We start from the raw sequence: 57,671 nt of genomic DNA on the forward strand, positions 1-57,671 counted from the left end.
CCCGTGGCGTCAGGCGGGCGTGGGCGAAAGCCCGTTCGTGCTCGTGCTCAACTCGGTGGGCATCCCGTATGCGGCGGACATCATGAACTTCGTCGTGCTCACGGCCGTGCTCTCCGCCTCGAACTCCGGCCTGTACGCCTCGACGCGCATGGTATGGTCGATGGGCCACGAGGGCATGATCCCGCGCTGGTTCGCGAAGACGAACCGCCGCGGCGTGCCGATGCTGGCCCTGTGCGCGGCGATGGCCGGCGGCCTGCTCGCACTGCTCTCCTCCGTGGTGGCGGCCTCCACCGTGTACCTCGTGCTCGTGGCCCTGTCCGGCCTGTCGGCCGTGGTGGTGTGGATCGCGATCGCGTACTGCCAGATCGTGTTCCGCCGCCGCTGGGTCGCCTCCGGGCATACGGCCGCCGAGCTCAAGTACGCGACGCCCGGCTACCCGTGGACCTCGTGGGGCGCGTTCATCCTGTGCACCGCCTCGTTCCTGCTCGTGTTCTTCGACAAGGAGCAACGATTCGCGCTCGTCGCCGAGCTGCTGTTCATCGTCGTGTGCTATGCCGCGTACTTCGTGCAGAAGTGGTGGCGCGACAAGCATCCGGCGGCCGAGGTGCAGCTGCCGTAAAGCCGTGGATAACCGTGGATAACGGGCTGCGGCCCTGGAAGCCGTCGCGATTGCGACGGCTTCTGCGTTGGAAGGGGTACATTCCGGTTCCGTGGGACGCGTATCTGGCTTGTGAGGGGTACCTTTCCACGGATATTCCGGGTATGGGCCGCGCCATTGCATGCCGGCAACCGGGAATATCGCGTTGCAGGCACCCCTCGCAACGCAGATAGGTGTCGGCTCAGGAGAGGCGGTACCCCTCCAAAGCGATATGCCCCTCCGTTTGCCGTACAGGGGCCGTATAGTGAAAGCGTGAACGGCTCTGCGAAGGTTCCAGGTGCTCCGGCGACCGCGACGGCGGCCGCCCCGGTGAAAAGCGGGCGGATCGCCGCCTGCGCGTTCGGCGTGGCCATGCTGCGCGTGTTCTGGTGGACGACGCTGGTCGCCGGCATCGCGTTGGCGGCGTCTCTTGTGACGATGTTGACGGCCTCATGGCCGGCCCCTTGGGTTCCCGACGGCTGGACGACGTGGCTCGCCGCGTTGGGCGGCGTCGTGGTGGTCGAATCGGTGGTCTTCTGGATCGGCATCATCACCGTATATCTCACGTCGGTGCAGCTGGGGTTGAGGATCCGCGTGATCGGCGTCCTGTGCGGCTGGATCCCGATCGCGAATCTCATCGCGTTGCACCATATCATCCGCACCGTGGCGGAGGAGGTGCGCTTCGAATCGGCGAAGGAGCGGCTGGATCGGGCGCGTGCCGGCGCACGCGTGTGCGCGACCCGCTACCCGGTCCTGTTCGTGCACGGCGTCTTCTTCCGCGACACGAAGGCGCTCAACTATTGGGGCCGCGTGCCGGCGGAGCTGGAGCGCAACGGCGCGGTCGTGTACTACGGCGAACATCAGTCGGCGGCGTCCGTGGCGGACAGCGCGCGCGAGCTGACCGAGCGCATCCGACGGATCGCCGAGACGACCGGGTGCGGGAAGGTGAACGTGATCGCCCATTCGAAGGGCGGGTTGGACATGCGCTATGCGATCGCGCGATGCGGCGCCGGTCGATGGGTGGCGTCGCTGACGACGATCAACACGCCGCACCGCGGCTGCGGGTTCGCGGATTATCTGCTGACGAACATCCCGATGGCGGCGCAGCGGCGCGTCGAGGCGGCGTACAACATGGCCGCTTCGCATCTGGGCGACAAGAAGCCCGACTTCATGGCCGCGGTGCACGACCTCACGCAGGCGGGCTGCGCGCGACTCAACGCCGAGATCGGGGATGCGGTGTTGCTGGAGTCCGGGGCCCGCGCGGCGGCGGGTGGTGCGGCCGCATCGCCCGGCACGGTGACGGTGCCGGGCGATGCGACGGCAGTGCCGGATTCCGGGCCGTTCGCTGGCATCCTGTGCCGCAGCGTCGGGTCACGGCTCGCGCATGCGACGACCGGCAAGTTCCCGCTGAACTTCACGTACCCGCTGGTGAAGTGGTTCGACGGGCCGAACGATGGACTGGTCGCGCGGCCGTCGTTCCCGTGGGGCGAGAGCCTCACCTGGCTGGAGCCGAACGGCGTGCGCGGCATCTCCCACGCGGACATGATCGACCTGAACCGTGAGAACATCCCCGGCTTCGACGTGCGCGAGTTCTACGTGGGATTGGTCGCCGATCTGAAGCGCCGCGGGCTATGAGAGGCAGCGCGAATACGCAAAAGGCCACCGCTTGTGGCGGTGGCCTTGGTGGTGGGCGATGTAGGAATCGAACCTACGACCCCTTCGGTGTGAACGAAGTGCGCTAGCCGCTGCGCCAATCGCCCATATCGCGCGTCGATGCCGCTCGTCCGAGCGAAACCGGCGTTTCGACGAAAAAACCGGCGGACGCCGGTTCCTTCTTCGAGTGGAGCTAAGGGGATTCGAACCCCTGACCCTCTCCATGCCATGGAGATGCGCTACCAGCTGCGCCATAGCCCCGTGTTCTGTTATGCCCGCGCCTGCCGAAGCAACCACGTTCGTGGGCGATACAAGATTCGAACTTGTGACCCCTTCCGTGTCAGGGAAGTGCGCTACCTCTGCGCCAACCGCCCGGGTCGTCTTCAGACCGAATCACTCCGGCCTTCCGAGAGCGGACAACGGGACTCGAACCCGCGGTCTCAACCTTGGCAAGGTTGCGCTTTACCAACTAAGCTATGTCCGCAGCTGTTTGCTGCTCCGTGAAGCAACGAGTGAATAACATACGCGAGTTTCCACCATCATGCAAATCGAGACGCTCCATCGGCGTGTCGCGCGCGATTCCTGGAGCTTCGCAGCACGTCTCCGCCATCGCGAAAACCGCACGAAATCGCCGATAATGACGCATGAGCGCCGCCTGAAGCGCGACTAGACTGAGTGACTGAACGCGATGGGCCGCAACCGGGCGCAACCGGAGACCGCCGAACGACCGGGCGGGCGCGAGCGGCGGCATCGCGACATCGCGACATCGCACGGGAATCGCGCCACACACGCACGGAAGGAGACGCCCATGGGCAACGTGTTCGACTATGTGACCGGCGAACGACGCCCGCTCACCGATCCGGACGCGCCGTTCAACGAGGTCGACGCGCTCGTGTTCGCCTCGCTCTCCTACGAGGATGTGGCGCGGCTCTCCCCCACGCTCGCGCTCGACGAGACCAAAGGCAAGAGCAACGGCGGCCGCGGCGGCTCGTTCGCGGCCCGGCTGCGCGCGTTCGAGCCGCGCCACCCGTGGCTGTGGGTCAAGGGGTTGGTGCGCGAGCCGTTCGAATCGGTCACGCTCGCCGAGGCGGAACAGGCGCTGCATCGCGAGCTCACGGGCGCGGTCAGCGGCGGCGGCGACATTGGCAACAGCAGCGACAGTGCCAAAGACGGCGACGATACGGACGCTACAGACGGCGATACCGGTCATACCGGCGATACGGACGGTACGGCCGGCGTGGCCGACACAGGCAAGCCGGACGTGCAGATGGTCGGTCTGACCGACCCGAACGAGACGCACGACTTCTTCGCCGCCGTGGCCGCCTCGCCGCGGTTCGCGGCGACGCGGCTCGGCGCGGTGGCCGAACACGTGAATCCGGGCGAGCAGACGCAGTTCGCGGCGATGACGTTCATGCTGCCGGACGGCCGGGATTGGCGCGGCCGGCCGCGCGTCAAGAATCCGACGCGCGGCGGCACGCTGGTCATCGCCTTCCGCGGCACCGACGATTCGCTCATCGGGTGGAAGGAGGACTTCAACATGGCCTTCCAGTACCCGGTGCCGGCGCAGCGGGCGGCGAGCGCCTACCTCGACATGGTGGCGCGGCTGTGGCGTGGGCCGATCGTGCTCACCGGACATTCGAAGGGCGGCAATCTGGCGGTGTACGCGGCGATGAACGCGGACGAGGAGGTGCGCCGGCGCATCCGTCACGTGTATTCGTTGGATGGTCCGGGATTCCCGCCGAACGTGGTCACGTCGCGGCAGTATCTGGACATCCAGCCGAAAGTGACGAAGATCGTACCGAGTTCGTCGATCGTGGGGCAGATTTTTGAGACGCCGGAGCCATGCCGCGTGGTCACGTCGGATTCGGACGGGATCATGCAGCATTTCTCGTTCTCCTGGCAGGTGGAGGGCGACCGGTTCGTGACGGAGCCGGATCTTGCGTCGAGTTCGCAGCTGTTCAACCAGTCGTTGAACGCGTGGATGGCCGGGTTGACGGTGGAGCAGCGCGAGCGCGCGGTGGATGCGCTGTTCGCGGTGCTGCATGCGAACGGCGCGACGACGTTCTCCGAGGTGATGGCCGGGTTCCCGGGGTCGATTCCGGCGATGATCGCGTCGATGCTGGGCCTGCCGGCGCAGGACCGGCGTCATCTGCTGGAGGCGGTGGCGATCCTGGTGCGCGCGACGATGGCGCGGCAGTCCGGCGGACAGTCCGCGCGGCAGTCCGGGAACCAGCCCAAGGAACAGCCCACGGAACAGCCCGCATAGCGCAGCGCTCGCCCCATGTCCTCTTATTGGTTATACTGTCTAGACAGATTGTCTAGATTGTTGACGGGAGGGACCATGTCACGACCACGCAGGGACTCGAGCATCCCACCGGCCAAGGAGCGCATGGAGAACGCGTTCTGGGGGCTGCTCGCCGACCGCGAGTACCGCCGCATCACCGTCACCGACATCGTGCATCGCGCGCAGGTGAACCGCAACTCGTTCTACTATCATTTCTCCGGACTGTCGGAACTCGCCGACGCCGCGATCCTCGCCGAGGTGCAGACCTCGCCGCTCATCCAGGAGGCGCCCGATCCGGACGCCGACCCGCAGGAGCAGTGGCGCAAACGCGTCACCCATTTCATGCATTCGCCGCGCGAACAGCAGCGTCTCGACCGCCTCGCCCTGCTCGCCGGGCCGCACAGCTCCCCCGAACTCGTCGAATCGCTGCATGATTTCGCGCGATTGTCGCTGATGCAGACGCTTGACCTCGACGCGGACCATCTGGACCTCAAAACCGATCTGCTGCTCGATTTCACGGCCGGCGGCCTGCTGTCGATCCTCAAACGCTGGCCGGAGCTACGCCAGAGCGTCTCGATGGACGACCTGCTCAACGAGGACGTGGCCGTGCTCGCGATGGGCATCTACCTGTCCATGTCCAAGGAGAACATGCTCGCCTACTGGAACCGCATCTACAACAAGTAGGAGGGCGACGGCACCCCCTCAGACGGGCTTCGCCCGCCAGCTCCCCCTGAAGGGGGCGCAAGAGGTTGGACATGCGCCAGCCGGTTCCGCGCCCCCTGAAGGGGGAGCTGGACGCCGTAGGCGGACTGAGGGGGTGTGCGGTTTCTCACAGAGGGGAATCATCGCGTCATCATGGCGTTTCCCGCGTCGAGGCGACATCATGGAGACATGACGAACGAGACGAACGCAATGAACGCGACTGGCGACGGCACGATGCGGACGGACGGCGGACCGGCGCCGGCACCGGCGCCGGTCCGCATCGAACACGACTGCATCGGCGAACTGGCCGTACCGGCGAACGTGTATTGGGGCATCCACACGCAACGCGCGATCGGCAACTTCCCGGTCTCCGGCATCACCGATTCGGCGCACCCCGAACTCATCCGCGCCTACGCGACGGTCAAGCGGGCCTGTGCGGGCGCGAACGAGGAGCTGGGGCTCATCGACGCGGACAAGGCGCGGTTCATCCGCGAGGCGTGCGTCGAGATCGAGGGCGGCAAGCTCGCCGACCAGTTCCCGGTGGACGTGATGCAGGGCGGCGCGGGCACGTCGTCGAACATGAACATGAACGAGGTGATCGCCAACCGCGCGTTGGAGCTCGCCGGGCACAGGCGCGGCGACTACGCGTACATCCACCCGAACGACGACGTGAACGAGTCGCAGTCGACGAACGACACATATCCGGCGGCGTGCAAACTGGCGCTGATCGACGCGATCCATCCGCTCGCCGAGGCGACGAAGCGTCTCGCGAAGGCGTTCCACGATCTGGCGGACAAGCACATCAACGACGTGACGCTCGGCCGCACGCAGCTGCAGGACGCCGTGCCGATGACCTACGGGCAGGAGTTCCACGCGTTCGCGACGCTGCTCAAATCCGATCTCGCCGGTTTCGAACGGCTCGTGCCGCAGCTCGCGCAGCTGAACCTCGGCGCGACGGCCATCGGCACCGGCATCTGCGCGGATCTGCGGTTCCGGCGCGCGGCGACCGAGCATCTGGCGCGCATCACCGGCCTGCCGATCACGGCGGCGCCGGACCCGGTGGCGGCGATGACCGACATGGGCGCGTACGTGTCGACCTCCGCGGCGCTGAAGAACCTCGCCGTGCACCTGAAGAAGGCGGCCGACGACCTGCGTCTGCTCAACTCGGGCCCGCGCGCCGGATTCAACGATCTGGACGTGCCGGCGCGTCAGGCGGGTTCGAGCATCATGCCGGCGAAAGTGAACCCGGTGATCCCGGAATGCGTGAACCAGTGCTGCTTCATGGTGTTCGGCATGGACGTGACGGTGAACTGGGCGGTGGCCGAGGGCCAGCTGCAGCTCAACGCGTTCGACCCGGTGATGGTGCACGAGCTGCTGACCGGCATGTCGCTGCTCACGAACGCGATGGACGTGTTCCGCGTCAACTGCATCGAGGGCATCGTCGTGCACACCGAGGTGGGGCGCGCACACGCCGAATCGACGCCGTCGATCGCGGCCGCGCTCAACCACTACATCGGCTACGAGCGGGGTTCGGCGATCGCCGCCGAAGCGGTGCGTTCGGGCCGCACGGTGCGCGAGGTGGCCGGCGAGATGACCGATCTGCCGGCGGAGAAGCTTGATGAGATCCTCGATCCGATACGTCTGGCGCGTGGATTGGGTCAGACCTGCCGCGAGCACCGGGAGTAGGGAGATTCGGGAGTAGGGACCGGAACGACACCCCCTCAGTCCGGCAGGCACCCCCTCAGTCCGGCCTACGGCCGGCCAGCTCCCCCTGAAGGGGGCGCAGACTGAATTCGCGCCCCCTTCAGGGGGAGCTGGCGCGCGGAGCGCGACTGAGGGGGTGCCCGCCGCGCGCGACACGCCGACGTGCGGTTTTGCGGATATTCTCCGGTGGATATGCACCGGCTTCCAGCCCCCGCGTTTATCGTGGTGCGCATGGAAAACTTCGATGACATGATTGCGGCCTGGTTCCGTGCGAACGCGGGCAAACTGCTGTGGCTGTTCGTGGTGGTCGCCGCCGCGTGGGTGGCGGACCGCGTGCTGCGACGGCTGCTACGCAAGGTGCTGGATAATTCGCAAATCCCCAGCGCCTCCATCTTCATCAACCTGATGCGCGTGGTGGTCTGGTGCGCGGCCGCCACGATGGTGCTGCAACCGGTGTTCGGCATCAATCCGACGACGTTGGTCACCGCCCTCGGCGTCGGCGGCGTCGCGTTGTCCCTCGGTCTGAAGGACACGATCGCGAACGTGATCGGCGGGTTCGGGCTGATGCTCGGCCGCGTGATCCAGCCAGGCGATCTGGTGTCGATCCAGGGCGTGACCGGCACGGTGAAGGACATCACGTGGCGTCATTCGATGATCGAGACGCGCTCCGGCGACCAGATGGTCATCCCGAACTCGATCCTCAACACCGCCTCGCTGACGAAGCTCACGACGGTCACCGAAGGCATGGCCACGGTGCCGTTCACGGTGAAGGGCAGCGCCGACCCGGACGAGGTGAGCCGCGACATGCTGCGGCGCGTGGAGGCGGGTGCGAGCGCGGTGCTGCGGCCGGAGAACCCGCCGCTGGTGAAGTTCACCGGGTTCTCCCCGTACGGCGCGGAGGGCGAAATCCTGCTGTTCGTGCGCGACGGCGTGCTGCTGTCCACCGCGAAGGACCGCGCGGCGCGCGCCATCGCCACCGCCGACTACCTGGTCAAGGACGGCGGCGCCTCCGAGTAGAAACGGCATCGCGCAGCGATGGCCAACCTGCCCCTGCCTCCCTCTGACGAGGGAGGTGGCATCGCGAAGCGATGACGGAGGGAGAGACCGTGGTCAGAAGAGCGTGATCAATCCCATCTGCCACAGTCCGAGCACGACGGTGAGCAGGATGTAGACCGCCATGCCGGGGTTGAGGAACGCGAGGCGCGCGCCGTACCACTTCGGCAGCTGTTCGGGCGGGTCGTAGAATTCGATGCGCTTCACGTTCACGCAGATCAGCGCCACTCCGGCGATGACGAGCAGGACCATAAGCACCCCGTACAGGCCGAGCAGCATGACGCCCATCATGGCGACCGGATCGTGCTCGGCCACGCGCATCATCTCGGCCTCGCCCGCCGAACCGCCCATCATCTTGGCGACGTCGCCGCCGCCGGCGCTGATGAGCTTCAGGATGCCGGGCGCCACGAGCGAACCGGACGCGTTGATCACCATGTGCATGATCACCGGGTAGCGCAGCCGGCTGGTGCGCATGTACGCGTAGCCGAACACGAGACCGAGTCCGAACGCGTAGAAGAACTGGTACAGGTTCATGTGGAACAGCGCGAACGCGAACGCGGACAGCACGATGGCCGTGCGTTCGCCGTAGCGGCGCGTGCGGTCGATGATCTGCTTGCGGAACAGCCATTCCTCGAAGAACGGCGCGAGCAACACGACGAACAGCACGTCCACCCACGGGTCCACGTGCAGGATCATCTCGGAAACGCGGTTCGTGGCCGTGCCTCCCGAGATCACGCCGGACAGCCACGTGCCGATGATGTTGCCCGCCATCATGATCGGGAAGCACGCGATCATCAGCGTCCAGAACCGTTTCGCGCCGAGCTTGAACTCGCGCGCCTTCAATGCCGGCACATGGGAGAACACGCTGAGCCCCAACGGCATCGCGACCGCATACAGCGGCCCCGACGAGATGAGCATGGAGAGCCACATGGGAGCGCCGCCCGGGCCGGGGAACAGCGGCCGCAGCAATCCGGACAAGACGATGTTCAATCCCACCCAGAACGCGATCATCACGCACAGGCCGACGCCGATCAGCGTGAACCGCCGGTGCGCCTCCATGAAGAACGGCCGGTACGGGTCTCCCGACTGAGACGTCTGGGACGGTGTCATCTGCGACGGTGTCATCTGCGGCTGTTCATCACTCATACGTCCCAGCTTACGGCACTCGATGCCAGCGCAAAACTATGGGCGTGACTAGTCACGACTATAATAGTCACGCCCATAGTAAAGGCCCCCATCGAATCAGAACACGACCGGAGCAACAGACCCCGCTGGGCTCCATCACAACTTTCCCCGTACGTTGTTGTCAAAAGTGTGCTGTTCCGACACTTTTAACATGTTAAAAGTGTAGTGACCGCACACTTTTGACAACAACCGCCGTGGGAGGCCGTGCGGGACGGCGCAAGGCGACGCGGAACGGCGCATGCCACCGGCACACCGCCGGCACGCCACACAAGGCGATTCAGCAGGCGAGCGCGGCGACGGGGCGCGGCGTGACGATCACCTCGTCACCGACGGCGAGACCGGCGGGCAGCTCGTTCGCGGGCAGCTGCACGGTGACCTTGAGCTGTTCGCCCTTGTTCCAATGCCGGTATTCGCCGCTGGAGATCCCGCAGTCGACGCGGGCCACGGCGCCGAGGAAGTGAATCACCTCGACGCGGGCGTGCTCGCCGGCCGCGGACGTGGCCTCGCCGGCGCGCACGAGCGCGATGTTCTCCGGGCGCACGAGCACGGCCACCGGATCGCCTTTTCTGGAGCCGGGCAGCAGCGGCACGCGCTGGCCGAACACGACCGCCTCCTCGCCGTCGGAGGCGCCGGGCAGACAGTTCGTCAGACCGATGAACGTGGCCACGTATTCGGTGGCGGGACGCTGGTAGAGGTCCTGCGGCGCGGCGATCTGCTCGATGCGGCCGTGGTTCATCACACCGATGCGGTCGGCGACGGCGAGCGCCTCCTCCTGATCGTGCGTGACGAACACGGTGGTGGTGCCGGTGTCGAGCTGGATGCGGCGGATCTCGTCGCGCAGCTGGACGCGCACTTTCGCGTCGAGCGCGGAGAGCGGCTCGTCAAGCAGGAGCACGCGCGGCTTGATGGCGAGCGCGCGGGCGAGCGCCACGCGCTGCTGCTGGCCGCCGGACATCTGCTGGGTGAACTTGTTCGCTTGGTCGGCGAGGCCGACGAGTTCGAGATGCTCCATGGCGACGCGGCGACGTTCCTCACGCCCGACGCCGCGCACTTCGAGACCGAATTCGACGTTCTCGACGGCGGTCATGTGCGGGAACAGCGAATACGCCTGGAACACCATCGACATGCCGCGCTTGTTGACGGGCACGCCGGTGACGTCCTGTCCGCCGACGAGGATGCGGCCGCCCTGGATGTCCTCGAGGCCGGCGAGGGAGCGCAACGCGGTGGATTTGCCGCAGCCGGAGCCGCCGAGCAGCACGACCATCTCGCCGGGCTTGATGTCGAGGTTGAAGTCGTCGAGCGCGTGCACGGTGGAGCCGGGGTAGATCTTGACGACGTCCTGCATCCGGATGCCGCCGCCGCGGGTGGCGGAATCCTTGAGCAGGGCCTTGGCGGCCTTGGTCACGTCCTTGCCGCGCACGCCTTCGAGCGTGGCGGTCGGGTCGTTCTTGAACTCGTGTTCGGCCTGCTTGTGTTCGGCCTGCTTGGCGCCGCCGGCCGTGACGTTGTTCTGTTGCGCGAGAGACATAATCGGTTACTTGCCTTCCTTGGTTTCGCCCGTGCGCGTCCTGCCGATGTGTTCAGAGATGAGGTCGAGCGCGATGAGCAGCACCACGCCGAACAGCAACGCGAGCAGCGACATGGCGGTGGAGATCTGGGAGTTGGATTGGCCGAGCTGGTAGAGCGCGACCTGCAGGTTCATGCGGCCGAGCAGCGAGGCGACGGTGTATTCGCCCAGCACCACGGCGATGGAGATGAAGCTGGCGGACAGGATCGACTGCCACAGGTTCGGGATGATGACGCGGAAGAAGACCTTCGGCCAGGAGGCGCCGAGCGAGCGGGACGCTTCGACGAGGGTCTTCACGTCGATGGAGTTGAGTCCGACGGCGATGGCGCGGAAGGCGAACGGCATGACGAGCACGACGTAGGCGAAGCACAGCCAAATCGGGTTGGTGTCGAGCACGGCGGAGCTCAGCCAGCGGTAGATGGGGCCGAGGCCGACGACGAGCACGATGGCGGGGATGGTCAGCGGCAGCGTGGCGATCCATTCGATGGCGCGTTCGAGCGCCTTGGAGCGGATGTGCACGATCACCATGGTGGGGACCATGAGCAGCAGCATGAGCACGACGGTCACGACGCACAGGCCGAGCGAGACGCCGAGACCCTGCCACAGGACGGTCAGGTCGGCGCCGAGCGATTCGCCGTTGCCGGTGAAGATCGCGATCCACGGGGCCGCGGACCAGCGTCCGGACAGCGGGTGGCGCAGCGTGAAGACGAGCATGGAGATGAGCGGCACGAACAGGAACGCCAAGGTGACGAACAGGATGACGAACTTGATGACGCTCTGCCTGCGCACGCGGGCGGCGCGCAGTTGCGGCGGGCGGTTCGACGCCGCGACGGTTTCGGTGGTGGTGTTCACTGCCAACGTCCGGCCCTCTTTTCCACGGCGTGGCTCAGCAGCATGACGATGGCCACGACGATAATCATTGCGAATGCCAGCACTTGGGCGAATCCCTGCTGGTTGGGGTCCATCTCGTTGCGCATCGCGCCCTGAATCATCAGCGGCACGAGGATCGAACGCTGCGAGAACAGGGCCGCGGCGGTCGCGTACGCGGAGAACGCGGAGGCGAACAGCAGCAGGAACGCGGAGATGAAACGGGGGGTGAGGATCGGCAGGGCGATGCGCGTCCAGTACTGGAACGTGTTGCCGCCGAGCGACTCGCACGCCTCGCGCCACTGCGGTCGGATCGAATCGACGGCGGGCAGGAAGATGATGATCATCAGCGGAATCTGGAAGTAGCAGTACACGGTCACGAGGCCCGGCAGGGAGCTCAGCCAGTTCGGGTTGACGGTCAGTCCGGTCACCTGTTTGATGAGCATCGTGCCGATGCCGTTGATGCCGATCGTCGCGATGAACGCGAAGGCGAGCATCACGCCGCCGAACTGGGCGAGCACGGAGGAGATCGCGGAGACCAGGCGCCGCAGCAGGCCGTTCGGCTTCGAGCCGATGACGAGCGCGTAGGAGGCGAGGCCGCCGACCACCGCGCCGATCACGGAGGACGCGACGGACACGAGGATGGAGGTGACGAACGCGGAGACGGTGTTCGGTTCGAACAGTTTGCTGAAGTTGTCGAGCGTGAAGCCGCCGTCACGGGTCTGGAACGCGCCGACGACCACGATGACGGTCGGGGCGAGCAGGAAGCACGCGGTGTACGCGAAGAACGGAATCGTCACCGCGAAGGTGCCGAGCTCCTTGCGATGCCTCGCGAGCGCGGAGGAGGATGTAGCGGACGGGCCCGCGGCCTTGCCGGCGACGGACCCGTTCTGTGCGATTGACGCAGTCATGGGATCGGTTCCCTTGGTCTGACGTTCGAACCGGCTCAGTTGCCGATCGTCTTGTCCCAGTTGTTCTGGAGCCACTCGGTGATGCGGGTGGCGTCGTCGTTGGTGTAGCTGACCGGCTTGCCTTCGATGGTGATGGCGTCCTTGAGGGTCGCCTGGTCGACGGTGCCGTCCTGCTTCATCGAGTCGAGCAGCACCGGGTTGGCGCCGCCCTTGAACCACAGGTTCTGGGCTTCGGCGGTGTACAGGTACTCCTCCCACAGGCGGGCGGCGGCCGGGTGCGGCGCGTCCTTGTTGATGGCCTGGTTGTAGTAGCTGACGACCTGCGCCTTCGGGAAGGTCTTGTACTCCCAGTTGACGCCCTTGCTCTTCAGCTCCTTCTTGTAGGAGGCCTGGTTGTAGGTCCAGTCCATGACGACGCCGGTCTGGCCGGAGTCGATGGTGCCGTTGGTCACGTCGACGGTGGTGAGGTTGCCGGCGTCCTTGAGCTTCTTGAAGAAGTCGAGGCCGGGCTGGACGTTCTTGATGTCGCCGCCGGCCAGCTGGTTGACCATCAGGTAGCCGTTGAAGGCGGCGCCGGCCTCGGCGGGCTTGCCGTTGAGGGCGACGGTGCCGGCGAACTTCGGGTCGAGCAGGTCGTTGAGGGACTTGATCTCGCCGTACTTGTCCTTGTTCCAGCCGATGGACATGATGCCGGTGTAGTCGGCGTAGTAGGCGCCGTTCGCGTCCTTGTCCTCGTCGGGGATCTTGTCCCAAGCCTGCACCTTGTACGGGGCGAAGGAGTCGGTGGAGGTGGCGGCGATCTGCTGGCCGAGGTCGAAGACGTCCGGCGCGGCGTCGGTGCCCTTGTTGGTCTTGGCGGCGTCGAGCTCCTCCTTGGAGGAGGCGTTCGGGTTGAGCTCGGTGATCTTGATCTTCGGGTACTTCTTCTTGAAGGTGGAGATGACCTCGCCGTAGTTGGACCAGTCGTGCGGCAGGGCGATGACGTTCAGCGCGCCCTCCTTCTCGGCGGCCTTGACGAGGTCGTCCATCGTGCCGAAATCGGCGAGGGAGGTGGCCTTGGCGGACTTCTGGTCGACGGTGACGGACTTGCCGGTGGAGCCGGAGCCGTTGCTGGAGGAGGCGTTCGACGAACCGCAGGCGGCCATCGAGAACGCGAGCACGGTGGCGATGGCGCCAGCCGCGATCTTACGCAGGTTCTTCATGGGTGTTCCTTACTCAACTTGCCTCTAGGGAGTTGCCTCTAGGGAATCGGGGGCCTTCATCCGCGCCGTGGGCGCGCGGCCCGTAATCCAATTGAGAAAGGTACGTCCGTTATCCGTCCCGACACCGACGCCCCGGTGAACGCCGCGCGACCTTGCGCGACGGATTGATGAACACTCGGAATCCGTAGATGAACTGCGACGATTACGCTGTCCGCATCGACATTCGGACGGCGGAAACACGCGGGGAGGGTCCCGTCAATGGCGACGGAACCCTCCCCGACAATCGACCAATCGACCAATCGACCGGCATCGACCGGCATCGACCGGCACCCCACCGGCCCTCACCGGCACGCAGGCGCCTAGCGCAGCACGCCGTCGATCAGGCGGGTGATGAGCGCGGTGTAGCTCACGCCGGTGGCGTCCCACGCCTTCGGGTACATGGAGATCGGCGTGAAGCCGGGCATCGTGTTGATCTCGTTGACCATCACGGTGCCGTCCGCCGTGACGAACGTGTCCACGCGGCTCAGGCCGGCGCCGTCGACCGCGACGAACGCGCGGCGGGCCACGTCGCGCACGTCCTCGAGCACGCTGACCGGCAGGTCGGCGGGCACCTCGACATGGCTGGCGGACGCGTCCATGTACTTGGAGTCGAAATCGTAGAACTGGTCGTCGTCCTGATGGTCGAGCACGATCTCGCCCGGCCAGCTGGCCTCCGGCTCGTCGCCGGGGGCGGCGGAGAGCACCGCGCATTCGATCTCGCGGCCGTCGATGCCCTGTTCGATGAGCACCTTCCAATCATGCTTGCCGGCCTCGGCGATGGCCGCGCCGAGCTGGGAGGCCTGCGCCTCGGGCGAATCGGATTCCTCGACCTTCGTCACGCCGAAGCTGGAGCCGGCACGCGACGGCTTGACGAACAGCGGGTACGTGAGGCCCGCCTCGGCGACGCGCTGAAGCGCCTCCTCGGGGCGGACGGAACGCGCGTCGACCATCACGCCGGGCGCGGTGGGGATGCCAGCCGCGTTGAGCACGACCTTCGTGTAGTGCTTGTCCATGCACGCGGCGGACGCGAACACGCCGCAGCCGACGTACGGCACGTCCATCATCTCGAGCAGACCCTGCACGGTGCCGTCCTCGCCGTACGGGCCGTGCAGCACGGGGAACACGGCGTCGACGTGGCCGAACGGTTCGAGCGTGCCGTCCGCGTTGCGCGCGAAGAAGCCGTCCTGGCCGAGCGCCACGTCGAGCACGACGTCGCGCGCGCCGGCGGTGCGTTCGACGGTCGGCAGCGCGCCGCCGTCGAGGTTCCAGCCGCGCGGGTCCTCGCCGTCGACGATCCACTTGCCGTCCTTGGTGATGCCGACCGGCACCGCCTCGAAGCGGTCGGTGTCGAGCGCGTTGAGCACGCCGGCGGTCGAAATGCAGGAGATCGAGTGCTCGTCGGCCCTGCCGCCGTACAACACCACGATGCGCTTCTTGGTCATAGTCGTTTTCTCGTCCGTTTCTTTATCGTTCTTTGCCGAATTACCGAATCGTTCCGGGTACCGTATCCTACTCCGCGGCGGCTCTGCGTCCACCGCGGCGGTTCCGCGACTATTCCGCGGTGATCTCGCGGCCGAACAGCAGGGACAGCATCTCGGCGCAGGAGATGCCCTCGTCGAGCACGCGGCTCATCGCGTAGGCGAGCGGCGTCGGCACGCCGAGCTCGTCGCCGAGCGCGACGACGGCGTCGGTGGTGGGCACGCCTTCGGCGACGCCGTTGCTCACCTTCGTCGCCTCCTCCTTGCTCAGGCCCTTGCCGAGGTTCGCGCCGAACGTGTAGTTGCGGCTCAGCGGGGAGCCGCACGTGGCAATCAGGTCGCCCACGCCGGCGAGTCCGGCGAACGTCTTCGGGTCGGCGCCGGCGGCCTTGCCTAGCGCGGTGAGTTCGGCGAGTCCGCGCGTCTCGATCATCGCGGCCGTGTTCTCGCCGTAGCCGGCGCCGCGCGCCATGCCGACGGCGAGCGCGACGACGTTCTTCAGCGAGCCGCACATCTCCAGTCCGATGACGTCGGTGGTGACGAACGCCTTGAAGTATTCGGTGGTGCACGCCTTGGCGACCTTGGTCGCGTTGTCGAGGTCCTCGCAGCCGACGACGGTCGCGGCGGGCTGGCGCAGCGCGATCTCCTTGCTCAGGTTCGGGCCGGAGATGGCGGCGAAGCGCTCGGCCGGCAGGTCGAGGGATTCGCGCACGACCTCGTCCATGCGCTTGTTCGTGTTGCGTTCGATGCCCTTCATGAGGCTCACAACGATTGCGTCGTCGGGGATGAGACCCTTGAATTCGGCGAGCGCGACGCGCGCGAACTGCGCGGCGATCGCGACGACGACGATCTCGGCGTTCCTGACCGATTCGGCGCGGTCGCCGGTGGCGGTCATGTTGTCCGGCAGATGCTCGATGAACGGGAGCCTCACGTGGTTGCAGTGGTTGTCGCGGATGCCTTCGACGATTTCGGGCTCCATCGCCCACATCGTCACGTCGTTGCCCGCGTCGGCCAGCACCTGGCCGAACGCGGTGCCCCATGCGCCGGCGCCGAGAACAGTGATCTTCATGCTATGTGATTCCTTACTTTCGGTTCGTGACTGTTTCGTGACCTTCGTGCCATGCTACTCGCCGCTCACGCCGAGGCGATCGGGGTGCGGCTCATCGTGCGGTAGTCCCAGTAGCCTTCCTTCGGGAACTTCTCGCCGCGGATCTCCTCGAGCAGTTCGTTGAGGCGGATGAACATGCGCCATTTGAGCGCTTCGACGGCTTCGGCCGGCGGCTCGTCGCCCCAGTCCTCCATGCCTTCGAGCAGGTCCGAGTAGTCGAGCTGGTGGTCGTAGCACATGACGACGTTCTTGCGCGGCCACGGCCACCAGTGGTTGATGGAGGCGGCGCCCCAGGTGGCGGCGCAGAACAGCGGCACCTGCTTGCCGAGCCGGCGGGAGGCTTCGAGCGCGATGTAGGCGGCGCCCTCCTTGATGCTCATCACCCATTTCTGCGGGTCGCGGGTGACGGTGCCTTCGGGCCAGACGGTGAGCGGGCGGCCGGAGATGAGGATGTCGATGGACGTCTCCTCGATCTCCTTGGCCTTGCCGGAGTGGCGTTGGACCGGCTGCATGCCGACGATCTGGAACCATTTGCCGATGATCGGCCACTTCGCCATCTCGGCCTTGGCCATGTAGCGCGGGCGGCGGCCCATGTGGAACAGGCTGGCCATCGGCACGAACACGTCGAACATGGTCACGTGCGATGCGGCGGTGATGAACGGGCCGCTTTCGGGGATGTTGTCGAGTCCCCACGCGTAGGTCCGGCAGCTCGCGTTGAAGACGACGTCAACGCCTTTGAGCAGACGCCTCGTGCCTTTCGGGTTCTGCGCGTCGATCTCATGCTGGTTGACGCTGCGGTCAGTGCCGGTGGGCAGGTCGCGCATCGGGTCGACGAGATGGTGCTTCTTCGCGAGTTCGGCGACGCGCTCGTCCGAGAGGGGCTTGACCGCGGAGCGCGGCGACGGTTTTCCTTTGGATGCCATGCGCCTTATTGTACGTTCGCCCCCTACCGCGGTCCGTGCGCCGAGCCGGGCGGATGCTCCGGCTACGGCCCCCTCAGTCCGGCCTCATGGCCGGCCAGCTCCCCCTGAAGGGGGCGCAGAACAGCCCCACGTACAGGCCCCCTCTGACGAGGGGGCTGTCCGCGTAAGCGGACTGAGGGAGAGATACCGGGAACCGTTACGTTCCAGCTATCTCTCCCCCAGTCTCACTCCGTTCGACAGCCCCCTCGTCAGAGGGGGCCTGGATGCGTATGGCCGTCAGTCGATGTCGGCGCCGAGCTGGTGGAGCTTGCCGCGGAAGTCGGCGTAACCGCGGTCGATCAGGCTGATGCCCTGCACGTTGGACGGGCCCTTCGCGGCGAGCGCCGCGATCAGGTGGCTGAAGCCGCCGCGCAGATCCGGCACGTCGATGTCGCGGCCGGTCAGCGGGGTCGGTCCGAAGATCACCGCGGAATGCTTGTAGTTGCGCTGCTGGAAGCGGCACGGCAGGGAGCCCAGGCACTCGCGGTACAGCTGGATCGTCGCACCCATCTGCACCAGGGGCTTGGTGAAGCCGAAACGGTTCTCGTACACGGTCTCGTGCACGATCGACAGGCCGTTCGCCTGCGTGAGGGCCACGACCAGCGGCTGCTGCCAGTCGGTCATGAAGCCGGGGTGCACGTCCGTCTCGATCGCGACCGGCTTGAGGTCGCCGCCCGGATGCCAGAAGCGGATGCCCTTGTCGGTCACGTCGAATTCGCCGCCGACCTTACGGAACACGTTGAGGAACGTCATCATCTCCGGCTGGGTCGCGCCCTTGACGAAGATGTCGCCGCGGGTGGCCAGCGCCGCCGACGCCCAGCTCGCCGCCTCGATGCGGTCGGTGAGCGACGTGTGCGTGTAGCCCTTGAGCTCCTTGACGCCTTCGATGCGGAACGTGCGGTCCACGTCCACGGAGATGATCGCGCCCATCTTCTGCAGCACGGCCACGAGATCCATGATCTCCGGCTCGATGGCGGCGCCGGACAGCTCGGTCTTGCCCTCGGCGAGCACGGCGGCGAGCAGCGTCTGCTCGGTCGCGCCCACGGACGGGTACGGCAGGTGGATCTTCGCGCCGTGCAGTCCGTTCGGCGCGGTGATGTGGATGCCGTCCTTGTGCTCCTTGTCGACGTTCGCGCCCAGCTTGCGCAGCGTCTCCAGATGGAAGTCGATCGGACGGCCGCCGATGTTGCAGCCGCCCAGCGCGGGGATGAACGCCTCGCCCAGACGGTGCACCAGCGGACCGGAGAACAGGATCGGGATGCGCGACGAACCGGACAGCGTGTCCACGTCCGCCACGTCGGCGAGCTGGACGTGCGTCGCGTCGATCGTGACGACGCCGTGATCGCCGTCCACGTCGACGTCCACGCCGTGCAGACGCAGCAGATCGGACACGACGTGCACGTCGCGGATCTCCGGAACGTTCTTCAGCACCGACTTGCCCGGCGCGAGTAGCGCGGCGACCATCGCCTTGCTGACGAAGTTCTTCGCGCCACGCACCTTGATTGTGCCGTTCAGCGGCTTGCCGCCTTCGACGTGCAGCACGTCGTTCTCGTTTTCGCCCACGATTACCTCTTTCGATTCAACAGGACCGCGAAACACTATCAAACAGTGTGCCATAAGGCATGTGCGAACACCGTGAAACCCGTGGCGATGCGGCTGGCGGCGTAATCCCCGCGCCACCGGCCGCACGCCGCCGCGACCACCACGCCGACTGTGACGCGCGTCACAATCGCGGGCGATCGCCGCGTGCCCGGCGGACCCGCCGCCGTCGCTTTGCTATGGTGGGCAACAGAGGTGAACGTTCACGGAAGGCAGGCGATCGAAGACTGCCGGAACGCACCACCCGCACCACTACGCAAAGGAGCATAATCCATGACCACCGTCGCCATCGTCGGATGCACGCACGCCGGCACCTTCGCCGCCACGTCGATCCTCGCCGAGCATCCCGATTGGACCGTCCACGTGTTCGAACGCAACGGCACGCTGTCGTTCCTCTCGTGCGGCATCGCGCTGTGGGTCGGCGACCACGTGTCCGACCCGAAGAAGATGTTCTACTCGTCGCCCGAGGCGCTGGCCGAGGCGGGCGCGACCATGCACATGCGCACCGACGTGACGTCCATCGACGTCGCCGCCAAGACGCTCACCTACCGTCCGGTCGACGCGATCGGCGTGGGCGTGGGCGACGCGGCCGGCGAGGAGCAGACGCTCCACTTCGACAAGCTCGTCGTCACCACCGGCTCGCGCCCGGTCGTGCCGCCGATTCCCGGCATCGACAGCCCGCACGTGCTGCTGTGCAAGAACTGGGACCACGCCATCGCCATCAAGGAGAAGGCGAAGGAGGCGAAGTCGGCGGTCGTGATCGGCTCCGGCTACATCGGCGCGGAGATCGCCGAGCAGTTCTCGCTCACCGGCGTGAAGACCACGCTCGTCGACGGACTCGACCGCCCGCTCGCCAACAACTTCGACAAGAAGATCACCGACCAGGTGGCCGCCGCGTTTGAGGAGCACGGCGTCACGCTCGCGCTCGGCCAGAAGGTGACCGCCTTCCGCGACAACGACGACGACACCGTCACCGTCGTCACCGAGAAGGGCGAGTACACGGCCGAGATGGCGATCCTCGCGGTCGGCTTCCTGCCGAACACGGATCTCCTCAAGGGACAGGTCGACATGCTGCCGAACGGCGCGATCATCGTCGACGACTACATGCGCGCCTCCGTGCCCGACGTGTACGCGTGCGGCGACTCGGCGACCGTCTTCTACAACCCGACCGGCAAGCACGACTACATCCCGCTCGCCACGAACGCGGTGCGTCAGGGCCTGCTCGTCGGCCGCAACATCGCGGAGCCGACCGTCAAGTACCTCGGTACGCAGGCGACGAGCGCCGTGCAGCTGTACGACCTGTCGCTCGCCGCGTCCGGCCTGACCGCAGCCGGCGCGGAACGCCGCGGGCTCACCGTGCGCGAAACCGAACTGACCGAGGACTACCGCCCCGACTTCATGCTCACCACCACGCCCGTCACGTCGATCCTCACGTGGGATCCGGAGACGCGCGAGGTCAGGGGCGGCCAGTTCTGCTCGAAGGCGGACATCTCCGGTGCCGCGAACGTGATCTCGATGGCGATCCAGGCGAAGTTCACCATCGACCAGCTCGCGAACGTGGACTTCCTGTTCCAGCCGAACTTCGACAAGCCCGTCTACTACGTCGGCGCCGTGGCCATGAAGGCCGCCGCCGAAGCCTGACGGACTCCCCATTGCCTCCCTCTGACGAGGGAGGTGGCCGCCGAAGGCGGCCGGAGGGAGAGATAGCCGCAACATCACGTTCGCGGTATCTCTCCCCCACCCGGCTCCGCCGGGAGCCCCCTCGTCAGAGGGGGCCGATCCCCTCAAGCCGACCTACAGGGTCGCCTTGATCTTGTGGGCGAGGTCGGCATCCCACATCGCGCCGGTGGCGGACATCACGCTGTCCGCGCCGGCGCGCTTGTACGCGGCGAAATCATCCGGCGTCACGACGCCGCCGACGCCGTTGATCGCGAAATCGAGACCGCTCTTCTCACGGATCGCGGCGAGGCGCGAGACCATGTCGAGGCCCGCGCCGCGGATCGCGTGGCCGCACACGCCGGAACGGTCGCGGCCCTTGCCCGGCAGGGCCTGACGCCCCTCCGCGTCGACGAGACGCGCGGAGATTGTGTTGATCGTGCTGAATCCCTGCACGGTGCCGCGGCCCACGGTCGATTGCACCATGAGCTCGAGCGCCGCGTCGTCGGGGAAGTAGGCGAGCTTCACCATGAGCGGCGTGTCGCCGATCTCGTTCTTCACCGCCTCGGCGATGCGGCCGACGAGCAGCGGATTATGGCACAGGAGCACGTTGTGGCCCTCGTTCGGGCAGCTCGTGTTCATCACCATGACCTTCGCGCCGGTCTCCTTGACGAGGCGGGCGGTGGTCGCATGGTCGGCGATGTACTCCTCCTCGGTCATGCCCTCCACGCGGGAGCCCTGGAATCCGGGGACGAGCAGCTGGCCGGGGCCGGCCGCCGCGATCGCGCGGAACATGTCCGGCTGCCACAGGTCCGGGTCCTGCGAGGGCACGCCGAAACTGTTGGAGATGGAGATCGGGCGCTCATAGTTCGTGTCGGCGAGCACGCCCTCGTCGAGTTCCGGGCTGCCGGGGGTGAGCGAGCCGTCCGCCGACTTCGGGTGCACGGCGAGCACGTTCGGGAACGGGTTGCAGCCCCACGCACGCGAACGCACGGTCTTGTAGGTGGCCAGGTCGAAGCCCATGCGGAACGCGGCCGTCGTGAAGCGGCTGTTGAGCAGCGGGCCGGCGGGGATGCCGAACGCGAGGTTCACCGGCACCCCAAGGAACGAGTCGGCAGGGGCGGAGCTGGCCGATTCCCCCTCAGTCGGCTTCGCCGACAGCTCCCCCACATGCGTGGGGGCGCAGACACCATTGACCTGCTCCCCCTCCAAGGGGGAGCTGGCCGCGGAGCGGTCTGAGGGGGTCTCGGCGGATCCGGCCTCGGTATCACGCTTCAGCGCCTCGGCGAACGCGCCGAACGGGCCCTGTTCGTAGTTGTCCTCATAGGTGCGGTTCACGTCGTAGAACGGTTCGGACTGCTGGAGGCCCTGGCTCATGGTGTTCTCGATTCTCCTCGACTATGTGCGGATGCTGTGCGCAGATGACGATGTGCGCATATGCGCGACGTTGAGCGGAAATCGCCGAAAACCGGCGGATGTGCTCGCCTATCTGTCCGTTATCCAGCATAAGCATCGTCATACACAAACGACGCGCCTTCAAGGGCGCGTCGCTCGTCGTGCAATCCTCATCGGTCACGGATCGATCCCCGCTTATCATGGATCGCGCCACGATCGTCACGGATCACTCCACGGTTCTCCACGGAAAACCGACGCGAATCACGGAGCGAACCATGCAGGCCCAGGAGCGAACCGTGCGAAAACCGGAGCGAACCGGACCACCCACGGAACGGACCGCACGCAACGGGGCGGAACGTGAGCCGCGCGCCGGCGCGGCGCCGTTCCGCTCAACCGACCATCGCCGAGACGAACGAGACGATGGCGAACAGCGCGTTCAGCGACACGAACACGATGAACGCCCACGACGTCCACCCGGCATACGTGTCCTGGCCGCTGCGATTGGCGCGCACGAACCAGCCGAGCCGCCGACCGTACAACGCGAACACGATGATCGCGCCGATCACGCCGCCCAACGACAACGCGAGCGAGAAGATCCCATACCCCATGTCGCCGAGGAAATGGCTGGCGAGACCGTCGATCACGCCGGACAGGATCGCGTTGTTGAAGATGTGCAACGCGATCGCCCAGACCAGCGAATACTCCATCGCGACATAGCCGAGCACCAGACCGAACAGGAACGCGAAGAAGCCCTGCACCACGTCGTCATGGAACAGGCCGAACGCGAGCGCCGACGTGAGGATTGCGAAGTTCCTGCCGAGCGGCTTCAGCTCCTTCATCAGCACGCCGCGGAACATCATCTCCTCGCAGATCGGGCCGACCAGGCCGATGTACAGCCACATGCTCACGGTGACGGCCGATTCGTTGATACTGTCCGACGTGGGCGACGCCAGATCGGTGCCGAACATCGAGAACGCGAGTTGGATGAGGACGATCACGCCCTGCACGCCCAATGCGACCACGATGATCGCGAGGCAAGCGAGCGGGGTCATGCGGCGGCCGCCGTACTGGCTGACCGTGCCGAGCTGGTTCGTCTCGCCGTAGGTCTCGCGATGCGGGCCGCCGAGCCAGAATTCGCGGGTGAAGATGTCGCGGCGGCGCATGAACATCAGGAATCCGACCGCGGCGAACACGGCGATGAGGCTCAGGACGCCGGTCCAGCGGTTGAGCGCGCTGTCGTAGGCCGACGAGCTCCCGCTTCGGTTCGTCGCGGCGAAGATAGCGCCGAAGACGATGCCGGCGACGATGCTCACGCCCGTCATCACGCCCTGATAGGCCAAGGTCAGACCCATCGCGCGGTTGACGACCTTGCGTCGCCAGGTGCGCCACCATGCGCGCGGGTCGATGGCCGCGAACGTCGGCACCGCCATCGGCACCGGCTGCGCGTAGTAGGTGGGCCACATCGGCTGGGGCTGGAATTGGGGTTGCGGGTAGGACTGGGGTTGAGGTTGAGGCGGGCACGGAGCCGATTGCGGCGGGTACTGTGCAGACTGCGACGCGTAGTGATCGTGGCGCGGTGCATATTGGTATTGGGCGGCCTGCGATGGATATTGGGCGACAGGCGCCGCCTGTTGGGAATATGGCACGGACTGGGCTGGCTGAGCATACGGAACAGTCTGCGGGGCCGACGCGGCCTGAGGAGCAGCCACGGGCTGTGAAACCGCCGCAGGCTGGGGAGTCGGAGTGGCGTATTGCGGATACTGCGCGTACTGCGGCATGGGCTGTGCCTGAGACTGGGCCGGCTGCCACACCGGCGGCTGCGGGTAGGCCGAAGCCTGGGGAACGGCCTGCGGATAGGCGCCGCCAACCTGCATGGTTTCGGCACCAACCTGCATGGTTTCCGGCGCAATGTGCGGAGTTTCGCCGGCAACGTGCAGGCTTCCCATCGCAACCTGTGCAGTCCCCTGCTGAAGACCGGCGCTCCGCGTCATCACCGGGTTTTCGGGAACCGCGGTATTCCGCGGATTCCCCGAGCTGGCAAACGGCTCGGCGGGAGCTTCTACTCGGCCACCCCGTACAGGTTGGCCCGCAGCACCTACACGTTCGGCCCCCAAACCTACAGGTTGGCCCTCGGACCCTACACGTCCGTCCGAAAACCCTACAGGTTCGGTCCCAGACCATGCAGGTTCGCCCGGAACCCCTACGAATTCGCCCCCGTCACTCGCTGATGCCGACGGCCGCACCGGCCCACCCGATGGCACCGGCTCGCCCGGCCACCCCGAATTCCCCGGCTGTACCGACTCACCCGCCTGCGTCTGGTTCCCATACTGCGACTGCTGCGTCGCGTCCCATTGGTCCCGTTGTTCCTGCCCCGATTGCCGCGTCTGCGGATTCGCATCCCCCTGCGGATGTTCTTCATTCGTATTCATGCCGTCCAACCTATGCCCCGTTCCTGAACGTAACATGACCACGTCCACAGATGTCCACAGAAGTCCGCCGTATCGATTCCGCGCAACGCCTGACCGCGTTATGATGACGGCCATGAAATCTCAGGGGATGCCGCAGGTACTGGTCGCGGCGGTGGACAACGACCGCATGGCATTGCTCGCACTGCGGGGCATCCTGCCGCAGCTGCTGCCTGAATCGCGATGGCTGTGGGGCGTCGCTTCCGCCGACGAAGCGGTGCGCCTCGCGCTCGACCCCGAGACCCGCCCCCGGTTGCTGCTCGTGGACATGTCGCTGGGCGATGCGACCGGCATCAGCGTATGCCGCAGGATCCGCCAACGGGATGCCCGCGTGGCGCTGCTGGGCATCACCGCCTTCTCGACCGCCGACTATGCCGCGCGTGCAGCCGAGGCCGGCGCGCAGGGCATCGTCTCCAAAGCGGATGTCCCGCAATTGGCCCGCGCGTTGCGCGTCGTCGCATCGGGCGGCACGTTCACCCCGTCTGACCGCAGGCCCCGGGCCGGCGGGACCACGCCGGACGTCCCCGTGTTCCGCACCGTCGACGAGGCCCATCGGTTGCTGACCGGCACGGCAACCAGCACGGCAACCAGCACGCCATCGTGCACACCCACCGGCTCCCCGAACGGCACGCCCCCGAACGGCACACACCCGGATTCCCCGTCGCCCGACGCCCCGAAGCTCGGCCCCAAGGAATCCGAGACGCTGCGCCTGCTGTCATGCGGCCTGAGTTACGACCAGATCGCCGCACGATGGGGCGTCGCCGCGTCAACGGTGCGCACACACGCCCATCGTGCGGTCGACAAGCTACACGCCAATTCATTGGCGCACGCCATCGCCCTGTTCCTCGCGCGCTGATCCGGTTTCCGCGGGAACCGGTCGCAGCGGGATCTCCGCGCCGATCGTCCACGCGCCGTCCTGCGCGCTCGCGGCGAGCGTGCCGCCCAGCGCCTCGACCGCCGCACGGTGCATCGCCAGTCCGCCGCCGTGCCTGCGTCCGTGCATCAGCGTCGGCGCGTCGCCGGCGAGCGCGTTGACCTCGCTGATGCGGATGCCGGAATCGTCGATGCCGATGAACAGGCTGTACGCGGGCGTCGTCGCGTCATCCGGTATCGCGCAATGCCGCACGATGTTCGCGTAGATCTCCTCGACGAGTTCCATCACGACACGCTGTACCGGTTTCGGCACGCGCGCGCCGCCGCCTGCGTCTCCTGCCGCGGCGTCCCCGCCGCCCGTCACATCGGTCCGGCTGGTTCCGACGAATCCCAGCATCGTCATCGTGCGGTCCTGGTCTTCAAGGTATTTCTCCAGTTCGACGTCGAACGGCGGCGTACCGCCCGTCACCCCGCCGCCCTCCGCGCTCTCGGCCGCGACTTCCGATTCGAGGCCGGCGAGGTCGCGTTTGCCGTTGAGCACGTCGATGACGTCGTGCACGCGGGCGAGCGCGTGGTGCGAGCGCGCGTAGATCGCGTCGAGCATGGCCGCGTCGTCGTCCGTCGCTTTGGCGCGCCACGCGAGCATCGCGATGGTGGACATGTCGTTGGCGACGGCGTCGTGGATCATGTGCGCGAGCGCCTGTTCTCGCGTGACGCGGCCGAGCAGCCGTTCGGCGCGCGCCGCCCGCTCGCCGGCGACGGACGCGTGGCGGAACGCGGCACCGAACATGATGAGGAATCCGAAGCCCATGATGTCGAACACGCCGGTCGCGACGCCCGCGATCGCCGTGTATCCCGGCACCGATGCGGCCGGAACGTCGGAGGCCATCACGCCGAAGCCGACGTCGCCGAACCCGGCGATCATGCCTGCGACCACGCTACTGCCCATCGACCGCGTGCCGAACAGCGCGAAGCAGACGGCGTCCACCGCCGCGTAGCCGACCAGCACGGCGAGCATCATCCGGTTAGGCAGCGCGTAGCCGATGGCAAGGAACAGGGTGACGACGGCGAATCCGCCGCTCGCCCACCAGCCATCAGGCAGAAATCCCATCGTCAGCAGCAGCACGGGCGCGACCAGGCACACTTCGCGCGGCCGGAACGGCAGCAGGGCGATGACGGCCATCCAGCCCAGCGTCAGCAGCATTCGCCCGGGCGATGATGGAGGCGCGACGATCAGTCCGGCCACCATTGCGGCGATGCCGATTCCTGCATCTTTCTCTAGAAAATGCGGTGCACGCCACCAGCCGCGCACCTGTTCCAACGTGGCGCGGGTCTCGGAGAGCAGACCGTTGGTCATCGCGTGCCATCCGCACGAACCATATCGGCTACGATGACCGGTTTGTCGAACCGCATGCCGCGCGGATCGCTCGGCAGCACCATGAGAATCACCCATGCCAGCGATCCCATCGTGTAGCAGGCGAAGGCAAGCAACATTCCCACAATGGCCGCCGGCGCCGCGGCACTGCCTCCCATGCCATCGGAGCCGTACACGACGGCGAGCACGAAGACCGGCAGCAGCGAGCCGAGCTGCAGCAGGATCGGCAGAAGCAGCCACCGACCGCTCCGGTTCGCGTCGTGCAGCCGTCGGACGGACAGTGTGATGATCGGGATGAACAGCAGCAGCTGGACGACGGTCGCCGCGTTGTCCGCGACGGCGTCCAGCGGTGATTCACCGTCGGTTCCGCCCGCCACGTCGCTGACGCCGGCCGCGGTGCCGATTACCATCGCTGCGACGACCACGATGGCGGCCACAATCGTGCAGAACAGCACGGCCCACCAGTATTCGCTGCGCGAGGCGCGGCCGTCGAGTACCTTCATCTTGCGGAAGAACCGCCCGACCGCACGCCTGAATCCGATGCCATACCACGGCGCCCCCAGCGGAGGCTCCTCCCGCAACGGCGGCTCCGGCACCGGCCTGTCCTCATCCACGCTCATCATGGTCTCCTTTCATTCACTGCCCTCCACTCAACCGCATTCCGCGCCGGCCGTCCACCCGCACGGGGCGACGGTCAACATGCGTCCACAGGAGATCGGCCCATAATCGGCATACATGCCTCGATTCGATACAGTGGGATGCATGAACGAACTTGGGGAAGACCGCGGCGACACCGCCGATACCGCGTGGCGGCCGCTGCCGGAGCGGGTGCGGACGGTGTGGCTCATCAACGAGGCGATCCAATGCGCGGTCTGGCTGGCGGCATGCGGCGTGTTCACGGCGGTCTGCATATCCCACGATTGGTGGGGATTCTGGACGCAGCTGGCCGCCGCGCTCGCTGCGGTCTACGCGGTCGGCGACCTCGCGACCCAGCCGTTGCAGACGAGGTACCGGTACGCGTTCACCCGATTCCGCATCGGCGAGCGCGACCTCGCCACACGCACCGGCTGGCTGTGGCGCAGATCCACGACCACCCCGTACAACCGCGTGCAGCATGTGGATACGAAGCAGAATCCGGTGCAGCGCCGGTTCGGACTGACCACGGTGGTCGTGCATACGGCGGCCGACACGACCGAAATCGCCGCGTTGGACACCGCGGAGGCCGAGCGCATGGTCGCGACGATCGCGGCCCGCGTGGCCGACGCGCGGGAGGACCTGTGATGCGGCCCGTGACGTGGCCCGTGACGTGGCGTCGTCTCCACCCGGCGGCGCTGATCGTGCGCGTGGCGTCGAACGCGAAGGGCACGGTCTCGCTGCTGCTCTCGTTCGTCGTGATCATCCGTATCTCGCTGATGCGCCACGAATGGTGGCTGTGGCTGGCGGCCGCGGCGATCGTCGCCTACGTGGCGGTCGGCCCGGTCTGCGCGTGGCTGTCGACCCGCTACCGTCTGTCCGCCACGATGCTCGAATACCGTTCCGGCGTGCTGTTCCGCAAACGCCGCGCCATCGCCTATGGCTCAATCCATGCGATCAACAGCGCGAGCCCGTGGTATCTGCGCCCGTTCGGCGTGATCCGTCTGACGGTCTCCCCGGTCGGCGACGACGCCGACATCGACCTGAGCGCGGTTCCGTCGGCGTTGCAGGGCGAGTTGGAGCGTCGACGCGCCGAAGCGGCCGGCGCGGCACGATCCGGCACCTCGACACCGCAGGCCGCCTCCGATTCCTCGTCCGGAGTCACCACGGATGGGGGCGCCACAACCGCCGCCGATGCTGCAACCGGCACCGCCACCGACCTTACCGCCCCGCGCGCCGGCATCGTCACCTCCTGCCCCTCCCCCATCCCCGTATTCCGTGCGTCGACGCGCGACATCCTCCTGTTCGCCGTCACCGATCCGCGCATCGTCGCGGCCGCGTTCGTCGTATTCGGGTTCATCCAAAACGTGCAGGACGTGCTGCCCCACACGCTCACGCGCACTGCGGAACGGTCGATCGGCGACTACGCCTCGCAGGGTGCCGCGGCGATCACGCTGCTCATCCTGGCGTGCGTCATTCTGCTGATGCTCGTCAGTATCGCGATCTCCCTGCTGCATTTCCACGGGTTCGAGGTGTGGCGGCGCGGGGACGATCTGATCGTCGAACGTGGCCTGTTCACACGCCGTGCGACGACGATTCCGACGGCCCGCGTGCAGACGATCGTCGTATCGCAGTCGTTGCCGCGCCGCATGTTCGGTCTGTGTTCGGCGCGGCTCGGCCTGTCCGCGGCGGCGGGCGGCGACGACGTCGCGTCAGCCGCGGTCGTGCTGCCGGTCATCGGCGCCCGCCGCGTGGCCGCGACGTTGCGCGCGATGCTGCCCGAATGGGATGTTCCAGGCATGTTCGCCGCGACGGCGCCGACCCATCGCACGGGCCGCGGCCTCGCACGGTATTACGTGACGATGCCGCTCGCCGCGACCGCCGCCGCCACGCTGCTCGTCGGCATGGGCGGCCCGGCGACCCACTCGTGGCCATGGTGGGTGGTGGCCGTGCCGTTTGCGGCGGGATTGTGGTGGACGGCCTGCCGATGGCTGCAGGCGAGGGCCGAAGGGTATGCGATGCTTCCGGACGACGAGGACGCCCTGCCGCACCGGATTCTGGTGACCGGAGCGACGCGGTGGGGATTGTTCGCGATGATGACGCGGCGGGCGCGCGTGCAGTCGGTGACGCGCACGACCACGCCGTGGCGTGACGCGCGCGGCGTAGAGGGTCTGCGCATGCGCCTGTTCGTGATGAACGGCATGTCCGAAATCCGGTTCCGTTTCCTGCGGCGTGATGATGCGGACGCGCTCGAAGCATGGTTCACGGGGCGGTAAGACGAAGTGGCCTCCTTCCCTTCCGGGAAGGAGGCCACTTCGCGTCTCTACGGCCTAGTGCCTGTCACTTCTTGCGCTTGGTGAGGAAGAACAGGGCGACGGCGGCGATGACCAGCAGCACGATCACGATCACGATGATCGCGATGTTGGAGCCGGTGGTCGTCAGCGTGTTGGCGCCCGTGTTCGTGTTCTGGCTCGCGGACGGCTTCAGCGTGCCGGGAATGACGGTCACGGTGGCGGTCACCTCGTAGTCGGTGCCGTTCACCGTGGCGACGCCCTTCACCTGGAACGTGCCGGTCTTCGCGTACTTGGCGGCGGGCACGTCGCCCCAGACCACGGCGGCATCGGTCGTGGAACCGTCGGACCAGTGGGCCTTCACCGTCTTCGGCAGGGCGGGTGCCGTGCCTTCGGTGGTGGAGACCTTCACGTCACGCTCGACGGAGGTGACGGTGTTCTCCGTCACGGTGACGGTCGCCTTGATCGTGTAGTCCTTGCCGCCGGCGGTGACGACGCCTTCGATCTCGAACGAGCCGGCCTGGTCGAGCTTGTCCGCGGGGATCTCCGGCCACGTGATGGCGACGGTTTCGATGTCCCCGTTCGTCCAGGTGACGGTCGCGGTCTTCGGCAGGTCGGGCTGCACGCCGACCTTGGTGCCGATGGTCACGGCCGTGGTGTCGACGGACTTCACGGTGGCCGGGTTCACCTTCACGGTGACGGTCACGTCAAGTCCGGCGGCCTTGCCCTTGACAGCGAAGGTGTTGCCTTCACGCTTCGAGTAGTCGGCCTTCGTGTAGGACGTGGTGTCCCACGTGACCGCGGCGTCTTCCGTAGCGCCGTCCGTGTAGGTGACCTTGACGGTCTTCGGCAGCGCGGATGCGGGATCCGTGCCGGAGTCGACGGTCACGTCGGCGAGCTTGTCGGCGGATTCGGCCTTGGCGGTGACCTTGACCGTGACGCTCACCTTGGTGGTCTTGCCGGTGGTGTCGGACACGGTGCCGTTCACAGTGAACTCGCCGCGCTTCGCGTACTGGGACTCGTCGATGGCGTCCCACGTGATCGGCGTGTCGACGCCGGTCTCGCCGTTGCTCCAGTCGGTCTTGACGTTGGCCGGCAGCTGCGGCGCGACCTTCGCCTCGGTGGTCACGGCGGGGATGTCGGCGACCTTGGTGATGGTCGCCGGCGTCACGTTGACGGTGACGGCGACGGACAACGTGGCGGCTTCCACGGCCTTCGCGACGATGACCTTGGAGGAGTCGGCCGCGGCGGCGGATTCGACGGTCGGATCGACGGTGCCGCTCACGGTGAAGGTGTTGCCTTCACGCTTCGAGTAGTCGCCCTTCGTGTAGGTCTTGTTCCACGCGATCGGGCTCGTGGTCGTGTCGCCGTTGGACCAGGTGACGGTCGCGGTCTTCGGCAGCTTGCCGGTCGGGTCGGTGCCGGACGGCACGGTGATCGTGGTGGTGCCGTCGGTCGGCGTGGCGCTCTGCGCGACGGCCGGGTTGACCTTGTAGGTGGCCTTCACCGGGTAGTCCTTGCCGGCGATGGTGACGGTGCCGTTGACGGTGAACGTGCCGCCCTTACGGTTGGTGTAGTCGGTCTTGTTCGGCTCGTCCCACGTCACGGATTCCTCCGTCGTGGTGCCGTTCGACCACGTGACGGTGGCCTTCGCGTTCGAGAGGTCGGGCTTGGTGCCGGATTCGACGGTCACGACCGGGTCGGCGGACGGGCCGGTGACGGATTCGACGGTGGCGGCGACCACGGCGACGTTGACGGTGAACTCGTAGGTCGTGCCGTCAACGGTCACGGAACCCTTGACCGGCACGGTGGCGCCTTCCGTCTTGAACTGGTCGGCGGTGGTCTTCTCCCACGTGATGTCCTTGGTCTCGGTATCGCCGTTGGAGTAGGTGACAGTCGCCTTGATGCCGCTCAGGTCGGGCGTTTCGCCGACGACGGTCTGCGCGGTCGCGGCGGAGGCCACGACGGACTTCACGGTGGCAGGGTTGACGGTCACCTTGAAGGAGACGCCATCGGCGTATCCGTCGACGGTGCCCTTCACGGTGAACTCGCCGCCGGCGTGCTTGCCGTACTGGTCCTTGGTGAGTTTCGTCCACGTGACGTTCGCCGTGCCGGTTTCGCCGTCGTTGTACGTGACGGCGACGGTGTCCGGGTATGTGGGTTCGGTGCCGGATTCGACGGTCTGGTCGTCCGGCGCGGTGACGGACTTGATGGTGCGTGCGGTGACGATCACCTTCACGGTGACGGTGAAGGACTGGCCGTCCACAGAGACCGTACCGTTCACGTCGAAGCCGTCGGCGTTCTCGGTGGCGTACTTGCTCTGGTCGATGGGATCCCACATGACGTCGGCCTGCTGCGTGGTGCCGTCGGAGTAGGTGACGGTCGCCTGCTGCGGCAGGGACGGCGCGTGCGTGGCGATCGTGGAGACGGTGGCGGGCGTGACGGCGGCGCTCTGCGGCACGGCGGCGATCACGTTCACCGTGACCTCGGCCTTGATACCGGTGCCGTTCACGGTGCCGTTCACGGTGAAGCTGTTACCCGCCGTGGCGTAGTCGCTCTTGCTGATGGGGTTCCACGTGACGTCGACCGGCTTGGAGGAACCGTCGCTGTAGTGGGCGATCACCTGCTTGGGCAGGGTCGGAGCCACACCCGCGGGCGTGGAGACGGTGCCGGCATTATCGAGCGAGGTGATGGTGATCGCATCCCACTTCGCGTACAGGGTGATGTTGCCTGTGACGGGCGTGGAGAAGTTGTACGGCTTCGTGAACTGCGCGTCAGTGTACCAACCGCCGAACGTGTACCCGGACTTGGTCGGCGCAGTCGGCTCGGTCGCGGTCTCACCGGATTCCACGGTCTGCGTGGCAGCAGCAGAGCCACCGTTCGTGTTGAACGTGACGGTGTACTTCTTGCCCAGCTCGTTCACCTTGGCGACATAGGCGTTAAAGTCGCTGGCGTAGGAGTCAACATCTTCGCTATACCCCCTGTAACCCCAGCTTGACGGCACATACTGCTGCACGACCGTCTTGTTGCCGTAGCTGCCGTACGGAGCCGGAGCCGTGGAGTTGACGCCCAGACCAGTGATATCCAATTCGAGGTAGGTCGGCGCGCCGCTATAAGCGTACTTGTTGGTCAGTGAAATGTAATGCCCAGTATTGCTTGACCAAGCAGGATTTTTGTCGTAGTTCGCTTTCTCGCTATACCACAGTACCGCGGCACCGGAATTGCCATTTTCATCGAATAGTTTGGTCGGCCAAGCGGCATTCTCCATATAGCTGGTCAGATATTTGGCTCCGGGAAACTCCTGCCCATTATTGCCGGCATGATCAACCTTGGTCGAAGAGAAATTCGCATTGGCTTGAGCCGTCGCCATGAAAGTGTCCGAGACCTTGTACGGGGTCAGCTTCTTATTCGCGTCATCGCAGACACGTCCCTTGCCGGAGGCCAAATCCGTGCGGCACGGCTCATTGACCAGAGTCAGACGATATTTATTGATGTTCTTGATTTGATCAAGAGCATTCTGCATGTTTTCAAGGCTGGTCGCATCGCCATTGCCACCGATGTTCTTCGTGGTCGGCAACGCGGAGTTCCTCAGGATGTTAGCCGCATCCGCAGCGGTGGCCTTCTCATTGGCATCCGTTGCGTTCTCGGACTTCCAGACGAAGTAGCCGTAGGACGACTTCTTCTCCGTGGTGGACAGCGCACTCCAGCCGGTGGCCGCCTGGGCGGGCAGGACGCAGAAGAGCATCGCCGCACTGGCAAGTACGCCGACGACTCCCATCCCCACTCGCGTCATGATGTTCTTCGACATCTTCCTTCTCCATACTTTCATTCGCGAAGTGCCCGACCAAACGACGTCATGAGCACCCCTTCGTATACGGGGCCAAGTATAGGACGCCGTCCCGATAGGCGGAACAGATGCTCCGGCGAGGGACTGCGAGTGTGCGATCGGAATTTTGGGGGTGCCGCAACGAACCCCCTCAGTCCGGCCTCCGGCCGGCCAGCTCCCCCTAAAGGGGGCGCATACTGCCACCCCTTTGGCCCCCTCAGACGAGGGGGCTGTCGGCCGTAGGCCGACAGGGGGAGAGATAACCGAAAAGCAAGAGAGCGCTGGAACGCAACCACCACAACGCCCTCCCGCACCAACCTTTCCTTGCGCCCCCTTCAGGGGGAGCTGGCGCGCGAAGCGCGACTGAGGGGGTAAAGACAAGCGGCCGCAGGCTGCGGAAAGGAACACACATCGGCTTGACGCCGATTCCGTTCCTCCCGCGGCCTGCGGCCGCTGTGGTCTCTCCCTCCGACCGCCTCCGGCGGCCACCTCCCTCGTCAGAGGGAGGCAAAAGGGAATATCAGATGATGCCGCGATCAGCGAGCGGACCATCCCATTGATATTCGAGCTCGCGGGCGGGCTTGATCTCCTCCTCGGGGAGGTGCTTGGCGGGGAGGGTCTTCGGCTTGAACGGGAACTTCTCGGCGCGCATCTTCTCGTAGGCGGCGATGTCGTCCTCGTGCTGGAGCGTCAGGTCGATGTCGTCGTAGCCGTTCATCAGACGCCAACGCGTGTAGTCGTTCACCTCGAACGGCAGGGTCACGTCGCCGCAGGTCACGGTGCGGTCCTCGAGCGAGACGGTCATCGCACGGCCCGGCTCCTCTTCGAGGAGCTTCCACAGCAGTTCGACGCTCTCCTGCGGCATGATCGCCGCGAGCACGCCGTTCTTCGCCGTGTTGCCGTAGAAGATGTCGGCGAAGCTCGGCGCGATGACGACGCGGAAGCCGTAGTCGTGCAGCGCCCACACCGCATGCTCGCGGGAGGAGCCGATGCCGAACTCGGGGCCGGCGACGAGAATCTGGCCCTTCGCGTATTCGGGCTTGTTGAGCACGAACTCGGGGTCGCGGCGCCACGCGTAGAAGAGCGCGTCATCGAAGCCGGTCTTGGTGACGCGCTTCAGGAACACGGCGGGGATGATCTGGTCGGTGTCGACGTTGGAGCGGCGCAGCGGCACGCCCACGCCGGTCAACGTGGTGAGTTTTTCCATGATTGTCCTTTCGGGGTCTCTCCCCCACCCGGCTGCGCCGGGAGCCCCCTCGTCAGAGGGGACCGAGATAAACGGATTACAGATCGGCGGGGCTGGAGATCGTGCCGCGGATCGCGGTGGCGGCGGCGACGGCGGGCGACGCGAGGTGCGTGCGCGAGCCCTTGCCCTGACGGCCTTCGAAGTTGCGGTTCGACGTGGAGATCGAGCGTTCGCCCGGCACCATCTTGTCCGGGTTCATGCCGAGGCACATCGAGCAGCCGGCGTTGCGCCATTCCGCGCCGAAGTCCTCGAACACCTTGTCGAGTCCTTCCTTCTCCGCCTGCAGGCGCACGCGCGAGGAGGCGGGCACGACGAGCACGCGGTGGATGTTCTTCGCCTTGTGGTGGCCCTTCATGATCGCGGCGGCCTGACGCAGGTCGTCGATGCGGCCGTTCGTGCAGGAGCCGATGAACACGGTGTCGACGGCGATGTCCTTGATCGGCATGCCCGGCTTCAGGCCCATGTACGCGATGGCGCGCTCGGCGGCGGAACGCTTGGTCGCGTCGGCGATGTCCGCCGGGACCGGCACGTTCGCGGTAATCGGCAGGCCCTGACCCGGGTTGGTGCCCCACGTCACGTAGGGTCCGAGCGTGGACGCGTCGATGTCCACCTCCTTGTCGAAGACGGCGTCGTCATCGGTCTTCAGCGTCTTCCAGTACGCGACGGCCTTGTCCCACATCTCGCCTTCCGGCGCGTGCGGGCGGCCCTTCAGGTATTCGAACGTGGTCTCGTCCGGCGCGATCATGCCGGCGCGCGCGCCCGCCTCGATGGACATGTTGCACACGGTCATGCGCTCGTCCATCGTGAGGTTGCGGATCGCCTCGCCACGGTATTCGATGACGTGGCCCTGGCCGCCGCCGGTGCCGATCTTCGCGATGATTGCGAGGATGATGTCCTTCGCGGTGGCGTCCGCCGGCAGCTTGCCGTTCACGTTGACCGCCATCGTCTTGAACGGCTTCAGGGACAGGGTCTGCGTGGCCATCACGTGTTCGACTTCGGAGGTGCCGATGCCGAACGCGAGCGCGCCGAACGCGCCATGCGTGGAGGTGTGCGAGTCGCCGCACACGATGGTCATGCCCGGCTGGGTGAGGCCGAGGATCGGGGCGAACGCGTGCACGATGCCCTGGTCGGCGTCGCCGAGCGCGTGCAGGCGCACACCGAACTCCTTGCAGTTCTTCTCCAACGTGCTCAGCTGGAGGGCGCTCGTCTTGTCCGGGTTCGGACGGTCGATGTCCACCGTGGGCGTGTTGTGGTCCTCGGTGGCGATGAGCTGATCGACGTGGCGGGGCTTGCGGCCGGCCAGTCGCAGACCCTCGAACGCCTGGGGGCTCGTGACTTCATGCATGAGCATCAGGTCGATGTACAGCAGGTCGGGCGCTCCGTCGCTGCCCTTCCGTACCAGATGATCGGCCCAGACCTTCTCGGCCAGTGTCGTTCCCATGGGGATTCCTCCTAAATTTCTCGGCGCTAGGTCTTGTGTTTGCGCCGTGTTCGTGGTAATAGAGTATGCGGTCAACATGGGGGCGACCATATCCCGGCCGGATTATGAGATGTGCCATCGGAAGCCCGGTTTTCCGCCGGATTATGGCTGGAATTCCGCCGAAATCGTCACCTTTCCCCCGACTTTCCGAGCGCATTGCGATGACGTCGGTTGACCTCGCATGCCGCCCGTGGACGATGTGAGCGCACACAGATTCCATTACTCGGTCATTCGCCGACATGCGACGTTCGTCACGTGGTACACTGCCTCGATTTGGCATTTCACTATGTGAGATGGTATAAACGGGAACCATGACTTCCATGCACTCAGATACCGCTGTGGCCGAAGAGCCGGTCGCCGAGCAGGACACCACCGACGACAAGACCCCCGCCACCGCGCAGACCGCCGAGAAGAACGACGGCGAGGCGCATTCCGGCGTCGGCGTGCTCGACAAGACCGTGAAGATTCTCGACGCCCTTGAGACCGGCCCCTCCACGCTCGGCCAGCTCGTGGCCGCCACCGGTCTGGCCCGACCGACCGCCCATCGACTCGCGATCGCGCTCGAACGCCATCGCTTCGTGCTGCGCGACCAGCACGGCCGTTTCGTGCTCGGCTCCCGTTTCGCCGAGCTCGCCGCCGCCGCCGGCGAGGACCGACTCCTCACCGCCGCCGGCCCGATCCTTCAGACGCTGCTCGACCGCACCGGCGAATCCGCGCAAATCTACCGCCGTCAGGGCGACCAGCGCGTGTGCATCGCCGCCGTGGAGCGCGCCTCCGGTCTGCGTGATTCAATTCCCGTGGGCGCGATGCTCTCGATGGAAGCCGGCTCCGCCGCGCAGATCCTGCTCGCTTGGGAGGATTCCGAGCGCATGCATCAGGGCCTGCGCCACGCGAAGTTCAACGCGACCAAGCTGGCCGCCGTCCGCAAGCGCGGTTGGTCCGAGTCCGTCAACGAGCGCGAGGAGGGCGTGTGCTCGATCTCCGCACCGATCCGCAACGCCTCCGGCCAGGTAATCGCCGCGATCTCGATCTCCGGCCCGTCCGGCCGTATGGGCAACGCCCCCGGCCGCCGTTACGCGCCGCTCGTCATGGCCGCCGGCAAGTACCTGACCGAAGCCCTTATCAAGGCCTCCTCCGGCCGCTGAGCCGGCAACAGACCCTACTCGGCCCCCTCTGGCGAGGGGGCCAATGCATACTCACGCGAACAGGCCTTTGAGCTGCTCCCATATCGTGGGCTTGCGCAGCAGATCGTCGCCTTCGCCGTCCTGCGGAGGCTTCGCGTTCAACGCGTACGTGTACGCCTTCTTCGAACTGGGCTTGCCGACGAGCTCGCCGAACTCCAACAGCTGCGTGCGCGGCTCATACGGGTGACGGATGTCGAATTCGATGAGTCTGGTCGCGCGCTTCGCCGGCGCGGGCCCATACGAGCCGAATCCGCAGGTCGGCGTCGCCGCCATCATCACGCCGTCCAGTTCGCCGACGAACCAATTGCGATGGTCATGGCCGGTCGCCACTCCTATATAAGGAAACACCTCGGCACGGGAATCATCCGAACCGGCTTCCACGATCACACCGGAATCATCCGCATCCGCATCATCCATCACCGCACGCACCGTCGCGTCATCGCCGCGCAACACCGCGAACTCACGCGACGTATCCGGGCAACTGATGCCCTCACCCAGATAGCCGCCGGGGCGCACCTTCGACTCGTCCAGAACGTAATACCGCGCGGCGTGCTCGCGGTAGCCCTGCATCGCATACGGCGTGGTCGCGGTGACGGGCGTGAGCAGGTCATAGTATTCCGGCAACGGCATGTGCTGGAACAGGACGGACCGCGCGCCGATCGCCGACGGCACGCGCGCGAGGAACGAGAGCGCGTTGGCGGACGGCGCGGCGAACCCGCCGCCGTGCGCATAGTCGCCCGAATCAAGGACGACGAGACCGAGCACCGTGCGTTTGTGCGCCTCGTCGGCGACGGGCAGCGCGAACGTACCCGCCGCATGCGGGTAGACGACCTGGTCGGGCAGCAACGTGCGCTCCGACAGCACGTCCGCCTCCACGCCGGGCGTCGGATTCACGCAACCGGGGAACTCGCGGTAGATGGCGTCGAGTTCGTCGTTCGACAGGCCGCACTGGAAATCGTGATTGCCGTACGTGACGGCGAACGGCACCTTGCGCTCGATCAGCGGCGCGAGGAACTGGGCGATTGCGCCACGCACCAGTTCGCGCGTACGCTCGTGCGCCTCGGCGGCGGCGTTGGCGGCTTCGGCGTCGGTATCGGCGTCGGCGGGGGCGCTCCAGCGGCGTTTGCGGAACGTCTCGGCGAACGCGGGATCGTAACCGGCGATCTGGTTGCCGGTGAAGACGACCAGATCGGGGCGGACCGCGTCGAGACTCGCCTCGATGAGGCGGATCGTGTCCTTCGCGACCTTCGGACCGTCCTGGATGTCGGCGACCTGCAGCACACGGAACTTGCCGGAATGGTGGAACTGGAGACGCCCCAAGCGGGCGGACACGGACAGCGGGCGGGTGTCCCCCGCCTCCGCCGGCTTGATCCTCGGCCTTGAAGACATGCCCTCGGGCGCACGTGTGTTTTCCGTCATGACTCCTACTGTAATGCGCCGATGCGCAGCTCATATGGACGCCACGCGACGCCACGGCGCGGTCGTTCCCATGGTGCGGTAACACATATCCTTCACAACCGCGGAATACCGCCGTTTCTTGACACCGCACCATGAGTGGGTTACCGCACCATGGGATGAATGGGAAGGGAAAAACAAGAAAACCCTCGCTTGCGCGAGGGTTTTCATTGGCTGGGGTGCCTGGACTCGAACCAAGAATGGCTGAACCAGAATCAGCTGTGTTGCCAATTACACCACACCCCAATTTGGCTGGCGTGTAACTCCGAAGAGTTCCGCGTCGTACCCCCAACCGGATTTGAACCGGTGTTGGCGCCGTGAGAGGGCGTAGTCCTAGACCGCTAGACGATGGGGGCGTATTCTGTTATCCGACGTTTCCGCCGTGTTGCTTGGTTGTTTGTGAACCGCGCAACGAGTGATTAATATACGCGCATGCCGGTACGTGCGCAACTTACGGCGTGTCGCAAGTATTTCCAACGGTTTTGTATATCTCCGGACGGCATCCGGCGTACGTTTGCGCCCCTCGTATTTGCGGTACATTGCACACGAAACCGCTCCGCCGCGCATACCATCACGCGCACCGCCGCCCATACCACCCACGCATACCGTCACACACAGCCACCGCACACGCCCGCACGTACGTACGCCGGCATCCCGGCGTACGTTTGCGACGGCATTATCGCCGGCAGCCGCGGCAAACGTACGGTGAGGAATCGTCAGCGTACGTTTGGCACGGTGGAAACGGATAATCCCCTCACAAACGTACGGTGAGAGAAACGTACGGCGAAGGAGACGGAGATATGGGCGGCAAGCAAGCCGGACGACGGTCGAACCGGACGCACCGGACGCCACCGGCCGACACCGGCCGACACCGGCAGCGACACCGACGACGATGACACTGACACTGACACTGACACTGACGATGCCGACGGGACGGGCGGATACGCGAAGGACCCCGACTCGATGAGCCGGGGTCCTTCCTGTTCGTACCCCCAACCGGATTTGAACCGGTGTTGGCGCCGTGAGAGGGCGTAGTCCTAGACCGCTAGACGATGGGGGCGTATTCATTTTTCGGTGTTTCCACCCGCCGCGGCGAACCGCAACGAGTGATTAATATACGGGAGCCGCGCGACCTCGTCAACATCGGCGTGTCACATTGTGATTCCCCGGTTGACAACGCTTTTGTAACCGCTTTCTAACCGCTTTCCACCATCCGCCTTGGCGGCACCCTCATGCGTACACCGCAGACAAACACCTCAAACAAACGACGAATCGCCCCGCTCTTCAGTGAAGAGCGGGGCGATTTCGATTCCCACGAGCCGTGGCGTCACGACCTTATGCCGGCACCGAACCTACGAGGCCCGCGCGGAACGCGTCACAGACGCGTCACAGATGCGCGCGCAGGCCCTTGAGACGGGCGAGCGTCAGATCGCGGCCGACGATCTCCATGGACTCGAAGAGCGGCGGGGAGACGCGGCGGCCGGACATGGCGACGCGCACCGGGCCGAAGGCGAGGCGCGGCTTGTAGCCACCCTCCTCCACGAGCGCCTTGTTCAGCGTCTCATGCAGGGTGTCGGTCTTCCAATCACCCTCGGCGACGCCTTCCAGCGCGGCGATCGCCAGGTCGAGCACGGCCGGCGCGGAATCCTTGAGCTGCTTCTTGGCGCCGTCGTCCGGCTCGATGTACTCGTCGGTGGACAGCAGGGAGCCGACCATGCCGGCGACCTCGCCGAGCAGGCGCACGCGCGTCTGGACGAGCGGCGCGGCGGCGGTCAGGATCTCCTGCTCGCGGGCGGTCAGCGCATCCCACGAATCCGCGGAGACCACGCCCTCGCGCTTGAGGTACGGCACGGAGCGGCGCAGGAAGTCGGCGGGGTCGAGCATGCGCACGTGCTCGGCGTTGATGGAGATGGCCTTGTCGAGGTCGAAGCGGGCCGGGTTGGCCTTCACGTCGCGCACGTCGAACTTGGCGATCATCTCGTCCATCGAGAACACGTCGCGGTCGGGCGCGATGGACCAGCCGAGCAGCGCGAGGTAGTTGAGCAGGCCCTCGCGGATGAAGCCGGCGTCGCGGTGGTTGAACAGGTTGGATTCCGGATCGCGCTTGGAGAGCTTCTTGTTGCCCTGGCCCATCACGTACGGCATGTGGCCGAACAGCGGGGTCTGCTTGGCGATGCCCAGCTCGATCAGGTAGCGGTAGAGCACGATCTGGCGCGGGGTGGAGCTCAGCAGGTCCTCGCCGCGCAGCACGACGTTGATGTCCATCATCGCGTCGTCGACCGGGTTGGTGAGCGTGTACAGCGGGTCGCCGTTCGGGCGGACGATCACGTAGTCCGGCACGGAGCCGGCCTTGAATTCGATGGTGCCGCGGATGAGGTCGTCGAAGGCGATGTCCTCGTCGGGCATGCGGATGCGCAGCGCGGGCTTGCGGCCTTCGGCGCGGAAGGCGGCCTTCTGCTCCTCGGTCAGGTCGCGGTCGTAGCCGTCGTAGCCGAAGGCCTTCGGGCGGCCGGCGGCCACGTTGCGGGCCTCGATCTCCTCGGGCGTGGAGAAGGATTCGTAGGCGTAGCCCGCGGCCAGCAGCTTGGCGGCGACGTCCTTGTAGATGTCGGTGCGCTCGGACTGGCGGTACGGGCCGTGGGGGCCGCCCACGTCGATGCCCTCGTCCCAGTCGATGCCCAGCCAGCGCAGGGATTCGAGGATCTGGTTGTAGCTTTCCTCGCTGTCGCGCTGGGCGTCGGTGTCTTCGATGCGGAAGACGAGCTTGCCGCCGGTGGCGCGCGCCTCGGCCCAGTTGAACAGGGCGGTGCGGATCATGCCGACGTGCGGGGTGCCGGTCGGGGACGGGCAGAATCGGACGCGCACGTCCTTCGGCAGTTCGGGCTTGTGGTTTTTCGCGGATTCGTTCGCGTGTTCGGCTTCAGTCATAGTCCCCTATTGTGCCGCGCGTGCCGGACGCGTGGCTGGGACAAGTCCCGCGCCTCCACCACGATATTTTTCACATTCAATCTCTTTTTTGCATTTTTAATCATTTACGATTACTATTCATCACAGCTGTGTGAGTCGCAATCACGGGACTCAAGCAGCCGCATCATCACAGCGATCGAAGGCGATTCGACAACGATTCACCCTTCGTCACAATCATCGAGGAAGAAACACACAGGAGTCGAACATGAATCCCCAACTCTCCGCAGGACTGGGCGCGCTGACCGCAGCGGCCGTCCTCGGCGCAGGCATGATCGCCGCCGCGCCCGCCATGGCCGACGGCACGGACGCGCCCGCCGCGCAGATCCAAGTGGGTGCCACCTGGAAGGACACCGACGGCAATCCCGTCGAAGCGCATGGCGGTGCCGCCAACAAGTACGCGGAGCAGGACATCGATATCGACGTCAATCAGGACGGCGACAAAAACGATGACGTCTACCTGCTCTATGGCGAGAAGAAGACCAATGCCACGCGCCCCGTCGACGGCGTCAACGGATACTGGTCCACCGACCTCGTCAACTGGCACAGCATGGGCACCGTCCTCACCACCCACAACGTACTGCCGCACAAGAGCATCACCATCACCGGGGACGAGCACTTCACCGACTACGACTCCCAGCAGTACTTCGCCGACCATAAGATCACGCAGGACGGCAAGACCGTGCAGTACCCGGCCGGATCCCAGCGATACACCGTGCTCGACGAGAGCAACCTCCAGACGCTCAAGGACCTCGCCAATTCCGGCGCGGACACCGCCGACGCCCGTTCCGCCGCCGCGTTCGTCGCGCCGTACGTGACCGCGCGCGATGCGGCGGGCAAGGCCACCGCCTACGATGAAGCCGACCTGAGGCTCGGATTCGAGTATCTGTACGGCATGTACAACATCGTGGAACGCCCGAAGGTGGTGTACAACAAGACCACCCGCCAGTTCGTCGCGATCTTCCATTCCGACGGCTCCACCAACGCCAACGCCGACCGAAACAACTGGGTGCAGGGTCTGTCCGACTCCGGTCTCGGCGCGACCGGTGGCAAGCGGTACTTCGACGACGGCGTGAAGAACAACGACAAGGTGGCCAAGAACACCGGCTCGCGCTATTCGCGCGCCCAAATCGGCTTCGCCGTGTCCGACAGCCCGTTCGGACCGTTCAAGATGGTCAACTCCACGCGCATGAACTTCGACAAGTCGCTGCATGCCACGCGCTTCGGCGAATCCCGCGATATGACCGTGTTCGTGGACTATGGCCATGACGTGAACCACGACGGCGCGGATGACGCGTACGCCATGTATTCGTCCGAGATGAACGCCTACATGTACGTCTCGCTGCTGAACAAGGACTACACCGCCCCCGTCGCCGCCGGCGACTCCGCACCGCAGTCCGACGCCACATGGCGCGCCCGCGTGTTCGAGGACAAGGCCCGCGAGGCATCCTCCATCTTCTACTACGACGGCTGGTACTACGCGCTCACCTCCGGCACCGACGGATGGAACTCCACACCGGTGATCTACTATCGCGCCAAGAGCGTGCTGTCGCCGAAGTGGGAGAAGCTCGGCAACCCGTTCACAGGCGAGAATCCGGCGAAGGGCTATGATTCCCAGCCGACCTACGTCCTCGCGAAGGATCAGGAGAAGGGCCAGTTCATCTACATGGGCGACCGCTGGGTCGTCGATCCGGCCACCGGTTCCGCCGGCATGGATTCCAAGCTCATCTGGCTGCCGATCAGCCTCTCCAGGAACCACACGCTGAGCATCTCCGGCTCGGCCGCTTGGAATCCGAGCGACGCCACGTTGTATGGCGACGCCTACGTACCACCGGAACCCGACCCCAAGCCCGAACCGGAACCCCAGCCGAATCCCACGCCCACCCCGAACGACCCCACCCCGGACGACGGCAACCAGAGCGACGGCAACGACGAGAACCGCACCGACCAGGACGCCCGGAAGCACACGGCTTCCCAGGCGTCCGGCGATGCCGCGCACATCGCCCGGACAGGTTCCGCCGTGTCCACGGCGATCGCCGCCGTGGCACTGTTCGCCGGCGTAGGCATCGTTCTCGCCGCAGCACACAGGCGTCACGCCTGACGGCATATTCCCGCGGCGACCGACACGAATGCCCCGACACCGCAAGGTGTCGGGGCATTCCCATATCAGCAGACAATAATCGACAGACAGTAATCAGCAGTCGATCGCACCTACCAGACCGATCGCGTCGAGCGCGAACGGGGCGGCCGAAGCGGTGCGGAAGACGACCGCGTGCGCGCCGAACGGCAGGTCACGCAGCCGGAACTGGCATCGCAGGGAGCCGTTCGTCGCATGCACCGGAGCGGCGGAACGGACCTCGACGCCGTCGACGAACACGTCGAGACTCGCGGAGCCGTCGGAGGGGCCGAACAGGTCGACGCCGGTACCGGTGAACGTCAACGCGACGGACGCGCCCGCGCCATAGGCACGCGAGATCGTGCGCATATAGGTGAACATGCCCTGCCCGTTGTCGTGCGCCCACGGCCCCGCATAGCGCAGGACCTGGGAGCCATCGTCCCACGAGCGCATGTGCATGTCGTCGATGAGCGCGGTGTAGTACGGCGCGCATCCGTCGACATGCTCGACGCGCAGGTTCGAGAACCGCACATGGTCGAAGCTGGTGCCGAGGTTCACGCGGCCCGCGGACTGCAGCGCCGGATCGGACCATGCGGCGACCTGCGCGCCGTTGACGGACACGATGGCGGTGCATCCGGCCACCTCGAGCGTGATCGTGTTCCACGCGCCGGCGCCAGGCGCGAACGGCCTCTCCCCCGCCTGCGCGGCGCGCTTGCGCAGATCCTCCAGGTGCCCGCGGCGCACTTCGTTGCCGAAGTTGCGCAGCAGCCAGATGCCGTCGGCGCGGATCTTGAAGTCAACGCCGCAGATGTCGGTGGTGAACTTGTCGCCGCCCATCTCGCGCGCTCCGACGAGCGCATAGGGAGCCCGGCCCGGATAGTCCTCGAACATCACGTCGACGGACACGCGGTAGTCGGTCCAGCGCATGTCACCGATCGCGGTGCGGGGTTCGCCTTCGATCCAGGCGTTGCCGGCGTGCGCCCAGTCGATCTGCTGGCGCAGCACGTGGCCGCGTTCCGCGTCGGGCACGATCTCGAACGCGCCGTTCGTGTCGTTCGTGTAGCGCGGCGTGGCGCCCGCGTCGCCGCCACGCGAGGCGAGCCAGTCCTCGGCGACGAGTCGGTTGCGTTTGAACACGTCGACGCGCGGCGCGTCGTCGCAGCGGAAGTCGTCGGCGTACAGCACGCCGTGGCACGGATCGACGTCGAGCACCGGGCGCGTCTGTTCGGCGGTATGCGGCAGGTCGGCCTCGTACCCGGCTTTGGGCGTGTAGCCGTCGCCGCCTGGGACCGTGTCGAACGTGTCGAGCGTGGTCGCGGTGATGATGCTCCACGGCGCGACGTCGACGACGTAGGTCTCGGCTCCGGCCGCGGTTCCGGCCGTTCCGGCGGAACCGTCGCCGGAGCCGTCACCGGAAACGTCGTCGGAAACGGCATGGTCCGGCATGACGATGGTGAGCGGGCGGCGATAGCGCGCGTCGTACGCCTCGCCTTCGCCGGCGGCGCTCGTGGACCAGATCTGCAACGGCTTGCCGTGCGCCTTGAGCGCGCGGTCCACGGCGATGACGTACGTCTTCGCCAGGGCGGAGTCGTTGACGATGACGGTGCTGAAGTCCGAGCCGTCCGGTGCGGCGAGCGTCAGATACGAGGGTTCGCCGTGACGCGCGCCCGAGACCGGATTGTTGCCGCCGACCTCGCTGCCGGACGCGGCGGGGATGGCTCTCCAGACGGGGCGCTTCGCGGCGACGCCTTCGGACGGCTCCCAGCCGAGGTTCGCGAATCTGGTGAAGTGCTCGAGCACGGCGCAGCCGGCGTCATAGTAGATCCAGCCGCTCCACGGGTCGCGGGCGGAGATGAGCTCCTTCGACGCGTACTCCATGTTCTCGTAGCAGGAGCCGATGGCCGGTTGGTAGATGGCGTGCGTGCGCCGCGACTCCACGAAGCCCTTGATGAGCGTGTTCGCCATTTCGAGGGCGCTGCCCGGGCCGCCGATGCCGGTACCGGTGCGTTCGCCCAACCCGTTGTCCATCGTGTTGTTCGGACGGTCGGCGGAGTTGGAGAACGTGGCCTGCGCCTCCGAATTCCACACCTCCTTGTCGTATTCGTCGGCGAGACGCGTGAAGCTGCCGTCCGGATCGTCCTCGACGGAATAGTGGTAGGAGGCCACGTCCATCGCGTCCAGATACTCCGGGTCGGCGATCACGTCGCCGCCGAACGTGCCGGTGACCTCCTCGTCGGAGGTGATGACCTTGATCGCGTGGAACAGGCGGCGTTCCTCGTCGCTGGAGAATCCGGCGGCGGGATCGTCCGGGCCGGTTCCGATGAAGCCCTCCTCGTCGGAGCGCACGCGGCGCGCGAAGTCGGCGATCCAGTCGAGGTCCGCGGTGCGCTCGTTGACGTCCGGATTGACCGAATCGACCATGAAGCCGTATTCGCGGTACGCGGCGAGGATCGTGTTCTTGTACCACTTGTAGACGTCGTCGTTGGAGTGGACCCAGGTGGGTGCCATCCAGCGCAGGATGCTCACATGCACGTCCGGCTGGTAGCGTCGGGCGTCGGCGGCGAGCTGGAAGCCGGGTTCGCGGGTCACGGCCGGGTATTCGTCCGGTTCGCGCATCGTGGCGACGTTCGGTCCGGTGGAGTTGTTGCGGTCGTTGCCCATCTCCACTTTGACGGTGTTCATCAGCGGTCGGTCGCCGGCGAACAGCGTCTTGACGAGTTGCCAGTAGACGCCCGGATGCTCGGCCTTGTAGTCCATGAGCAGACTGGATGTGGCGTTGCCTGAGAGCAGGCCGAAGCCTTTGTAGGTCAGTCCGTTGCGGTTGCGCGCGGCATCGGCCACGTCGGCGGCGGCGAGGGTGATGGCGACCGGTTCGTTCACGGTCATGGGGTTCCTTTCAATCGGTGGGATCCGATGGTTCGATCGGGTGGGCGGATCCGGACGGGCGGATCCGGATGCGTCAGTCATACAGCGCGACGATCCTGCGGTCCGCGGATTCGCGCGCCATGGCGAGCGCGAGCGGCCGCGACTGCCAGCGGGAGCCCGCCCACAGCAGGAAGACGACGACACCGGTGGCGAGCACGCCGACGAGGATCGGGCTGCGGGTCAGCCCCCACGCGTAGACGACGATCACTGCGGTGTTGGCGATGAGTATGACGAGCCGTCGCACACCGCACAGGTAGCCGTTGCGCAGCAGCGAGCGCCAACGGGCCTTCGGGAATTCGACCATGAGGTTCAGCGCGACGAGCGACGCCTCGACGGAGACCGCTGCGACGACGAGCGCCGCGGGCGCCAGCAGCCGCCCCCAGGCGACCTGCACGAGCAGCTGCGCGTCATAGAGCGCGAGGAATTCGATGAGCGCGAACGTCGCGCCGATCATGAGCGCGCGGGGCGCGAGACGTCGCCATGCCGCGGCGTACGGCCGGAACACGGCGACGGAGACGCCGCCAGGCACGTAGGGGGCGGCGATCCACCCGGGAAGCGCGGAAGCGGCGGAACCGTCGCCGGCTCCGGCTCCGGCACCATCGAACGCGTCGAGCGCGGCCCGCCGGGAGTCGGTCACGAACACCGGATGGTCGCGGAACATGGCGAACGCGGCGGCGATGCCGGGCGCGCACAACGCGCCTGCGGCAAGATACAGCGGGTAGAAGGCCAAGCCGGGCGCGAAGGCGAACGCGAGCGCCATCGGCAGGCAGCCGACCAGCGTCAGCACGGACATGGCGAGCAGCAGGTACACCGTGTTCGCCACGGCGAGGAACGCGTCGGCCGTGAGCCGCGAGTGCCGGATGCGTGTCGTCATCGCGATCATCCCTTCATGCCGGAGGTCGCGATGCCTTCGATGAACTGCTTCTGCCCGGCGAGGAAGACCACGAGGATCGGCAGGACGGAGAGGACCGAGCCGGTCATGATCATCGCGTAGTCGGCGTCGTACTGGGAGATGAAGGTCTTCAGCCCCAGCTGGATGGTGTACAGGTCGGGAGAGCGCAGGTAGAGCAGCGGACCCATGTAGTCGTTCCACGTGTTCGTGAACGTGATGATCGCGAGCGCGGCGATCGACGAGCCGGACAGCGGCAGGATGATGCGCCGGTAGATGCCGAATTCGCTCAGCCCGTCAAGCCGGGCGGCCTCGGACAGCGAGTCCGGGATCGTATCGTAGAACTGCTTCATCATGAACACGCCGAACGCGCCGAACGCCTGCAGCAGAATGATCGACCATCGCGTGTCGTTCAGTCCGACGATGGAGAGCATCTTGAACTGGGGGATCATGTATGCCTGCCACGGCACGGCCATCGTGGCCACGTAGATGAGGAACAGCGTGTTGCGGCCGGGGAAGTTGATCTTCGAGAAGCCGTAGGCGGCGAACGATCCGGTGAACACCTGCAGGAACGTCACGACGAGCGCGAAGAACACGGTGTTGCCGAGCCAGCCGAGCATGTCGGCCTTCTGCCAGATCTGCAGGTAGTGCTCGAAGTGCCAGGTCTCGGGCAGCCAGCGGACCGGCACCATGTAGATCTCGTTGTTGTTCTTGAGGGAGGCGAGCACCATCCATACGAACGGCAGGACCACGAACACGCTGACCACGACCATGGCCGCATAGCCGAGGATCATGCCGACGATGCGCGCGAGGGAGGGCCGGTGCACGTTGAACGGCACGTCGGCGGACAGGGGGCGGATCTGCTGGCTCATCTCACTTCTCCTTCGCGTTGTTGTACCAGAACTGCACGAGCGTGACGGCCAGGCAGATGAAGAACAGGGCCAGCGACACGGTGGAGGCGTAGCCGAAGTCGGCGCGTTCGAACGCCACGCGGTACACGTACTGGGCGAGCACGAGCGTGGAGGTGCCGGGACCGCCGTTGGTCATGACGAGCGTAAGGTCGAGGATCTTGAGCGAGGTGATGGTGAGCGTGACGGTTACGAAGAACAGCGTGGGGCGCATGCACGGCACGGTGACGTGCCAGAAACGCTGCCACGCGTTCGCGCCGTCCATCTTGGCGGCCTCGTACAGTTCGCCGGGGATGGTCTGCAGACCCGCGAGCAGCAGGATCATGAAATAGCCGACCTCGCGCCATGTGCCGACGATGATGACGGCGGGCATCGCCCAATGCGTGTCCGACAGCCAGCCGGGCACGTTCTGCGCCCCGACGAACAGGCCGAGGAACTGGTTGACGAGTCCGGCCTTCGGGTCGAACATCATGCTCCACACCTGCGCGACGGCCACGATGGCGGTCACGTACGGGAAGAACGCGACCGTGCGGAAGAACGCGCGTCCTTTGATCTTCGAATTGAGCAGCACGGCGAGACCGAACGCGATGGCGAGCGTGAGCGGGATGTGCACCACGGCGTAGTAGAGCGTATTGCGCAGCGCGTCCCAGAAGTTCTCGTCGGTGAACAGGCGCCGCCAATTCCACACGCCGTTGAACACGGGGTCGCCGAGCGCGCTCCACTTGGTGAACGACGTGTAGAACAGCGTGACCACGGGGATGAGGATCAGGATGAAGAAGCCGATGAAGTTCGGCGCGATGAAGATGAGCCCGTTGCGGATGTTGCGGTTGCGCAGCCGGTTGACGTGGCGCGAGTTGTCGCGCGCGTCGACGGCGTTCCGAGCGGCGTTCGGTTCGGTCATGATGCTCTCCTTCCCCGTTCAGTCCTCGCCGCCGGCGTCGCCGGGCAGCAGTCCGGTGTTGGCGATTGCGTGTTCGGCCTTGGCGAGCGCCTCGTCGGGCGTCTTCGTTTCGGACATGATCGACGACTGGGCCATGTTGAGCTCGTCCTGGATGACCTGCGTGGCCTCGCCGACCGGATTCTCCTGTTTGATGACGGATCTGCGGATCACCTCACGCGACTGGTCGTCGCGGGGCAGTCCCCGCTTGGCGAAGAACGCGTCGAGTGCCGCATCGGAGGTGTAGGCGGGCACCGATCCGGTGGCCGCGGTCACTTGCGCGCCCTGCTCGCCGGCGGCCCAGGCGACGAACTCCTTGGCTGCCTTCATCCTGGCGGAGGGCGCGTTCGCGGAGACCGCGAAGCCGGTCGGGTCGCCGTAGGTCACCGGTTGGTCCAGCGTCCTGCCGGTGCGCTGCGGCAGCGGGGCCACGCCCCATTCGAACGTGTCGGCCTCACCGCTCTTCTGCTGGTCGGCGAGCGGCCCCATGTACCAGGTGCCCATCGGCAGCAACGCGGCCTTCTCGGTGCCGAACTGCGACTGGTAGGTGGTCTTCGAGGCGGAGACCGTGTTGTAGGAGAGGGTGAGCCCCTCGTGCTGCATCGTCAGGAACAGTCGGTACATCGGCTTCAGATACGAGTAGTCGCCGGAGAAGAACAGCCTGTTCTGCCCCGCCACGTCACGCCCCTTGGATTGTTGGGCGAGCGCGATGGCCTGCGGAATCGCCTGGAACGACGTGTGGTGGTATGTCGGGTAGGTGTCCTTGTAGCCGGCGGCGGGCAGCTTGCGCTTGAGTTCGCGGCAGATGGCGAGGTAGTCGTCCCACGTCCAGGAGCCGTCCGGCGCGTCCACGCCGGCGGCGGCGAGCATCGTGCGGTTGTAGTAGAGGACGGTCGCGTCGACACGATACGGCATGGCGTAGGTCCGCCCGTCAATCACGTAGTCCTTGGCGACGGCGAGGTTCGCGTCGTCCCGGTAGCGTGCGGCCACGTCGGTGAGGTCGGCGAGCGCGCCCGGCGCGGCGTAGGTGTGGTACATCTTCAGGTTCTTCATCGGGAAGACGTCGGGGGCCTTGCCGGCGGACAGGTCGGCGATGAGCTGCTTGTCGTAGTCGTCGGCGCTGTACTCCTTGACGTCGACGCGGACGCCCGGATGCGTCTTCTCGTAGGCGCGGGCCAGCGCCTGGAATTCCGGGCGCGTGGCGAGCGTCCATCCGGCCATGCTGATGGTGACGCTCCCGTCGGGGTTACGCCCGTCGGCGGTGGCGCCGGCGGCCCCGCATGCGGCGAGCGACAGCCCGGCCGCGCATGCGGCCAGGGCTGCGATCGCCCGCGTGAACCAGTTCCTGTGTAGGCGCGCCATGGTCAGAACAGGGTCTCGTCGTGGTCGTCGGCCGGGTACGGCGTGTACGTGATTTCGAAATCGTCGTCGGCCGGCGCCTGCGTGACGTTGATCTCGTGATCGGACTTGACGAGGCTGACGGTGCCGTAGGCGGGGACGGCGACCTTCTGCCAGCGCGCGCCGGTGCCGCCCACGGTGACGGCCGCCTCGATGTCGGTTCCGGTGGGGTTGTACAGGACGGCGGTGATGTCGCCGGTGGCGTCGTCGGCGAAGGCGACGGAGCCGAGCCCGCCGTGGCGGCCGTCGCGCGTGTGGTTGGTGGAGGCGATGCGGTGGGAGCCGACGCGCACGTTCTGGGCGAGGTTGCGCAGCATGAAGTATTCGAGGTTGCGCTTGACCTTGCCGGTGGAGGAGTCGATGGTGATGACGCCGCGGCGGCCGGAGGTGCCGGCGTAGCTCGGGAAGCCCTGCTCGTCGAGCGCCATGTTCCACAGGTTGATCAGTCCCATGCCGTTGCGCACGAGCCAGGTGCCGATCTCGCCGAACATCACGTGGCTGGCCTCGTCGACGGTCTCGTCGAGCATGCAGCGGCGTTCGGTCATCGCGACCTTCCACTGCGGGAACTGGCGCGCGCCGTTGTGGACCCACTCGGGCAACCCGGAGTAGGTGTGGAAGGCGACGCCGGCGAAGGCGTTCGCCTGGGCGGGTGTCATGTACTCGGAGACGGGGCGCTGGAAGAAGCGCAGGGAGTCGTCGCCGAAGTAGATCTCGACGTCGGGGAACGTGCGGTCGAGCGCGGGGCGCAGGTATTCGCTGCCCCATCGGGCGAGCTCCTCGGGCGTCCATACGGTGATGGGCCACGGGCAGCCGTTGCTCGGCTCGTTCTGCATGGTCACGGAGGTGATGTGGATGCCGTACTTCGCGTAGGCAGCGATGAACTTCACGAAGTACTGGGCGTACACGTAGTCGATGGTGTCCTGGTAGCGGTAGCCGTTGCCCACGTATTCGCCGAGGCGCAGCCGCCCCGCGCCAGAGAGCACGCCGGAGGTCTTCATCCAGGCGGGCGCGGACCAGGGGGACGCCATGATCTTGACGGCCGGGTTGATGGCGATGATCTCCTGCAGGACGGGGATCACGTTCTTCAGGTCGCGGGTGGCGTCCGGAGCGCCCGGCTCGCCTTCGCCGATGGAGAAGTACTGGAGGGCGGCGTCGGCGGCGACTCCTTCGGGCAGGTCGTCGTAGGAGTAGTACTTCTGGCTGGAGAAGTCGCAGGAGCCGATGGAGATGCGCACGGAGGAGAAGCCACCCTGCTCGGGGTCGAACATCTCGGAAAGGATGGCGTGGCGCTGCCCGGCGTTCATCGAGTTCATGAACAGGGACGCGGAGGAGTCGGTGATCGCGGCGCCCACGCCCTCCCACATCTGGTAGCGGCGGGTCGGATCGATGACGATCGGCACGGCGTCTCCATGATCATGTTCGATCACTGGGGTGTCAATCGGCGTGCGGCGGTCGGCGAGATCACCGCTCGTGCGCGTCCAGTATTCATGGACGGGGATATGTGCTGTATGGGTCATCCTGACCACTCCTTCGTGCCTACTGGCGCATTGGTTCCGACTTCTTTGAACCGCGTCGCGCCACGCTGTGTCGCATTGCCTTCCAGTATACACAAGAAACGCCGCCAACAATCTTTTTCTATCTTTTTTTATCACTTTCAATCACAGGACTGATTATTTGTGATATATTGATCGTTGTCACAAGCCCGACGACCGAGGACGTTCGAGACCGCACCGAGGACGCTGGGAGGGCGCAACCTGACGCGACACAAGGAAGAAATCCCGAAGAAAGGACCATCATGACGGCTGCAACCGCTGACGCCACGGCCACGAAGGTCGTGGAGAACCCGCCGTTCAAGAAAACCGAACCCGTGGCCTACGCCATGGGAGACATCGGCAACGGCTTCTATTTCCAGCTGGTCACCAACTACGCACTCATCTATATGACCGACGCACTGGGCATCAACCCCATCGTCGCCGGCCTCATCATCTTCTGGGGCAAGATCATCTCCGCCTTCACCGACTTCGGCACCGGCGTCTGGGCCGACCACGCCCCGCTGCGCGAGGACGGCCGCTACCACTGGTTCGTGCGCACGCTGCGCTACCCGCTGATGGCCGTCATCATCCTCACGTTCCTGCCGTTCGTCTCCAGCTGGCCGATGGGCGCGCGCATCGCATACATGACCGTGATCTATATCCTCGGCGTCGCCTTCTACTCCTCCACCTCCGCGCCGTACGGCTCCTTCGCCTCCGTCTCCACGCCGAACGTCAAGCACCGCGATGAGATGGCCGCGGGCCGTGGCTTCGGTTCGACCGCCGGCGGCATCATCGTGACCTTCATCCTGCCGCTCGTCATGTACACGACCGTCAAGGATTCCACCGGCGCCGACAAGAAGATCCTCAACGGCCCGGTCCTCATCTGGGTCGCCATCATCTTCGCCGCCCTGCTGTGGATCTGCTACCAGATCACCCTCAAGGGCACCGTCGAGCGCATCCGCGTCGAGAAGACCGCCACCGAGCGCGTCCCGCTGTGGAAGTCCCTCAAGTACATGTTCACCAACCGCGCCATGGTCGCCCTCATGGTCGCCGCCCTGCTGCTCATCTTCGCGCAGATGTTCGCCGGCGCCGTGAACGCCTACCTGTACAAGGACTACTTCAACGACACCGCCGCCCTGGCCATCCTGGCCTTCCAGAACATCCCCGTCCTGATCGTCGCCCCGGTCATGCCGTCCATCTGCGACAAGTTCGGCAAGAAGCTCGTGTGCGGCGTCCTGCTCGCCTTCACCTGCATCGTGTACGTCGTCATGTTCCTCATGCACATCACCAACCCGTACGTGTTCGTCGGCATGTCCATCGTGGCGATCTTCGGCAACGGCGTGTTCGGCCTGATGGTGTGGAGCTTCATCACCGACATCATCGACGACATCCAGGTCAAGACCCACACCCGCGAGGACGGCACCGTGTACACCGGCTACATGTTCGCCCGCAAGATCGGCCAGGCCCTCTCCGGCCTGCTGCCCGCCGTCGTGCTCGCCGCCACCGGCTACGTGACCGCGACCTCCGGTCAGGCCGTCGTCCAGAGCGCCGACACCCTGAACAACATCTACGCGGTCGCCACGTTGGCCCCGGCCATCGGCAACGGCCTGATCGCCCTCATCCTCCTGTTCTTCTACCCGCTGTCCGGCGCGGTCTCCAAGCGGAACGCCGCCATCCTCGAGCAGCGCCGCGAGAAGGGCGAGCTGTGATGTCCCAGCTGCTTTCCGTGCTTGTCGTCGCCGTCGCCGTGACCGTCGGTGGAGCGATCGTCGACATCATCAGGCGCCGCTGACCACAGGTCTCCCGCACACGGCATGACTAGGGGGAGGGTTCCGATCCTTCGGTGGATCGGAACCCTCCCCCTAGTCGTTTCCATCCGTTCGGTTCGTCGCGTCCGCAACGACGGACGCGACGAACCGAACGCTCACAGCCGCACGAAGACCGTGGGCGCACCGGAGGACAGGGACGCGACGGGCGTCGGCTCGCCGTCGCCGGCGAGCCGGAACACGGCCACGTCGTCCGAGGTCTCGTTGGCGACCAGCAGCAGACCATCGACCGCGAGTATGTGACGCGGACGGCCACCGCCGCAGTAGACGCCGCGCCCGCGCCAGCCGGGCTCCGACTGCGCGGCGAGACGGCCCAGCCGCCTCCCGTCCCACGACAATGCCACGATGCGGTCGGAGCCGCGCAGACCCACATAGGCCATGCCGGCGATTCCCGACGCCGGCATGGGTGCCGACACGACACCCGACACGACACCCGGCACGAACGCGAGCGACGCGGCCTGATCCGGGCGCGGCAGGGCGTCGGGACCGAGACCGACCGTCTGCAACGCCGCGATACCGGCGGGCGCGCCAGCGTCGGGCCCCAGCAGAGTCACGGTGCCGCCCCATTCGCCGACGACCGCCACACGCCAGTCGCAACGATCCGCGGCCGCACCTCCGTCGACCGGCAGCAGGTGCAGGTCGCGCGGACCGGTGCCGGGAGCGAGCGCCACCGCGCCGACGCGCATCAGGTCGCCGCGCACCCATCGATGCACGTACACGCGGTCCGCACCGAGATCGCTGGTGAGCAGCCGTCCGTCGGGCAGCGGCAGCGCCCAGTGGGCGTGCGGTCCCTCCTGCGCCGGCAGAGGGCCTCGTCCGTCGCCGCATAGCGTCTTCACGGCTGGCAGGATCGCGCCGTCGTCCGTGACGGGATGCACGCATACGTGCCCGTCGCCGTAGTTGGTGGTGACGATGCGCCCGTGGCCCATGTCGTCGACCACATACGCCGCATGATTGGTGATGTTCCCCGGCGTGGGCACGCGCGACAACGGCTCCAGCCGCAACGACGCGCCTTCGCCTTCGATACGGAAGGACGCCATCTCATTGGTGTCCTCCAGCACGGCGAACAGCACGCGTCCTCCGCACGGCGTCTCGACGGCCTCCATCCACGTGGGCGAAGGCACGTCGGCCAGCAGGCGCACATGGCGCAGCGTCACGTCGCCGTCGCCGCCCGCACCGTCTCCGCCTCCGACGCCCAGTACCAGCTGTTCGATGCCCGGGCAGGCGGAATGCCGCAACGGCCCGAATCCTCCGACCAGGATGTCCGTCACCTTGCGTTCCATACGGTTCTCCATCGGTTTCTCCATTCTTTTCCGTTTCATTGTCGTCCGATCAGACGGCGTCATCGACGACGATGACGCCGGACGCGAGGAAGGGGGCGATTCCCGTCATGGGAATCGCCCCCTTCCTCGCTGGACGCCTTGGGCGTCCACCCGTTCCCCGGACCGGAATCCGGGGACGCCTCAGGCGGACAGGCCGGCGAACAGGGCCGACCAGTCCTGGGACTCGTCATCGCGGTCGCGCGTTTCGGCGTTCATCGGCACCTCCTTTCACCGGTCCCGTCCGCAGGTCGCGTCAGCGTCCGATCACTCGTCGACGCCCCAGACGCGGACCTTGCCCGGAGCGACGTCGCCGAGCAGGTGCGTGGGCGCCGGGTTGAGGTCGAACTTGCCGTCCTCGGGGACCTCGGACGTGTTGAGCTCGCCGTTGCCCTTGTGCACGGTGACGGTGCCCCATGCGGGGACGGTGACCTTCTGCCAGCGGTTGCCCTCACCGGAGATGGTGAACGCGGCCTCGAGCGGCTTGCCGGTCGGGTTGTAGATGTGGGCGGCCACATCGCCGTTCGGGGCGAGGAAGGCCACGGAGCCCAGACCGCCGGACCAGCCGTCGGGCGTGTAGTTGCTGGAGCGGACGACCACGGAGCCGGGCTCGACGTCCTGGCCGAAGGCGCGCAGCATGAAGTACTCGAGGTTGCGGATGACCTCGCCGGTCTCGTGCTGGATGGTCACGACGCCGCGGCGGCCGGTCGCGCCGACCTGGTTCGGCAGGCCGCGCTCGTCGAGCGCGAGGTTCCACAGGGCGATGAAGCTCTCGCCGGTGCGCACCAGCCAGTTGCCGATGATGCCGGACATGATGTGGGCGGCGTCCTCCGGGGTCTCCTCGATCATGCAGCGGCGCTCGGTCATGCCGAACAGCCAGTGGCTGTAGGAGCGGTTGGCGTTGAACACGTTGGTGTACGGCCCTTCGTAGGTGTGGAAAGTCAGACCGTCGACGGCGGCGGCCTCGTCCGGGGTGACGATGTCGCGCACCGGCCACTTGAGGTTGTGCATGGAGTCGTCGTTGATGAAGATGCGCATCTCCGGGTAGGTGTCGTTGAACGCCGGACGCAGGAAGTTGGCGGCGAACTCGGCCTGCTGCTTGAGGGTCCACATCATGGCCGGCCACTTCGGCGCGTTGGACGGCTCGTTCTGCACGGTGACGCCCCAGATCGGAATGCCGAGCTTCTCCATCTCCTGCACGTACTTGACGAAGTAGCGGGCATAGGTGCCCTCGAAGGAATCGTGCATCGGGTCGAAGCCGTTGCCGGTCCACTCGTTGAAGCGCAGGTGGCCGCCCTGGCACAGGTGGCCGGTGTTCTTCATCCAGGCCGGCGCGGACCACGGGGAGGCGATGATCTTGATGGACGGGTTGATCTTCAGGATCTCGAGCAGCACCGGGATGATGTACTTGAAGTCCTTGGTGGCGTCCGGGGCGCCCGGCTCCCCCTCGCCGAGGGAGAACTTGGTGAGCAGGTTGTCGTGCTCGCCGAAGGGCAGGTCGTCGTAGGTGTAGTACGGCTGCGCGGCCGGCTCGCAGGAGCCCAGCGGGATGCGCAGCACGGAGAAGCCGCCCTTGTCCGGGTTGAAGGTGTCGTCCAGGAAGGCGTGGCGCTGCTCGGCGTTCATCGAGCCCCAGATCAGGGAGGCCGCGGCGTCGGTCAGCGCGGCGCCGGCACCCAGCCACGGCTGCTTGCGATCGGCCAGATCGACGACGATCTTGGCGGCGTCGCCCGGATCGGACACGACCTCGGGCGCAGCCAAGGTCTCACGACGCTGCGTGAGGTCGCCGGAGGTGACGGTCCAGAATTCGTTGGTGTACTTGCTCATGTCGGTCCTTACATCGGTGTGCGGTATGCGGCTCGGTACGTCTCCGTACCGGTTCCGTGTACAGATCACAGCATAGCACTTTCAATCAGTTTTAATCAAATGCAATCACACGTGTTCAGCGTGTCGCCGCGCGATGACACATATTCTCGCGATTCTCCTCTACGCTGACTACGATATAAGTCATAAATGATCACATATGC

The 57,671-nt window shown here is 66.1% G+C and carries 38 protein-coding genes, 7 tRNA genes and 1 pseudogene (1 of these 46 running past the window's edge); 13 read left to right on the forward strand and 33 right to left on the reverse strand.

Annotated elements, in window-relative coordinates; all coding sequences use genetic code 11:
• Positions 1–619 carry the final stretch of an amino acid permease gene (locus AC1AYN_RS04605; protein WP_476502913.1) on the forward strand. Its footprint begins 905 nt before the window's first position, so 619 of the gene's 1,524 nt are visible here — the last part of the coding sequence; its start codon lies off the left edge, out of view; its stop codon occupies positions 617–619.
• A 291-nt stretch (positions 620–910) separates the two neighbouring features.
• Positions 911–2,272: an esterase/lipase family protein gene (locus AC1AYN_RS04610; RefSeq protein ID WP_476532354.1), complete on the forward strand. Its 1,362-nt coding sequence runs from the start codon at positions 911–913 to the stop codon at positions 2,270–2,272.
• 49 nt (positions 2,273–2,321) lie between these two features.
• On the opposite strand, the gene AC1AYN_RS04615 is transcribed toward AC1AYN_RS04610, so the two are convergent.
• The 4 genes from AC1AYN_RS04615 to AC1AYN_RS04630 all read right to left on the reverse strand — a co-directional run bounded on the left by AC1AYN_RS04615 (position 2,322) and on the right by AC1AYN_RS04630 (position 2,774).
• Positions 2,322–2,397: transfer RNA gene (locus AC1AYN_RS04615), tRNA-Val, on the reverse strand.
• Between the two features lie 81 nt (positions 2,398–2,478).
• Positions 2,479–2,551: transfer RNA gene (locus AC1AYN_RS04620), tRNA-Ala, on the reverse strand.
• Between the two features lie 41 nt (positions 2,552–2,592).
• A tRNA-Val gene (locus AC1AYN_RS04625) sits at positions 2,593–2,664 on the reverse strand.
• A gap of 37 nt (positions 2,665–2,701) precedes the next feature.
• Positions 2,702–2,774 (reverse strand) — tRNA-Gly (locus AC1AYN_RS04630).
• A gap of 324 nt (positions 2,775–3,098) precedes the next feature.
• On the opposite strand from AC1AYN_RS04630, the pseudogene AC1AYN_RS04635 reads away from it, so the two are divergent.
• The 4 genes and pseudogenes from AC1AYN_RS04635 (at position 3,099) to AC1AYN_RS04650 (ending at position 7,997) form a co-directional block, all read left to right on the forward strand.
• Positions 3,099–4,599 (forward strand): annotated as a pseudogene (locus tag AC1AYN_RS04635) (DUF2974 domain-containing protein).
• Between the two features lie 32 nt (positions 4,600–4,631).
• Positions 4,632–5,258, forward strand: coding sequence for a TetR/AcrR family transcriptional regulator (locus AC1AYN_RS04640; protein ID WP_476502915.1), 627 nt, complete (start codon positions 4,632–4,634; stop codon positions 5,256–5,258).
• A gap of 252 nt (positions 5,259–5,510) precedes the next feature.
• Positions 5,511–6,962 (forward strand): aspartate ammonia-lyase, encoded by a 1,452-nt coding sequence (locus AC1AYN_RS04645; protein WP_476502943.1) that lies wholly within the window; start codon positions 5,511–5,513, stop codon positions 6,960–6,962.
• 249 nt (positions 6,963–7,211) lie between these two features.
• Positions 7,212–7,997, forward strand: a complete 786-nt coding sequence (locus AC1AYN_RS04650; protein WP_476532355.1) for a mechanosensitive ion channel family protein — start codon at positions 7,212–7,214, stop codon at positions 7,995–7,997.
• A gap of 93 nt (positions 7,998–8,090) precedes the next feature.
• On the opposite strand, the gene AC1AYN_RS04655 is transcribed toward AC1AYN_RS04650, so the two are convergent.
• The 9 genes from AC1AYN_RS04655 to murA form a co-directional block, all read right to left on the reverse strand.
• A complete protein-coding gene (locus AC1AYN_RS04655) occupies positions 8,091–9,179 on the reverse strand; it encodes a lysostaphin resistance A-like protein (RefSeq protein ID WP_476502917.1) in 1,089 nt (362 codons plus the stop codon).
• 316 nt (positions 9,180–9,495) lie between these two features.
• Positions 9,496–10,746 (reverse strand): ABC transporter ATP-binding protein, encoded by a 1,251-nt coding sequence (locus tag AC1AYN_RS04660; RefSeq protein ID WP_476532356.1) that lies wholly within the window; start codon positions 10,744–10,746, stop codon positions 9,496–9,498.
• A 6-nt stretch (positions 10,747–10,752) separates the two neighbouring features.
• Entirely contained in the window at positions 10,753–11,643 is an 891-nt protein-coding gene (locus AC1AYN_RS04665; protein WP_476532357.1) for an ABC transporter permease subunit, read from the reverse strand.
• Positions 11,634–12,563, reverse strand: a complete 930-nt coding sequence (locus AC1AYN_RS04670) for an ABC transporter permease (protein WP_476502921.1) — start codon at positions 12,561–12,563, stop codon at positions 11,634–11,636. Before AC1AYN_RS04670 ends, AC1AYN_RS04665 begins: the two co-directional genes overlap by 10 nt.
• Before the next feature lie 35 nt (positions 12,564–12,598).
• Positions 12,599–13,765 (reverse strand): ABC transporter substrate-binding protein, encoded by a 1,167-nt coding sequence (locus AC1AYN_RS04675; RefSeq protein WP_476532358.1) that lies wholly within the window; start codon positions 13,763–13,765, stop codon positions 12,599–12,601.
• A 359-nt stretch (positions 13,766–14,124) separates the two neighbouring features.
• The gene (locus tag AC1AYN_RS04680) at positions 14,125–15,246 is read right to left on the reverse strand and encodes a D-alanine--D-alanine ligase family protein (RefSeq protein ID WP_476532359.1); all 1,122 of its coding nucleotides are present in this window, start codon (positions 15,244–15,246) and stop codon (positions 14,125–14,127) included.
• A gap of 109 nt (positions 15,247–15,355) precedes the next feature.
• Positions 15,356–16,351, reverse strand: coding sequence for an NAD(P)H-dependent glycerol-3-phosphate dehydrogenase (locus AC1AYN_RS04685; protein WP_476532360.1), 996 nt, complete (start codon positions 16,349–16,351; stop codon positions 15,356–15,358).
• Positions 16,352–16,416: 65 nt separating this feature from the next.
• Positions 16,417–17,313 (reverse strand): lysophospholipid acyltransferase family protein, encoded by an 897-nt coding sequence (locus AC1AYN_RS04690; protein WP_476502925.1) that lies wholly within the window; start codon positions 17,311–17,313, stop codon positions 16,417–16,419.
• A gap of 276 nt (positions 17,314–17,589) precedes the next feature.
• Entirely contained in the window at positions 17,590–18,915 is a 1,326-nt protein-coding gene (murA, locus tag AC1AYN_RS04695) for a UDP-N-acetylglucosamine 1-carboxyvinyltransferase (RefSeq protein WP_476502926.1), read from the reverse strand.
• A gap of 309 nt (positions 18,916–19,224) precedes the next feature.
• Between murA and AC1AYN_RS04700 the strand changes: the two genes are divergently transcribed.
• Complete coding sequence (locus tag AC1AYN_RS04700) at positions 19,225–20,592, forward strand: NAD(P)/FAD-dependent oxidoreductase (protein WP_476532361.1); 1,368 nt, start codon at positions 19,225–19,227, stop codon at positions 20,590–20,592.
• 153 nt (positions 20,593–20,745) lie between these two features.
• Here the strand turns inward: AC1AYN_RS04700 and AC1AYN_RS04705 are convergent, their stop codons facing one another.
• Together AC1AYN_RS04705 and AC1AYN_RS04710 are read right to left on the reverse strand one after the other, a co-directional pair.
• On the reverse strand, positions 20,746–21,984 hold the full coding sequence (locus AC1AYN_RS04705) for a diguanylate cyclase (protein ID WP_476532362.1): 1,239 nt from the start codon (positions 21,982–21,984) through the stop codon (positions 20,746–20,748).
• Between the two features lie 407 nt (positions 21,985–22,391).
• Positions 22,392–23,465, reverse strand: a complete 1,074-nt coding sequence (locus AC1AYN_RS04710) for a CPBP family glutamic-type intramembrane protease (RefSeq protein ID WP_476532363.1) — start codon at positions 23,463–23,465, stop codon at positions 22,392–22,394.
• A 1,093-nt stretch (positions 23,466–24,558) separates the two neighbouring features.
• Here AC1AYN_RS04710 and AC1AYN_RS04715 point away from each other — a divergent pair.
• Positions 24,559–25,323 (forward strand): response regulator transcription factor, encoded by a 765-nt coding sequence (locus AC1AYN_RS04715; protein ID WP_476532581.1) that lies wholly within the window; start codon positions 24,559–24,561, stop codon positions 25,321–25,323.
• On the opposite strand, the gene AC1AYN_RS04720 is transcribed toward AC1AYN_RS04715, so the two are convergent.
• Together AC1AYN_RS04720 and AC1AYN_RS04725 are read right to left on the reverse strand one after the other, a co-directional pair.
• Entirely contained in the window at positions 25,285–26,697 is a 1,413-nt protein-coding gene (locus AC1AYN_RS04720; RefSeq protein ID WP_476532364.1) for a sensor histidine kinase, read from the reverse strand. The genes AC1AYN_RS04715 and AC1AYN_RS04720 overlap by 39 nt on opposite strands.
• On the reverse strand, positions 26,694–27,338 hold the full coding sequence (locus AC1AYN_RS04725) for a DUF805 domain-containing protein (RefSeq protein WP_476532365.1): 645 nt from the start codon (positions 27,336–27,338) through the stop codon (positions 26,694–26,696). The genes AC1AYN_RS04720 and AC1AYN_RS04725 overlap by 4 nt, the downstream gene beginning before the upstream one ends.
• A gap of 139 nt (positions 27,339–27,477) precedes the next feature.
• Here AC1AYN_RS04725 and AC1AYN_RS04730 point away from each other — a divergent pair, with 139 nt between their 5' ends.
• Positions 27,478–27,996, forward strand: coding sequence for a PH domain-containing protein (locus tag AC1AYN_RS04730; protein WP_476532366.1), 519 nt, complete (start codon positions 27,478–27,480; stop codon positions 27,994–27,996).
• 8 nt (positions 27,997–28,004) lie between these two features.
• Positions 28,005–29,624, forward strand: coding sequence for a PH domain-containing protein (locus AC1AYN_RS04735; RefSeq protein ID WP_476532367.1), 1,620 nt, complete (start codon positions 28,005–28,007; stop codon positions 29,622–29,624).
• 64 nt (positions 29,625–29,688) lie between these two features.
• Here AC1AYN_RS04735 and AC1AYN_RS04740 read toward each other — a convergent pair whose 3' ends face one another.
• The 3 genes from AC1AYN_RS04740 to leuC all read right to left on the reverse strand — a co-directional run bounded on the left by AC1AYN_RS04740 (position 29,689) and on the right by leuC (position 36,152).
• Positions 29,689–33,447 (reverse strand): Ig-like domain-containing protein, encoded by a 3,759-nt coding sequence (locus AC1AYN_RS04740; protein ID WP_476532368.1) that lies wholly within the window; start codon positions 33,445–33,447, stop codon positions 29,689–29,691.
• Between the two features lie 538 nt (positions 33,448–33,985).
• Positions 33,986–34,672 carry a 3-isopropylmalate dehydratase small subunit gene (leuD, locus tag AC1AYN_RS04745; RefSeq protein ID WP_476532369.1) on the reverse strand — a complete coding sequence of 229 codons (687 nt, stop codon included), beginning with the start codon at positions 34,670–34,672 and terminating at the stop codon, positions 33,986–33,988.
• Positions 34,673–34,748: 76 nt separating this feature from the next.
• On the reverse strand, positions 34,749–36,152 hold the full coding sequence (gene leuC / locus AC1AYN_RS04750) for a 3-isopropylmalate dehydratase large subunit (protein ID WP_476532370.1): 1,404 nt from the start codon (positions 36,150–36,152) through the stop codon (positions 34,749–34,751).
• A 350-nt stretch (positions 36,153–36,502) separates the two neighbouring features.
• Here leuC and AC1AYN_RS04755 point away from each other — a divergent pair, with 350 nt between their 5' ends.
• Complete coding sequence (locus tag AC1AYN_RS04755; protein ID WP_476532371.1) at positions 36,503–37,336, forward strand: IclR family transcriptional regulator; 834 nt, start codon at positions 36,503–36,505, stop codon at positions 37,334–37,336.
• A 51-nt stretch (positions 37,337–37,387) separates the two neighbouring features.
• On the opposite strand, the gene AC1AYN_RS04760 is transcribed toward AC1AYN_RS04755, so the two are convergent.
• The 5 genes from AC1AYN_RS04760 to gltX all read right to left on the reverse strand — a co-directional run bounded on the left by AC1AYN_RS04760 (position 37,388) and on the right by gltX (position 41,758).
• Positions 37,388–38,794 (reverse strand): metallophosphoesterase, encoded by a 1,407-nt coding sequence (locus AC1AYN_RS04760; protein WP_476532372.1) that lies wholly within the window; start codon positions 38,792–38,794, stop codon positions 37,388–37,390.
• Positions 38,795–39,001: 207 nt separating this feature from the next.
• A tRNA-Gln gene (locus AC1AYN_RS04765) sits at positions 39,002–39,076 on the reverse strand.
• A 37-nt stretch (positions 39,077–39,113) separates the two neighbouring features.
• A tRNA-Glu gene (locus AC1AYN_RS04770) sits at positions 39,114–39,186 on the reverse strand.
• A 631-nt stretch (positions 39,187–39,817) separates the two neighbouring features.
• Positions 39,818–39,890: transfer RNA gene (locus tag AC1AYN_RS04775), tRNA-Glu, on the reverse strand.
• Between the two features lie 326 nt (positions 39,891–40,216).
• Positions 40,217–41,758 (reverse strand): glutamate--tRNA ligase, encoded by a 1,542-nt coding sequence (gltX, locus tag AC1AYN_RS04780; protein ID WP_476532373.1) that lies wholly within the window; start codon positions 41,756–41,758, stop codon positions 40,217–40,219.
• Positions 41,759–42,002: 244 nt separating this feature from the next.
• Here gltX and AC1AYN_RS04785 point away from each other — a divergent pair, with 244 nt between their 5' ends.
• The gene (locus AC1AYN_RS04785; RefSeq protein WP_476532374.1) at positions 42,003–43,895 is read left to right on the forward strand and encodes a glycoside hydrolase family protein; all 1,893 of its coding nucleotides are present in this window, start codon (positions 42,003–42,005) and stop codon (positions 43,893–43,895) included.
• Between the two features lie 93 nt (positions 43,896–43,988).
• Here the strand turns inward: AC1AYN_RS04785 and AC1AYN_RS04790 are convergent, their stop codons facing one another.
• The 6 genes from AC1AYN_RS04790 to AC1AYN_RS04815 all read right to left on the reverse strand — a co-directional run bounded on the left by AC1AYN_RS04790 (position 43,989) and on the right by AC1AYN_RS04815 (position 52,484).
• Positions 43,989–46,796, reverse strand: coding sequence for a glycoside hydrolase family 30 protein (locus tag AC1AYN_RS04790; protein ID WP_476532375.1), 2,808 nt, complete (start codon positions 46,794–46,796; stop codon positions 43,989–43,991).
• 73 nt (positions 46,797–46,869) lie between these two features.
• Positions 46,870–47,709, reverse strand: coding sequence for a hypothetical protein (locus AC1AYN_RS04795; protein ID WP_476532376.1), 840 nt, complete (start codon positions 47,707–47,709; stop codon positions 46,870–46,872).
• Between the two features lie 5 nt (positions 47,710–47,714).
• Entirely contained in the window at positions 47,715–48,596 is an 882-nt protein-coding gene (locus tag AC1AYN_RS04800) for a carbohydrate ABC transporter permease (RefSeq protein ID WP_476532377.1), read from the reverse strand.
• A 1-nt stretch (position 48,597) separates the two neighbouring features.
• Positions 48,598–49,533, reverse strand: coding sequence for a carbohydrate ABC transporter permease (locus AC1AYN_RS04805; protein WP_476532378.1), 936 nt, complete (start codon positions 49,531–49,533; stop codon positions 48,598–48,600).
• An 18-nt stretch (positions 49,534–49,551) separates the two neighbouring features.
• A complete protein-coding gene (locus AC1AYN_RS04810; RefSeq protein WP_476532379.1) occupies positions 49,552–50,931 on the reverse strand; it encodes an ABC transporter substrate-binding protein in 1,380 nt (459 codons plus the stop codon).
• Between the two features lie 2 nt (positions 50,932–50,933).
• Positions 50,934–52,484 (reverse strand): glycoside hydrolase family 30 protein, encoded by a 1,551-nt coding sequence (locus tag AC1AYN_RS04815; RefSeq protein ID WP_476532380.1) that lies wholly within the window; start codon positions 52,482–52,484, stop codon positions 50,934–50,936.
• Between the two features lie 278 nt (positions 52,485–52,762).
• Here AC1AYN_RS04815 and AC1AYN_RS04820 point away from each other — a divergent pair, with 278 nt between their 5' ends.
• On the forward strand, positions 52,763–54,208 hold the full coding sequence (locus AC1AYN_RS04820) for an MFS transporter (RefSeq protein ID WP_476532381.1): 1,446 nt from the start codon (positions 52,763–52,765) through the stop codon (positions 54,206–54,208).
• Positions 54,209–54,423: 215 nt separating this feature from the next.
• Here AC1AYN_RS04820 and AC1AYN_RS04825 read toward each other — a convergent pair whose 3' ends face one another.
• Positions 54,424–55,620 (reverse strand): lactonase family protein, encoded by a 1,197-nt coding sequence (locus AC1AYN_RS04825; protein WP_476532382.1) that lies wholly within the window; start codon positions 55,618–55,620, stop codon positions 54,424–54,426.
• Positions 55,621–55,911: 291 nt separating this feature from the next.
• Complete coding sequence (locus AC1AYN_RS04830) at positions 55,912–57,471, reverse strand: glycoside hydrolase family 30 protein (RefSeq protein ID WP_476532383.1); 1,560 nt, start codon at positions 57,469–57,471, stop codon at positions 55,912–55,914.
• Positions 57,472–57,671 lie beyond the last annotated feature (200 nt).

This window comes from Bifidobacterium sp. LH_413, assembly GCF_056357015.1.

Coding starts and splice junctions, on each gene's coding strand:
- AC1AYN_RS04685 (WP_476532360.1), bottom strand. CDS start 16,351: ATGAAGATCACTGTTCTCGGCGCCGGCGCATGGGGCACCGCGTTCGGC.
- AC1AYN_RS04710 (WP_476532363.1), bottom strand. CDS start 23,465: ATGTGGCCCACCTACTACGCGCAGCCGGTGCCGATGGCGGTGCCGACG.
- AC1AYN_RS04785 (WP_476532374.1), top strand. CDS start 42,003: ATGAATCCCCAACTCTCCGCAGGACTGGGCGCGCTGACCGCAGCGGCC.
- AC1AYN_RS04795 (WP_476532376.1), bottom strand. CDS start 47,709: ATGACGACACGCATCCGGCACTCGCGGCTCACGGCCGACGCGTTCCTC.
- AC1AYN_RS04700 (WP_476532361.1), top strand. CDS start 19,225: ATGACCACCGTCGCCATCGTCGGATGCACGCACGCCGGCACCTTCGCC.
- AC1AYN_RS04820 (WP_476532381.1), top strand. CDS start 52,763: ATGACGGCTGCAACCGCTGACGCCACGGCCACGAAGGTCGTGGAGAAC.
- AC1AYN_RS04640 (WP_476502915.1), top strand. CDS start 4,632: ATGTCACGACCACGCAGGGACTCGAGCATCCCACCGGCCAAGGAGCGC.
- AC1AYN_RS04730 (WP_476532366.1), top strand. CDS start 27,478: ATGAACGAACTTGGGGAAGACCGCGGCGACACCGCCGATACCGCGTGG.
- AC1AYN_RS04655 (WP_476502917.1), bottom strand. CDS start 9,179: ATGAGTGATGAACAGCCGCAGATGACACCGTCGCAGATGACACCGTCC.
- AC1AYN_RS04725 (WP_476532365.1), bottom strand. CDS start 27,338: ATGATGAGCGTGGATGAGGACAGGCCGGTGCCGGAGCCGCCGTTGCGG.
- AC1AYN_RS04720 (WP_476532364.1), bottom strand. CDS start 26,697: ATGACCAACGGTCTGCTCTCCGAGACCCGCGCCACGTTGGAACAGGTG.
- AC1AYN_RS04705 (WP_476532362.1), bottom strand. CDS start 21,984: ATGAGCCAGGGCCTCCAGCAGTCCGAACCGTTCTACGACGTGAACCGC.
- AC1AYN_RS04790 (WP_476532375.1), bottom strand. CDS start 46,796: ATGACCGTGAACGAACCGGTCGCCATCACCCTCGCCGCCGCCGACGTG.
- AC1AYN_RS04810 (WP_476532379.1), bottom strand. CDS start 50,931: ATGGCGCGCCTACACAGGAACTGGTTCACGCGGGCGATCGCAGCCCTG.
- leuC (WP_476532370.1), bottom strand. CDS start 36,152: ATGGGAACGACACTGGCCGAGAAGGTCTGGGCCGATCATCTGGTACGG.
- AC1AYN_RS04690 (WP_476502925.1), bottom strand. CDS start 17,313: ATGGCATCCAAAGGAAAACCGTCGCCGCGCTCCGCGGTCAAGCCCCTC.
- AC1AYN_RS04825 (WP_476532382.1), bottom strand. CDS start 55,620: ATGGAGAACCGTATGGAACGCAAGGTGACGGACATCCTGGTCGGAGGA.
- leuD (WP_476532369.1), bottom strand. CDS start 34,672: ATGGAAAAACTCACCACGTTGACCGGCGTGGGCGTGCCGCTGCGCCGC.
- AC1AYN_RS04670 (WP_476502921.1), bottom strand. CDS start 12,563: ATGACTGCGTCAATCGCACAGAACGGGTCCGTCGCCGGCAAGGCCGCG.
- AC1AYN_RS04760 (WP_476532372.1), bottom strand. CDS start 38,794: ATGACGGAAAACACACGTGCGCCCGAGGGCATGTCTTCAAGGCCGAGG.
- AC1AYN_RS04660 (WP_476532356.1), bottom strand. CDS start 10,746: ATGTCTCTCGCGCAACAGAACAACGTCACGGCCGGCGGCGCCAAGCAG.
- AC1AYN_RS04830 (WP_476532383.1), bottom strand. CDS start 57,471: ATGAGCAAGTACACCAACGAATTCTGGACCGTCACCTCCGGCGACCTC.
- AC1AYN_RS04645 (WP_476502943.1), top strand. CDS start 5,511: ATGCGGACGGACGGCGGACCGGCGCCGGCACCGGCGCCGGTCCGCATC.
- AC1AYN_RS04755 (WP_476532371.1), top strand. CDS start 36,503: ATGACTTCCATGCACTCAGATACCGCTGTGGCCGAAGAGCCGGTCGCC.
- AC1AYN_RS04800 (WP_476532377.1), bottom strand. CDS start 48,596: ATGAGCCAGCAGATCCGCCCCCTGTCCGCCGACGTGCCGTTCAACGTG.
- AC1AYN_RS04805 (WP_476532378.1), bottom strand. CDS start 49,533: ATGACCGAACCGAACGCCGCTCGGAACGCCGTCGACGCGCGCGACAAC.
- AC1AYN_RS04680 (WP_476532359.1), bottom strand. CDS start 15,246: ATGACCAAGAAGCGCATCGTGGTGTTGTACGGCGGCAGGGCCGACGAG.
- gltX (WP_476532373.1), bottom strand. CDS start 41,758: ATGACTGAAGCCGAACACGCGAACGAATCCGCGAAAAACCACAAGCCC.
- AC1AYN_RS04815 (WP_476532380.1), bottom strand. CDS start 52,484: ATGACCCATACAGCACATATCCCCGTCCATGAATACTGGACGCGCACG.
- AC1AYN_RS04715 (WP_476532581.1), top strand. CDS start 24,559: ATGCCGCAGGTACTGGTCGCGGCGGTGGACAACGACCGCATGGCATTG.
- AC1AYN_RS04650 (WP_476532355.1), top strand. CDS start 7,212: ATGGAAAACTTCGATGACATGATTGCGGCCTGGTTCCGTGCGAACGCG.
- AC1AYN_RS04675 (WP_476532358.1), bottom strand. CDS start 13,765: ATGAAGAACCTGCGTAAGATCGCGGCTGGCGCCATCGCCACCGTGCTC.
- AC1AYN_RS04740 (WP_476532368.1), bottom strand. CDS start 33,447: ATGTCGAAGAACATCATGACGCGAGTGGGGATGGGAGTCGTCGGCGTA.